Raw genomic sequence first — 56,551 nt, forward strand, 5'->3', positions numbered from 1 at the left:
TCCTCGATCACGTCCGTGATCATGCCCACGGCATGCTTGAAGACCTCGCGGCCCTCCATCTTGAGATGGCCGACGGTGCCGGTGGTCGACGGTCCGCCGTCGACGAACAGCTTGTCCTTGTGGGTGCCGTCCGAACGCAGGCTGGCGGCGAGCACGCCGCGATCGGCAATCGTCCCCTCGCCATGCTGGGCTTCGAGCACGAGCGCGCCGGCGCCGTCGCCGAAAAGGACGCAGGTCGAGCGGTCGTTCCAGTCGAGGATGCGCGAGAAGGTCTCAGACCCGATCACCAGCACGCGCTTGGCCAGGCCGCCCTTGATGTAGAGATCGGCAGTCGTGACCGCATAGACGAAGCCGCTGCAGACGGCCTGCATGTCAAAGGCGAATCCGTGCCGCATGCCGAGCCGGTTCTGGATCTCGACGGCGGTCGCCGGAAAGGTATTGTTCGGCGTCGACGTCGCCAGCACGATCAGGTCGATGTCGTCGGGCGTCAGCCCGGCATTGGCGAGTGCGGCGCGCGCGGCGGCTTCGCCCAGCGAGGCCGTCGTCTCGTCGTCGGCCGCGATATGACGCTGGCGGATGCCGGTACGCTGGACGATCCATTCGTCCGAAGTTTCGACCACGCCTTCAAGATCGGTGTTCTTCATGATGCGGCGGGGCAACGCCGAGCCGATGCCGCGCACAACTGATCTGATCACTTCGAAAAGTCCTATTCCTGTTCTTCGACCGCGGCGCTGGATCGTCCCATCGCTGCATGCGGGTTGCGTGCATGAAACAGGTCGAGATCGGCCTCGATGCGATCGAGCAGCCGGTTGCGAACCATATCGTACGCCATCTCGATCGCCGCCGCGAAACCATCCGCGTCGGCACCGCCATGGCTCTTCACCACCACGCCGTTGAGGCCGAGGAAGACGCCGCCGTTGGCACGGCGCACGTCCATCTTCTCGCGCAGCCGGTCGAACGCGCCCTTGGCGAAGATGTAGCCGATCTTGGCCATCAGCGTGCGGCTCATCGCCTCGCGGAGGTAACCGGCGATCTGGCGCGCAGTTCCTTCGGCGGTCTTCAGCGCGATGTTGCCGGAGAAGCCCTCCGTCACCACGACGTCAGTCGCACCCTTGCCGATGTCGTCGCCCTCGACGAACCCCTGGTAGTTCATCGAAGCCATGTTGGCCTCGCGCAGCATGCGCCCGGCTTCCTTGACCTCTTCCTGTCCCTTGATCTCCTCGACGCCGACATTGAGCAGGCCGACCGAAGGCCGCTCGATCCCGAACAGCGCCCGGGCCATGCCGGTTCCCAGAATGGCGAAGTCGATCAGCTGGTGGGCGTCCGCGCCGATCGTGGCGCCGACATCGAGCACGACGCTCTCGCCGCGCGTGGTCGGCCACAGCGCGGCGATGGCAGGACGATCGATCGTCGCCATTGTCCGCAGGCAGAACTTCGACATGGCCATCAGCGCGCCGGTGTTGCCGGCGGACACGCAGGCGTCGGACGTGCCCGACTTCACCGCCTCGATGGCCTTCCACATCGACGACTTCCAGCGACCGTGGCGCAGCGCCTGGCTCGGCTTGTCGTCCATGCGGACGGCGACCTCGCTGTGGTGGAACTCGCTGACCGCGGCCAGCCGCGGATGCTTGGCGAGTTCGGGGCGAACCGCCTCCTCGCGACCGTAGATGATGAAACGAACGTCGCTGCGCCGGACGGCGACCTTGGCCAGAGCGGGGATGACCACGGAGGGTCCGTGATCGCCTCCCATGGCATCAACTGAAATCCTGATCACGCGTCGGTCATCTCACTGTTGGCGTAGCGGGGCACGCATAAACCCGGGCGGAAAATAGCGGTTTTGGATCGCCGTACAACCGGATTACGCGAATCGAAAATCGTTTTCAAAGTTTCTTGGCAATCAAACGCAGCTTTTTCTGGAACTCGCTCTCGACCGGCCCGGCGTCTTCGTCGGTCGCTGCGGTCATCGTGGCGCCCTTCTTGCGCGGGTAAGGATCGATGCCGAGGCCGAAGAACTCCTCGGCGAGCGCGCCAACGTCGATGCTGTCGCCCTCGAAGGTCTCGGGGCTATCCGGCCCCTCGGCATCAAGCAGGATCTCGCCGCCAACATGGAAACCCTCGCGGCCGAGCTTGGAATCCTGCGGCAGGAAAACGCCCTCGACCTCTTCGTCGACCTTCGCGTCCAGCGGATCCATGGTGACGATGCAGGCCTGGGTGATCGACGCTTCGACGCGGCCGCGGACCTTGACCCCGTTGCGCTTCCAGCTTGTGACGAGAAGCTCGGCGCGGTAGCGCTCGACCGAAAGCAGCCCATGCGCCTCGGCCAATGCTTCGCGTTGGGCCGCATCGGCCTCGATGACCACCGACATGCCCTTCTGCGGCAGCCGCGCGACATTGACAATGAACGAGACCGGGCTCTGGGTCTGGACGTGTCTCATCGATGGCCTCCCTTCAGGCCGCCTTGGGCGCCGGGAATTCGAGCTTGCCGGCGCAGATTTCGCTGGTCTGCTGCGCCTTGAGGAAAACATCTGCCCCCAGCACATAGTCCGCCAGCGCGGCGGCCTCGGGCCAGCTTGCGTCTTCCGGGCGGACATTGCGCGCGAGAGCAGCGGCCAGTCCTGCCCTATCATTGCCCTCGACCGCCTCCCTATAGGCCTCGGTCCGGCCATAGAACATCTTAGCCAGCTTCTTCATCCGCTTTGGCACGCCGACGTCGCTGATTCCAAGTTCGCGCAGCGAGTGGTCGACGTCGAGGAAAAACTCGTCGATCAGCAGTTGCGCGATCTCGGCCGGCGGCCCCTGTTCGCCGCGCAGGCGGTGCTGGAACAGAAACATGTGCAGTGACAGCATCTCGAAGCGCCCGAGCGGCGTGTCCGGCACGTTCCAAGCAGAATATAGTGGTTCCTGCCGCGCCGCCGCCACGATTCGTGTATAGAGCGCGTCCGTGATGGCGCGGTTGGCTTGGCGTTGACGGCCAAACAGACGCTGGAACATGAGAGGGCGGTCTCCCGGGGACCCGTTTCGCTAGGTGGCCTTGTTGCATCGGCGCGCAAGCTGGTTTACCGGTTTTGCGGCTTCGCGCAAGCCAGGGCCCTGGCACGACAGGATGGAGTTGTTGTTGCAGTCGCTGAAATTCAAGATGCCATTTTCGCTGCGGCCGGCCGGTGCCGTGTCGCTTGTCGCGGCTGCCGTCGTGCTTTCGGCGTGCAACACCTCGAAGACCTTCGGTGACCTGAACCCGGGCGAGACATTGACCCAGGGCTACGTCATCGACCAGCAGTCGATCGATTCCGTGCCCGTCGGCTCGAGCCGCGAACAGGTGCTGCTGGCGCTGGGCACGCCTTCGACCACCGCCACCTTCGACAACGAGGTGTTCTACTACATCTCGCAGACGCGCAAGCGCGCGGTCGCCTTCGCCAAGCCGAAGCTCGTCGACCAGCGCGTGTTGGCCGTTTATTTCGGCACCGACGGCCGCGTCTCCCAAATCGCCAATTACGGCCTGCAGGACGGCAAGGTGTTCGATTTCATCTCGCGCACGACGCCGACCGGCGGCAAGGACCAGAACTTCCTCGGCCAGCTGCTCTCGGGCGCCGGCAAGATGGGGTCGAGCGCAGCCAGCAGCATCTTCGGCGGAAGCTGATCGGCCGGCCGGGCGGGCTCCAGAAACCTCAGGCAACAACACCCGCGGGAGCAATCCCGCGGGTTTTTACATTGACAGGACGGGCATAAAAAAAACCCGCCCGCACGACGCGGACGGGGTCTTTTTCTTGCCGGGTCCCCGCAGGGGCGCGGCTCAACTATGCGCCAGGACCGCCAGCAGCAGCAGTGCGACGATATTGGTAATCTTGATCGCCGGGTTCACGGCCGGCCCGGCCGTGTCCTTGTAGGGATCGCCGACGGTGTCGCCGGTAACCGATGCCTTGTGGGCTTCGGACCCCTTCATGTGCTTGACGCCGTCCTTGTCGGTGAAACCGTCCTCGAACGACTTCTTGGCGTTGTCCCAGGCGCCGCCGCCGGAGGTCATCGAGATCGCCACGAACAGGCCGTTGACGATGACGCCGAGCAGCGATGCGCCGAGGGCGGCGAAGGCGGACGCCTTGGAGCCGGAGATCAAGAGGACGCCGAAATAGACCACCAGCGGCGCCAGCACCGGCAGCAGCGACGGGATGATCATCTCCTTGATCGCAGCCTTGGTGAGCAGGTCGACGGCGCGCGCATAATTCGGCTTGGAGGTCCCCTGCATGATGCCGGGATTCTCGCGGAACTGCTTGCGCACTTCCTCGACGATCGCACCCGCCGCGCGGCCGACGGCGGTCATGGCGATGCCGCCAAACAGGTACGGGATCAGGCCGCCGAAGATCAGGCCGGCGACGACATAGGGGTTCGACAGGTCGAACGACACCGTGCCGATGTCGGCGAAGTACGGGAACTGCGCGCTGTTGGCGGCGAAATACTGCAGGTCGTAGCTGTAGGCTGCGAACAGCACCAGCGCGCCGAGGCCGGCCGAACCGATGGCGTAGCCCTTGGTCACCGCCTTGGTGGTGTTGCCGACGGCGTCGAGCGCATCGGTCGACTGGCGCACCTCCTTCGGCAGGCCGGACATTTCGGCGATGCCGCCGGCATTGTCGGTGACCGGGCCGAAGGCGTCGAGCGCCACGATCATGCCGGCGAGCCCGAGCATGGTGGTGACGGCGATGGCGGTGCCGAACAGGCCGGCGATCTGGAAGGTGGCGATGATGCCGCCGACGATGACGATGGCCGGCAGCGCCGTCGATTCGAGCGACACGGCGAGGCCCTGGATCACGTTGGTGCCGTGACCGGTGACCGACGCCTGGGCGATCGAATTGACGGGACGCTTGTTGGTGCCGGTGTAGTATTCGGTGATGACCACGATCAGGCCGGTCACCAGGAGGCCGATGAGCCCGCAGATGAACAGGTTCCAGCCCGTGACCAGGACGCCATTTGCCAGGCCGACCTCGCCCCAGCCGATGGTGAGCGACGTGGCCGCCCCGAGACCGAGGACCGACAGCAGGCCGGTGACGATCAGGCCCTTGTAGAGGGCCCCCATGATCGAACCGTTGGAGCCGAGCTTGACGAAGAACGTACCCGCGATCGAGGTGATGATGCAGGCACCGCAGATGGCGAGCGGATAGAGCATCACGCTCGAAAGCACCGCCGAGCCGGCGAAGAAGATGGCGCCGAGCACCATGGTGGCGACGACCGTCACCGCATAGGTCTCGAACAGGTCGGCGGCCATGCCGGCGCAGTCGCCGACATTGTCGCCGACGTTGTCGGCGATCGTCGCCGGATTGCGCGGATCGTCCTCCGGAATGCCCGCTTCGACCTTGCCGACCAGGTCGCCGCCGACGTCCGCACCCTTGGTGAAGATGCCGCCGCCGAGACGCGCGAAGATCGAGATCAGCGAGGCGCCGAAGCCGAGCGCCACCAGCGAATCGACGACCATGCGGTCGTTGGGCGCGAGCCCCATCGGCCCGGTGAGGACCCAATAGTAGACGGACACGCCGAGCAGGGCGAGGCCCGCGACGAGCAGGCCGGTGATGGCGCCCGACTTGAAGGCGATGTCGAGGCCGGCGGCCAGGCTGTTGGAGGCTGCCTGGGCGGTGCGCACATTGGCGCGTACCGAGACGTGCATGCCGATGAAACCCGCAGTCCCGGACAGGACTGCACCAATCAAAAAGCCGATCGCCGCGGTGCCGGAAAGCAGCCACCAGGCGAGCAGGAACACGACGACGCCGACGATGGCGATGGTCGTGTACTGGCGCGCTAGATATGCCTGCGCACCTTCACGGATGGCAGCAGAGATTTCCTGCATGCGCGCACTGCCCTGGTCGGATGCAAGCACCGACTGCGTCGCCCAGATGGCGTAAAGGACAGATAGCAAGCCGCAGGCGATGACGACGTAAAGCATTGTCATTGCCAATTCTCTTCCCTGATTGCGCCCGGATATCCCCTCCCCGGGCTAAGTGAACGAGACCGGCAGCCTATGTGCTGGTGCCGACCCCCGGTGCGACAATCCGAAACAGGGCCAAGGACGTCAAGATATCGCCGAGCTTTTGTCCCGGCTTTCGCCAAACCGCTTCGAACGGCCTCGAAATCAAAAAATGCCTCAGGCCAGGTCGCGGTCGGGCTGGTTGACGTAGATCAGCACCGCCAGCATCGACATGTAGAACTTGAAGGCTGCTTCCTGGCCGTTCCAGGTGCTGGACTGCCACATGGCGAACCACTCGCCGCCGACGACCATGAAGCCGAAGAACCAGACGAGAAAGCCCATCGTGGCACCAAGCGCGACAAAACCCTTGGCATCGTTGAATTCCTGTCCGGACCGATTGCGCGCCTGCCAGAGCTTCAGCGCGGCCACGAGGAAGAGCACGAAGGTCAGCGCCTCGCCGAAGATGATCATCCAGTAGCCGACGCTCCACAGCGTCGGGTTGGTGATCGAGCGATACATCAGCGCATTGCCGGGAAAGGTCGTGTCCATGCTCAGTACGTGCTGGACGAAGGCGAAATTGGAGCCGTAGTCGGTGATATTGCCGAACGCCACGAGAAAGGCGAAAGCTGCGAGGCAGAGACACATTACGATCTTGGAGAGACGCCAAATCATGGCCAGAATTCCTTCGAATGACGGATCGGGGCATCGACCAGATCAATCACCGAGTCTCGCGGGCGACGCAACAGGCCAGCCGGTCCAGCTGGTGCTGACCGGATCGGCCAGGATGTACGCCGGAAAGCTCGGGCTGGACGCGGCCATCGGCGCGCTGAAGCTTATGCCGGAATGCCAGACCGGCGACGTGGTCTCGATCGCGTCGGGCGCAGGCAGCCATGATTTCGCCGTGCTGCGCCGCCGCTGGATCGTCGAAGGCGGTGCGACGCATCTCGAGATCACGCTCGACCATCCAGTGCGCGGCCGCTAGCAAGGAATCAGGATTGCGTCGCCAGCCCCATGCGCCTGGCTGCGATGCGCTCCAGAGCCGACAGCACGTCATAGATCAGCACGGCAAGGGCCGCCACGATCAGCCCGCCCTGCAGGACGAAGGCGAGGTTGTTGGACTGCAGCCCCGCGATGATGACCTCGCCCACCGTCTTTGCGGCGACCGTCGAGCCGATGGTCGCCGTCGCCAGGCTGATGACGACCGACAGCCGGATGCCGGCCAGGATCACCGGAACGCTCAGCGGCAGCTCGATCTGGACGAGACGCTGCCAGCCGGTCATGCCGGCGCCGCGCGCGGCCTCGACGACGTTGGCCGGCGTCGTGGTGAGCCCCGTCAGCGTGTTCTCGAAGATCGGCAAAAGGCCATAGAGGAAAAGCGCGATCAGCGTCGGCTTCTCGCCGAAACCGACGGCCGGAACGGCAAGCGCCAGCACCGCGACCGGGGGAAAGGTCTGCCCGATGTTCACCAGGCTGCGCGACAGCGGCAGGAACTCTGCTCCGGCGGGGCGCGTCACCAGGATGGCGAGCGAAACGGCAACGACGATCGCAGCAGCCGTGGCGATCGCCACCGTCCGCAGGTGCAGCAGCGCAAGCGACAGCAGGCTGCCCTGGTTGTAGATCGCCGGCGCGCCGTTCTGCGTCAGCGGCTTGAACACCGGCTCGAACCAGGCCGGATTGGCGAGGAACGCCACCAGCAGGACCAGCAGCGCCAGCCGCAGGATCGTGGGGATCCAGGACCTCATTCGGGCCTCGCGGCGCGCTTGACCAGCCCGTCGACCGTCACCCGGCCGATGGCCTTGCCGTCGCCATCGGTCACCGGCATTTCGGAACGGCCGGACCACAACAGCTTTGCCAAGGCGTCGCGCTGCGTCGCGTCGGCGCCGATGGCTTCGCCCTCCGCCTGCCCCGGCTCGATGGCCTCGTCGACGGATCCCAACGAAAGCAGCTTGAAGGGCCGGTCGCTGGTGCCGATCAGCGTCTCGACGAAATCGTTGGCGGGCCGGGCAAGGATTTCCGCCGGCCTGGCGTACTGGACCAGGCGGCCGGCATCCATGACGGCGATGCGGTCGCCGAGATGGACCGCCTCCTCCATGTCGTGCGTGACGAGCACGATGGTGGTGCCGAAGCGCTTCTGGATGGCGAGCAGGTCCTCCTGCGCCTTGGTGCGGATGATGGGGTCGAGCGCGCCGAAGGGCTCGTCCATCAAAAGCACGTTGGGTTCGGCGGCGAGCGCGCGGGCAACCCCGACGCGCTGCTGCTGGCCGCCCGACAGCTCGTGCGGATAGCGCGGACCGAAGGCCGCGGGATCAAGCTGGAAGAGCGCCAGCAGCTCGTCGACCCGCGCCTTGGTCCGCGCCGCGTCCCAGCCGAGCAGCACGGGCACCGTGGCGATGTTCTGCGCCACCGTCCGGTGCGGAAACAGTCCGTGCCCCTGGATGGCATAGCCGATGCTGCGGCGCAGTTGCGGGCCGGGCACCGAGCGGTTGTCGACGCCGTCCAGCCTGATGGCCCCCGACGTCTGTTCGACCAGTCGGTTGATCATGCGCAGGAGCGTGGTCTTGCCCGAGCCGGATGTGCCTACGATCACGGTGATCGTGCGCGGCTCGATGACCATCGACACGTCGTCGACGACCGTCAAGTCGCCGTATCGCTTGGTGACATGTTCGATTTCGATCATGCGGCCTCCGCCACGGGTCTGCCTGTCGCGGCCGTTTCGATGACCGCGTCGAGAATGATTGCTGCAGCGAATGCCAGCGCGACCGTCGGCACCGCGCCGAGCAGCACGAGGTCCATCGCCGTCTGGCCGACGCCCTGGAACACGAAGACGCCGAAGCCGCCGCCGCCGATGAGCGCGGCTATCGTGGCGAGCCCGATGTTCTGGACGAGAACGATGCGGATGCCGGTCAGAATCACCGGAAAGGCGAGCGGGAACTCGACGCCTTTGAGGCGCTGCCAGTCGGTCATGCCCGTGCCACGGGCGGCGTCGTTGGCGGCGCGCGGGACGCCCGCCAGCCCGACGACCGTGTTGGCGACCACCGGCAGCAGCGAATAGAGGAAAAGCGCGACGAAGGCCGGTGCTACGCCGATGCCACGAATGCCGATGGCTGCCGCCCCCGGGACATTGGCCGCAACCCAGCCCAGCGGCGCGATCAGGATGCCGAACAGCGCGATGGACGGGATGGTCTGGATGATGTTGAGGGTGTTGAGCATGCCTGCCCGCAGCCATTCGACGCGGTGGCTGAGGACGCCGAGCGGCAATCCCACGATCACCGCACCGGCGAGCGAACCGAGCGCCAGCGTGACATGGCGCCGCGCTTCGGCCCAGAAGGTGTCGGCGCGGCTGGAATATTCCTTGAGGATGGAAAGGCTGTCCCATGCGCCCGAGGCGAGCAGCGCCCAGGCCGCGACGGCGACCGCCAAGAGCACGGCCACGCGTGTCGCAGGCTTCGGCGCGAGACGAGTGAGCCCGTCGGCGAGCAGGAGCGTGAACGCAAAGATCGAAAGCCAGAAGCCCGAGGCCGGCGAGATGCGGGCGAACGTATTGCCCTCGGGCGTCAGATAAACGCCGACCACGCCGATGAAGACGGCAAGGCCGGCAATCGCAACCGCACCCGCAGCAAGCCGCGCGACCAGCGGCGTCCTGAGCAGCGCCACGACGGCCGCCGCGCCGAGAACCGCGAGCAGCAAGGCGCCGGAGAACGGCGGCAGCGCCTCGAGTATCGACCGCGGCTCGCCGGCGACGATACGATTGGCGCGAAACGTGGCGAATGGCGCAACCAAGGCGCCATAGGCGGCGATCGCGGCGATCACCACGCCAAGCTTGTCAAATCTGATGCTCACGGCCGAGATGCGTCCCCGCTGCCTGTGGCGCGCCCCGACAGCCGAAGCGCGCCGCAGGAGCTTACTTCAGAAAGCCGTTCTTCTTCAGGAAATCCTCGGCGACTGCCTTGGCAGGCTCGCCGCCTACCTGGACGCGGCCGTTCAGCTCCTGGAGCGTGACGAGGTCGAGCTTCTCGAACACGGGCTTGAGCAGGGTCTCGATCTCCGGATGCTGCTTGAGCACCGCCTCGCGAACGATCGGCGCCGGCTGGTAGACCGGCTGCACGCCCTTGTCGTCCGTGAGCACGACGAGGCCGGAGGGGGCAATGCCGCCGTCGGTGCCGTAGACCATGGCGGCGTTGGCACCGTTGGTCTGGTTGGCGGCTGCGGCAATGGTGGCGGCGGTGTCGCCGCCGGACAGCGTGATCAGCTGCTCCGGCTTGAGGGTGAAGCCGTAGGTCGTCTGGAAGGCTGGCAGCGCGGCCGCCGAATTGACGAACTCGGCGGATGCCGCCAGCACGACATTGCCGCCGCCAGAGACGTATTTGCCAAAGTCGCTGAGGGTGGCGAGCTTGTTCGGCTCGGTAACGTCCTTGCGCAGCGCAATCGCCCAGGTGTTATTGGCCGGTGCCGGCGACAGCCAGACGATCTTGTTGGCATCGTAGTCGAGCTTCTTGGCGGTCTCGTAGCCCTTGGCGGCATCCTTCCAGACCGGATCATCCGCCTTCTCGAAGAAGAAACCGGCATTGCCGGTATACTCCGGATAGATGTCGATCTCGCCCGCGGCAATCGCCTTGCGGACGACCGGCGTCGCACCGAGCTGGATGCGGTCGGTCGTGGCTATGTTGTTAGCGTTGAGAACCGACTGGATGATGTTGCCGAGCACGCCGCCTTCGGTGTCGATCTTGGACGAGACGACCACCTGCGCACTTGCAGCACCCGTTGCGATGCCGAATGAAACTCCGGCAATCGCCAGAATAGTCTTGAAGCTCACGATACCCCCCTTTGATGTGACTGGAGACGGACGTCGCTACATATGAGCATGCCGTCTGCCTTACGTCGGGGCATACGCTTTCACTACATTCGGGCTGCGCGCAATATTTTTTTGAAGTTCGAACAAACGACGGCGACGACTGCCGACAACTTCCTGTCAGGCCGCCTGGCGGCGGCTCGCCTTGGCCAGTGTGGCCAGAGCACCGAGACAGACCACGCAAACCGGGAAAACCAGCCAGTTCAGCATGTCCCAGCCATAGGCGTTGTAGACCGCCCCCGACAGCAGGGAGGCCAGCGCCACGGCCCCGAACAACACGAAATCGTGAAAGCCCTGCACCCTCGCCTTCTCCGACGAGCGATAGGCGGTGGCGACGATCGCGGTGGCGCCGATGAAGCCGAAGTTCCAGCCGAGCCCGAGCAGGATCAGGGCCGACCAGAACTGCCAGAGCGCGATGCCCGACAGCGCCACGATGGCGCAGCCGATGAGCAGGAGGATGCCCAGCCCCACCATGCGCTCGGGGCCGAAGCGCCGGATCAGACTGCCGGTGAAGAAGCTCGGGCCGAACATGGCCATGACGTGCCACGAGATGCCGAGCGTCGCCTGGTCGGGCGAGAAGCCGCAGCCGACCATGGCGAGCGGCGCGCCGGTCATGACGAAGGTCATCAGCGTGTAGGTGCCGACCGCGCAGACCAGGGCGGCGGCGAAGCGCGGCTGGGTCACGATCTCCTTGAGCGGCCTGGCGTCCGCGGCGGCGGAAGCATGGTGCGCGTGCGCGCCTTCCGTCACCCGGAGGAAGGACAGGATGACGGCGCCGACCGCGGCGAGCCCGATGATGGCCGCGAACGAACCCGCAAACATCACCGGCGCGAACAACTCGCGGGTGAAGATCACGATCTGCGGGCCGAGGATGGCAGTGATGATGCCGCCGGCAAGCACGAAGGAAATGGCGTTGGCCTTGAATTCAGGCGGGGCGTTGTCGGCCGCGGCGAAGCGGAACTGCTGGACGAAGGCACTGCCGGCGCCAAGCATCAGCAGGCCGAACACGAAGAGCCAGAACTCGGCCCGGAACAGCGCCAGCGTCGCTATGGCGCCGCCGACGGCCGTCACGGCCGTGCCGAACATGAAGCCGCCGCGCTGGCCTAGGCTGCGGATGATGGCAGCGGCGGGAAGCGCGCCAAGCGCCATGCCCAGGCTGAAGCCGGTGATCGGCAGCGTCGCCAGCGACTTGTCTTCGCCGAGGAGGTAGAACCCAGCCAGGCCGCCAATCGAGAAGGAGATCGGCGCGGCCGAGCCTATGATGGCTTGCGATGCGGCGAGGATGTAGGCAGTTCGCCGCGCTTCGCGTTCGCCAACGGTCATGTCGCGTCCTTGCCCTTGCCTTCGCCGCGCAGCTTGCGGGAAACACGGTCGAGAACCGCATTGACGAGCTTGGGCTCGTCGTCCTCGTAGAAGGCCTTGGCGATGTCGACATATTCCGACACGATCACCGCCACCGGAACGTCCTGGCGCTTCATCAGCTCGTAGACGCCGGCGCGCAGGATCGCGCGCAGCGTGGAATCGAGGCGCGACAGCGGCCAGTCTTCGGTGAGCGCCTGGCGGATCACCGGGTCGACGATCTTCTGGTTCTCGACCACGCCGGACAGGATGGCGCGGAACCACTGCGCGTCGGCCTCGCGGTAGAGCGCGCCGTCGACTTCCTTGCCGAGCCGGAAGGCCTCGTATTCAGCCGTGATCTCGAGCAGGCCGCTGCCGGCCACGTCCATCTGGTAGAGCGCCTGGACGGCGGCGAGACGGGCCGCGCCGCGCTTGTTGGCATGGCGGACGGCCGGCTGGCCCTTGTCTTCGGAAGAGCTCACGATCGGGCGGCTCCCAGTTTCTCGCGCACGGCGATCATGGTCAGCGCGGCACGGGCCGCGAAGCCGCCCTTGTCGCCATCGCCGCGGCGGGCACGCACCCAGGCCTGCTCGTCGTTTTCGGTGGTCAGGATGCCGTTGCCGATGGCGATCGACTCGGCGACCGAGAGATCCATCAGCGCGCGGGCGGATTCGTTGGCGACGATCTCGAAATGATAGGTTTCGCCGCGGATGACGGTGCCGAGCGCGACATAGCCGTCGTAGTGGACACCCTCGTCGTCGGCCGCATCGAGGGCAAAGGAGATCACGGCCGGAATTTCGAGCGCACCGGGCACGGTGACCACGTCATAGGACGCGCCGGCTTCGTCGAGCGCGGCCTTGGCGCCGTCGAGCAGTGCGTCGGCGAGGTCGTCGTAAAAGCGCGCCTCGACGATGAGGAGCTTCAGTTTCTTGTCATTGGCCATGTTCGATCTCCGGCAGAGCCGGTCACTTAGGCCGAACCGGGGGAGTTCGCAAGCGAAGTGTTAAGGGCCAGAGCATGAAACCGCCGGCCGCCTTGCGCAAGCCGCTTGCGGTCGTCTCAGAGCCCTTCCCGGGCAGCGTCGGCGAGCCGCGCCGCATAACGCGCCATGGTGTCGACCTCGATGTTGATGCGGTCGCCGACCTTGCGTTCGCCCCAGGTCGTCACCTGCAGCGAATGGTGGATCAACAGCACGTCGAAACGCGTGCCCTCGACCTTGTTGACCGTCAGCGACGTGCCGTCGAGGGCAACCGAACCCTTGGGCGCGACGAACTTCGCCAATTCGCGCGGCGCCTCCAGCCGGAACCGCACCGCCTCGCCCTCGTCCTCGCGCGAAACGATCTCGGCCATGCCGTCGACATGGCCCGAAACGATGTGCCCGCCAAGCTCGTCGCCGATCTTGAGCGCGCGTTCGAGGTTGATGCGGCGCCCGGCGGACCAGTCGCTCGCGGTAGTGAGGCGCAAGGCCTCCTCCCAGGCTTCGACCTCGAACCAGCGGGCGTTGGACGCCTCTTCCGGCAGCCTGACGACGGTCAGGCAGACCCCCGAGCAGGCGATCGAAGCGCCGATGTCGATGGTCCTGGGGTCGTAGGCCGTATCGATGCGCAGGCGCACGCCCTGATCGAGCGGAGCGGTGGACGCAACGGTCCCCACGTCGGTAACGATCCCGGTGAACATCAGATATCCCTTATCCATTCGGCGAAGCCGTCCTCGGCGTAGCGCGCCTCGTGCACCAGCCGGAACCCTGCCGGTATATGGTCGCGGCCGATCGGCGCCGCAATGCCGTCCGAGCCGATCGCCTCGGGGCCGCAGAAGAGCGCGATCCTGTCGACCAGCCCGTCCTCGAGGAACGCGCGCGCCGTATCCGCCCCGCCCTCGACGAGGATGCGCGACATGCCCTGATTGGCCAGGTCCTCGAGCAGTTCGGGCAGCGCGACCCGCCCGTCATAGCTCTCGGTCGCCAGGAACTTCACGCCGGCGCGTTCGAGCTCGGCCCGGTTGGCCGCGTCGCCTTCCGGACAGGTGGCGACCAGCACGGGCACGTCCAGCGCCGAGCGGGCCAGCTTCGAGGTCACCGGCAGACGGGTCAGCCTGTCGAGCACGATCCGAGCCGGCGACCGCGTCCGCAGGCCCGGCAGGCGCACGGTGAGCTCGGGATCGTCGGCGATGGCCGTGCCGATGCCGATCAGGATCGCGTCGCATTCGGCGCGCATGACGTGGACCTGGCGCCGCGACACCTCGCCGGTGATCTCGATCTGCCCCTCGCCGCGCCGGCCGATCATGCCGTCGGCGGAAAGCGCAAGCTTCAGAATCACTTCCGGCCGCTTGTTGACGGATCGATTCAGGTAGCCTGCCAGCTGGTCGGCCGCTTCGGCGGCCATCACCCGCTCCCTCACCTCGATGCCGGCAGTGCGCAATATGGCGTAGCCGTTGCCCGACACGCGGGGATCGGGATCGCTGGCGGCACCGACGACGCGCGTTATGCCGGCGCTGACGAGCGCGTTGGCGCATGGCGGCGTGCGGCCATGGTGGGCGCAGGGTTCGAGCGTCACGTAGGCGGTGGCGCCGCGCGCCAGCTCGCCCGCTTCGGCGAGTGCCTGGGGCTCGGCATGGGGCCGGCCGCCGACGGCGGTGACACCCCTGCCCACGATGACCGGGCCGTTGCCGTCGTCGCGGACGATCAGCGTGCCGACGGAAGGATTGGTCGAGGTGAGCCCGAGATGCCGGCGCGCGTAGCGGATCGCAGCGGCCATGAAGCGGCGGTCGATGCGGTCCTGCTCAGGGGTGGTCGTTCCGGGCATGGCTCAGCCGGCGTCCTCGTCGCCCTTCAGCTCGCCGAGCACCTCGTGGAAGTCCTTGGCCTCGCGGAAATTGCGGTAGACGGAGGCGAAGCGGACATAGGCGACATCGTCGAGCGACTTCAGCGCCTCCATGACCAGACGGCCGATCTCGCCGGAGGGGATTTCGCTTTCGCCCGAGCTTTCGAGCTGGCGCACGATGCCGGTGACGGCGCGCTCGATGCGCTCGGGATCGACGTTGCGCTTGCGCACCGCGATCTCGACCGAGCGGGCGAGCTTGTCGCGGTCGAAGGGAACCTTGCGGCCGGACTTCTTGAGCACGACGAGATCGCGCAGCTGCACGCGCTCGAAGGTGGTGAAGCGGCCGCCGCAAACCGGGCAGATGCGCCGCCGGCGGATGGCCGCGCCATCCTCGGCGGGACGCGAGTCCTTCACCTGCGTGTCTTCAGACTGGCAATAAGGGCAGCGCATCGTTCGGCCTTGTCTTCGAATCCCGTCCGCGAAAGGCTTAAAGCATGATCCGCAAAAGCAGAAGCCCCATCCCGGGCCGGCCGGGACGGGGCTTCGTCATTGGGGTCGCGCCGAAGCGCCCAGGCTCAACCCAGATACGGATAGAGCGGGAAGCGCCCGGTCAGGTTGACGACCTTCTGCTTGACGGCGGCTTCAACCGCGGCGTTGCCCTCGTCGGAGTTCGCAACCTTGAGCCCGTCCAGGACTTCCGCGATCAGCTGGCCGATCTCGCGGAACTCGGCTTCGCCGAAGCCGCGGGTGGTGCCCGCCGGCGTGCCGAGACGAACGCCGGAGGTGACGAAGGGCTTCTCCGGATCGAAGGGGATGCCGTTCTTGTTGCAGGTGATGTTGGCGCGGCCGAGAGCCGCCTCGGCGCGCTTGCCGGTGGCGTTCTTGGGACGCAGGTCGACCAGCATCAGGTGGTTGTCGGTACCGCCCGAAACGATGTCGAGGCCGGTTTCCTTGAGGCTCTCGGCGAGCGCCTTGGCGTTGGCCGCGACGTTATGGGCATAGGTCTTGAATTCCGGCTTCAGCGCCTCGCCGAAGGCCACGGCCTTGGCGGCGATGACGTGCATCAGAGGGCCGCCCTGCAGGCCGGGGAACACCGCCGAATTCATCTTCTTGGCGATTTCCTCGTCATTGGTGAGGATCATGCCGCCGCGCGGGCCGCGCAGCGACTTGTGCGTGGTGGTGGTGACCACATGCGCATGCGGCAGCGGCGACGGGTGCACGCCACCGGCGACGAGGCCGGCGATGTGGGCCATGTCGACCATCAGATAGGCGCCGATGGAATCGGCGATCTCGCGGAAGCGCTGCCAGTCCCAGACGCGCGAATAGGCGGTGCCGCCGGCAAGGATGAGCTTCGGGTTGTGGGCGTGGGCCAGGCGCTCGATCTCGTCCATGTCGAGCAGGTGGTCGTCCTTGCGCACGCCGTAAGAGACGACCTTGAACCACTTGCCGGACATGTTGACCGGCGAGCCGTGGGTCAGGTGGCCGCCCGAATTGAGGTCGAGGCCCATGAAGGTGTCGCCCGGCTGCAGCAGGCCGAGGAAAACGGCCTGGTTCATCTGGCTGCCCGAGTTGGGCTGCACGTTGGCGAACTTGCAGCCGAACAGCTTCTTGGCGCGCTCGATGGCGAGCTCCTCGGCGACGTCGACGAACTGGCAGCCGCCGTAATAGCGCTTGCCGGGGTAACCTTCGGCATATTTGTTGGTCATGATCGAGCCCTGCGCCTCGAGCACGGCACGGGAAACGATGTTTTCCGAAGCGATCAGTTCGATCTCATGACGCTGGCGACCGAGTTCGTTGCGGATCGAGCCGAAAATCTCCGGATCGGACTCCGAAAGAGGGGTGCCAAAGAAGGATTCGAGGTTTTTGGAGACGGCCATCGGCAATTGATCCTTGCTGTCCGGTGGGGGCATCGTGGAGGTTCGGCGGGCCATTAACATACTTGCCCCTGCGTCGCCACGCGAAGTGCGAAATTTCGTGGTCGCATTTGGACCGACAGCAAAAAAGCCGCCCTGGGGCGGCTTTTTTTTCAGCTTGTCCGAGTTGGCGGACGACCGGCTCAGAGCGCCGAGGTCATCTGCAGTTCGTCGACACCGTCGCGGCCATAGATGTCGTCGCGGAACTGGACGACGCCATCGCCGGTGGACCAGGCGGAGATGTAGGTGAAGTAGACCGGCACCGGATTGGTGACGGGAACCGGCGTGTTCTCGCCCGACTTGATGGTCTGCTCGAAATGCTGACGGCTCCAGCCGGGCGTGTCGCGGAGAATCCAGGTCACCAGGTCGCGCACGTTCTGGACGCGCACGCAGCCCGAGGAATCGAAGCGCATCAGCTTGTCGAACAGGCTCTGCTGCGGCGTGTCGTGCATGTAGACGCCATCGGGGCTCGGGAAGTTGATCTTCACCGACGCCATGGCGTTGATGGCGCCCGGATCCTGACGGAACAGGTACTTGGCGGCCTCTTCCGTCGACCAGTCGACGGTCATCGGATCGACCTCGCTGCCGTCCGGCGCGATGAGGCGGATCTTGCTCTTGGTCAGATACTCGGGATCCTTGCGCATCAGCGGAATGATGTCCTTGCGGACGATCGAGACCGGCGCATTCCAGTACGGGTTGACGACGATCTCGTTGATCTTCGAGGCGACGATCGGCGTCTGCCGGTCGACCTTGCCGACGATCGCCGTATGGCGGAGCACGACGCGGTCGCCCTCGACGGCCTCGATCTGGGCCGCCGGGATGTTGACGTTCACATAGCGGTCGCCAAGCTGGCCGGCCTGCGCCTGGAGGCGCTGGAGGTTGGTCTCGAGCTGGCCGAGGCGCACCTGGGCACTGACATTCATGGCAGCGTAGGTGTACTGGCCCATCACGCCGTCGGACGGCAGGCCGTGCCTAGCCTGGAAGCGCTTGAGCGCCGCATCGACATAGGTGTCGAACGAGTTGGAGATGCCGGCGCGCGGCGACAGGTCGCCGGACACCATCAGGCGCTGGCGCAGGATCGCGACATCGGGATCGTCCACGCCGAGCTGAAGCTTCTTGGTCGCCGGCACGACGGGCCAGCCGCCCTGCGCGACGATGTTCTGGTACTGGGCGATGGCCTGCTGGACGAAGCCGACCGTCTGGGGCGAAAAGATCGGCAGCGTGGTGGCGACCTTGCCGCCCTGGGTCACGCGCGCATCGAACTCGTCGTCCCAGTTGCCGCGACGCGACGAGCCGAGCACCTCACCGATCACGTCCTGGGCACTTGCAGCGCCCGACAAGGCTGCCATGGCGATAGCGCCGGCACCGGAGAGAAAGAAACGGCGACTTGTTTTCATGGGCGTCCCAGACATTTTCGCGCAACTTCGAGGGCGGGAGAATATCCCGCAACGGTATGACGGCCATGCTTAACAATTAGCCAACCATAACCCGGAACAGCCCGCGCCGGAAGCGCGGCATCGACGACCGGGTTGCTGACGGCCACATAAAGGCAGCTACTGGCACATCACAGATCGCTTTCGGTTTTCACCCGAATATGGCGGCAACATGGCTGTGCCGCCCCGACGGCCGGCAACATTACAGAAAAAGGAAGGGCCGGTGCATTTCTGCAACCGGCCCAGCGACTGGAGGGTCGTTCCTTCGGATGGTTCGGCCAGGCTCGCCTGCGGCAGCGAGAGAGGGGCAATAGGGCAACAGGCCGGGATGCCTGCTTCGCTGCCCTGTTCCCCTATTGCCCCGCTCCCCGCCACAAGCGGCGGCCGTTGTGTCACATCCGGTAAGCGATGGTGTCGTTCCAGAAGCGGTCGAGGCGCTGCAGGGCCCGGTTCATCTGCTTGAACTCGTCGGTGTTGATGCCGCCGACCTGCTCGATCGAGCCGACATGGCGCTCGTAGAGACCGGCCACGACCTCGGCCACTTCCTGGCCCTTCGGTGTCAGACTGACGCGGACCGAGCGACGGTCGATGCGCGAGCGCTGGTGGTTGATGAAGTCGAGCTCGACCAGCTTCTTGAGGTTGTACGAGACGTTCGAGCCGAGATAGTAGCCGCGGGAGCGCAGTTCGCCTGCGGTCAGCTCGGCATTGCCGATGTTGAACAGCAGCAACGCCTGGATCGCGTTGATGTCGCTGCGGCCGTTGCGATCGAACTCGTCCTTGACAACGTCAAGTAGACGGCGATGCAACCTTTCGACCAGCTGGAGCGATTCCAAGTAAAGCGAACGGATCGCCTCGTTGCGATCCTCAGAATTCATGACGGGCTTGGCCGCCTGACGCGAAGTGATCATTGTTTTTGCCTCTCGTTTGTCGCCTGGTGAGTTTTTGTTTGATCTCACCTTGAGCGCGAACTTATCGAATACCCATAAAATTCGACTTAAACGTCAGGCTTAACAAGGGCTTACCAGCCACTGGTTTCGAAAGAGGGTTAATGAAAGCCCCTCCGCGTAAGAAAAATTAACCTTGAATTTTACCGAATGCCCGGCAACGCCTTGAACGCGTTGCTACTGGGCCGCCGCCCGGCGCTGCTGAAGGTGCAGCAGGACCCGGAAGGTCGCGTAAACGAGCGCGACCACGGCATGGGCGACGACGATCAGCGGGCGGCCGCCGAACAGATCGGGGAAGCCCGCATACATGACCGTCTCGAACGCCGCGCAGATGAACCAGATCACCGGGCCCCAGGACGACAGCATCCACAGGCCGATCGCCGCGAACGGAAAGAACACCGCCAGCGTGGCCGACGCGACCTGCCAGTGCAAGGGCATCAGGTCGAAACGCCACAAGGTGGCGTCGTAGAGCCCTATCAGCCGAACCCAGTAGAGCACGCCGAACAGCAGGCAATAGCCGGCGACGACGCGCAGGAACCAGGCAAAGGCGTTTTCCAGCGTCGAAGGGTGCATTTCCTGGAGGCGGTTGACGCTGTCGATCACAGGACGAGTTCCCTGTCGCCGAGCGTTTCGAAATAGCGGTCGATGTCGGCCGGGTCGACATCCTCGATACGCGACGGCTTCCATTCGGGAGTCGACCCCTTGTCGACGAGGACGGCCCGGATGCCTTCGTAGAAGTCGTGCCCCGCCAGCATGCGATTGAGGATGCGGAACTCCATCCGCATGCAGTCTTCCATAGACATGGTGAGGCCGGCGCGCACCTGGCGGAAGGCGACGAACAGGCTCGTGGGCGACCGCGACAGGATGGTGGCGAGCGTCTTGGCCGCAAACTCGCTCGATCCGGCCTCCGCCTGCAGGCTTTCAATGACGTCCTCGAGCGCCGGCTTGGCGAAATGCCGCGCGATGGCTTCCAGCGCGTCGCGGTCGGTTTCACGCCTGGCGGCCTGGAAATAGCTGCGCAGTACGGCTTCCGCTTCGCCGGTCTCGCACAGGCGCTGGAGCAGGCCGGTGATGCCTTCGGCCGCAATCGTGTGCGTCGCCAGCCCCGACCAGAGCGCGTCGCCATAGCGGATGCGGTTGCCGGTCAGCGCCAGATACATGCCGAAATGGCTGCCGAGGTCGGGCAGCAGATGGCTGCCGCCGACATCCGGGAAGAAGCCGATGCCCACTTCCGGCATGGCGAACTGGGCGTTTTCAGTGAGGACCCGGTGCGAGCCGTGGAACGAGATGCCGACGCCGCCGCCCATGACGATGCCGTCGATCAGCGACAGATAGGGCTTGGCGTAGCGCTGGACATGCGCGTTGAGGCGGTACTCATCGGCGAAGAACTGGACGGGCGGAGCGCCGGTATTGCGGCTTTCGTAGACATTCATGATGTCGCCACCGGCGGAAAACGCCCTTCCCTCGGCCTTGACGACTACAAGTGCCACCTCGCGGTCGTGCTCCCAGGCCTTGAGCGCGCGCGACAGCGCGAGCACCATGTTGTGGGTCAGCGCATTCAGCGCCTTCGGCCGCGTCAGCGTAACGATGCCGGCCCTGCCGGTCCGCTCGAAGCGGATTTCATCGCCGCCGCCAAAATCAATAACCAAGAGATTCCCTCACATCGAAGCCGGGTTCGAAGAGCTAATGTGCTGCGCGTGGGTGCGTCAATGCCGCAGGTGCCATCGCGCCGCTTGGTCTTGGGCAAACCGGCATGCTAAAAACCGCACAATCCGGAGACCATCGATGAACAAGTTCACCCCCGCCAAGCCAGCCGGCGCGCGCAGCGTCGACGAGATCACCGGCAGCCGCCGCCTGCGCCGCATGCGCAAGGCGGACTGGTCGCGGCGCCTGGTCCAGGAGAACCGCCTGACGGTGGACGACCTGATCTGGCCGATCTTCATCGTCGACGGCGAAAATCGCCGGGAAGCCATTCCGGCGATGCCCGGCGTCTTCCGCATGTCCGTCGATCTCGCGGTCAAGGAAGCCGAACGCGCGGCCAAGCTCGGCATCCCGGCGCTCGCCACCTTCCCCAATGTCGACATGGGCCTGCGCGACCAGACAGGCGCCCATATCCTCGAGCCGGACAACATCATCAATCGCGCCACCCGCGCGATCAAGGCGGCGGTTCCGGAGATCGGTATCATCACCGACGTGGCGCTCGACCCGTTCACAAGCCACGGCCATGACGGCATCCTGCGCGACGGCATCATCGTCAACGACGAGACGGTCGCGCAGGTGGCCGCGGCCGCGGTGCTGCAGGCGGCGGCGGGTTCCGACATCATCGCCCCCTCCGACATGATGGACGGCCGCATCGGCGCGATCCGCGACGCGCTCGACGACAACGGCTTCCAGGACGTGGCGATCATGTCCTATGCGACCAAGTTCGCCTCGGCCTTCTACGGCCCCTATCGCGAGGCGATCGGCACGCAAGGGCTGCTCAAGGGCGACAAGAAGACCTACTACCTCGACCACGCCAATTCCGACGAGGCGATGCGCGAGGCCGAGCAGGATCTCGCCGAGGGCGCCGACATGCTGATGGTCAAGCCCGGCCTGCCTTATCTCGACATCATCCGGCGGCTGAAGGACGAGTTCCGGATGCCGACCTTCGCCTATCAGGTGTCGGGCGAGTATTCGATGATAAAGGCTGCCGGCGCCAATGGCTGGATCGACGGCGAGAAGGCCATGATCGAGAGCCTGCTCGCCTTCAAGCGCGCCGGCTGCGATGGCATCCTGACCTATTTCGCGCCGGAAGTGGCGGCGATGCTGAAGGGGTGAGCCGGCGGCTCCTACAACGTGGTCCGCTGTTGTTGTAGTATGCGGACATGAACAGATCGGAAGCCCTGAGAAGACTACGAGAGAACGCCGAAGCCATACGAGGCATGGGCGCGACGTCGCTATACCTGTTCGGCTCGACGGCGCGTGACGAGTCGTCATTCGGCAGCGATCTCGATCTTTTCATCGACTACGATCCGGACAGCCGCTTCTCGCTGATAGATCTCGTCGGCATCAAACAGCTTCTGGAAGAGGCGATGGCGACGGAAATCGATGTCACGACGCGCAACAGCCTGCATCCGCAATTGAAGGCTGACATCGAGCGCACGGCCATTCGCGTGTTCTGATGGCACGACGCAAAGACGGGCCTATCCTCGCGGAAATTCTTGCAGCACTCGACGGGATCGAGAAGGCAACGTCAGACAAGACGCTCCACGACTACGAACAGGATTGGCTGCTGAAGCACGGCGTCCAACGCGGCATCGAGATCATTTCGGAAGCGGCACGGCACCTACCGGACGAGTTGCTCGTGACCGAACCCGAGATCCCGTGGAAGCAAATACGCGGAATCGGCAACGTCCCGAGACACGAGTACCATAGGATCGCAGACCCCATTGTCTGGGCGGTCGTGACCCGACAACCTGCCGGCACTGCGCAAGGCGATCGAACGCATCGCCACTGAAGTTGCGAAGCGGGAATCTTGAATTCCCATATGACCCCCCCCATCTGCTTCCACGCGGGCACCGTCGCCTGCATGCAGAGGATTGAATGACCGCACGCGTCCTGGACGGCGAAATCATCACCAACCGGCTCGACGACGTCCGGGCATATGACGGCGTGCGTACGCGTCGCGTGCTGGCGTTCCTGATCGACTACCTGCTCGTCGGACTGCTGACGATCCCGTTCGCGATCGTCGTGTTCTTCCTGGGCATCCTGACACTCGGACTTGGCTGGGCGCTGTTCGGCATACTGTTGCCGCTCGTGGCGCTCGTCTACGTGTGGACGACGCTTGGCGGCCCCAACCAGGCGACCACCGGCATGCGCATCATGGGCATCCGCCTCGACCGCCTCGACGGCCGCCCGATCGACGGGCTGCTTGCGGTGGTGCACTCGGTCCTGTTCTGGGCCGGCAACGTAATGCTCACCCCGCTTGTCCTGCTGGTCACGCTGTTTTCCGACCGCAAGCGCACGCTGCACGACCTGCTGCTCGGCACCGTGGTCAGCCGCAGCGACCGCTGATTGAGCCTTTTGGCGTGGCAAATCATGCTTTCGCGCTAAAATGTGAAGGCGAGTTGCAGTCCGCCTTCACATTCATGTTGAATTTTTCGCAGTCGGCGCCAAGCTAGGGGACATTCGTGGGGAGTCTTCTAGACGCTCGATGACGCAGCATTCGACCCATTCGCCGCAATTCTTCCTGACGGCACCTTCTCCCTGCCCCTATCTCGAAGGGCAATTCGAGCGAAAGGTCTTCACGCATCTCGTCGGGGACAAGGCGCCGGAGATGAACGACCTGCTGACCCAGGGCGGCTTCCGACGTTCGCAGAACATTGCTTACCGTCCGGCCTGCGAGACCTGCCGCGCCTGTGTCTCGGTGCGCATCCTTGCGCAGGAATTCGTGCCGACACGCAACATGCGCCGGGTGATCGAACACAATTCCGACCTGATCGGGGCGATGCATGACGCGGAGCCCTCGACGGAGCAATATTCGCTGTTCCGCGCCTATCTCGATGCCCGCCACCGCAAGGGCGGCATGTCGGACATGACCGTGCTCGACTACGCCATGATGGTCGAAGACACCCATGTCGACACCAAGGTGATCGAATACCGCCGCCGCGGCCCGGACTCCTTCATCACCGGCAAGGGCCAGGGCGAGCTGATCGCGGTGGCCCTGACCGACAGGATGTCGGATGGCCTGTCGATGGTCTACTCCTACTTCAATCCGGAGATGGACCATCGCTCGCTTGGCACCTTCATGATCCTCGACCACATCGCCCGCGCCCGCGCCATGGGCCTGCCCCACGTCTATCTCGGATACTGGGTCAACGGTTCACGCAAGATGAACTATAAGATACGCTTCAAGCCGCAGGAGCATCTCGCGCCCAAGGGCTGGGAGCGCTTCGAAGGCTAGAACTGATCACGTCCGGCCCGTTTCCACGCTGCCGTCGACCGTCTGGCAGAGGAAACCGTGGCTGACGTCCATTCGAACCACACCAAAGGGCTGTTGCTCACCGGCATCGGCGGCCTCGCGCTGACCGTCGACATTCCACTCATCAAGCTGGCGGCCGGCAACAACTGGTCGATCCTGATGATGCGAAGCGGCACCACCTTCCTTGCCGCGATCGTCATCTGGCTGGTCTGGCGCGCGTTCGACCGCAATGCCCCACAGCTCATCCCCGGCAAGGCAGGCCTGGTGGTCGCCAGCCTCTACGGCATAGGCTCCATTTCATTCATCACCGCCGTCTACAACACGTCCACGGCAAACCTCGTCTTCATCCTGGCCTTCAACACCGTCTTTGCGGCGCTACTGTCGTGGATATTCCTGCGCGAGAGACCGCGCCCGGCAACCACGCTGGCGATGCTGTTCATGATCGGCGGCGTGCTCGTCATCGTCGGAGGCTCGATCGGGACAGGCCACGTTTTCGGCGACCTGATGGCGGTCGTATCGGCCTTCTGCATCGCCTCGGCCATCACCATCTCGCGCTCCAGCGGCAAGGACATGGGCTTCACCGCCCTGGTCGGCGTGCTGTTTCCCTGCCTGGTTGCGGCCTTCATGGTCTCCAAGACCGGTTTTCAGGTCGAGGCGCCGTGGTGGATCATCTTCAACGGCGCGGTGATCATGCCGATCTCGTTCTTCTGCCTCGCCAACGGCCCGAAGTATCTCTCCGGACCGGAAGTGGCGATGTTCTATCTCCTGGAGACGGTGCTCGCGCCGATCTGGGTCTGGATGATCTTTTCCGAGGTGCCGACGACCAACAGCCTGATCGGCGGAGCGATCCTGATCGTGACGCTCGTCGCCCACTCGGCCTGGCAGCTTTCCCAGAGCCGCAAGCGTCGCGCCGGCGCGGTCATCGAACAGGCAGCCTAGCCCCCGCGCGGCTGCTAGCCGGCCTGCGTCCGCTTGGCCGGCGCATCGTCGCCCGCCGCTTCGGCCGCGCCCTCGGTCGGTGCATTGGCGGCAACGATCGCGGCCTCGTCGGTCAGTTCGATCTCGCGGATCCACTCGCGCCAGATGGCGACGAGCAGCGCCATCAGCACCGGCCCGATGAACAGGCCGAGCAGGCCCATCGTCTTGACGCCGCCGATGAGGCCGAAAAAGGTCGGCAGGAACGGCAGCTTGATCGGGCCGCCCACCAGCCTCGGCCGCAGCGTCTTGTCGACGATGAAAAGCTCGATCGAACCCCAGGCGAACAGGGCCACGCCGGCAATCGGCGAGCCGCTGGCGAGGAGATAGACCGAGACGAGCGTGAAACACAGCGGCGCGCCGCCGGGGATCAGCGCCATGAAGCCGGTGATGACGCCGAGGGTCACCGGCGAGGGCACGCCGGCGATCCAGTAGGCGACGCCGAGCACGACCCCCTCGCCTATCGCGATCACCGTCATGCCCATCACGGTGGCGCTGATGGTCTTGGGTACCACGCGCGAGATGCGCTCCCATCGCATCGGCAGGATGCGCTCGCCGAGCCGGTCGAGCTGGCCCACGAACGCCTCGCCGTCGCGATAGGTGAAAAACAGGGCGATCAGCATGAACAGCATGGTGAGCAGGATGCTGAAGGCGCTGCCACCGGCGGCGAGAACGCCGCGGTAGATGCTGCCGATATTTGCGCCGCTGAAGAGCTGGAACAGTTCGCCGATCGAGCCCGGATGGCCGATGTTGCGGGTCCATTGCTCGTTGAGCCACTCGCCAACGACCGGCAGGTTGGCGATCCACGCAGGCGTCGACGCGCCCTGACGGTTGGTGTTCACCGCCCAGGCGAACCATTCGCGGATCTCGTTCACCGCATAGGTCGAGGCAAAGGAGATGGGCACCACGAGGAAGGCGACGATGAACAGCAGCGCCAAAGTGGCGGCGATGGTGCGGTTGCCTTCGACGGCCGCGAGCAGCCGGCGGTAGATGGGCCAGCTGGCGAAGGCGATGACAAGCGCTGCCAGCACCGGCACGAGGAACCCATGGAAGAAATAGATGCCGGCCGCCACGATCAGGACCAGCAGCCAGCGGGCTGCCGACAATGGCGGGACGAGCGGCGCGCGCATCGGCATGGACGGGCCGAAAAGTCGCGGCTCGCGCTCCGGTTTGCGGGGATTGGACAGTCTCAAGGGCCTGATCTCCTTGGCCCTGGTATGGACCCTAGCTGGACGCCCGGCGACACCGCATGACACCGGCTAGAGGATCATAGAGCCTAACGCGGCGGCGCGCACGCAAACTTTGGGCGCCGCGCGCCTGCCTCAACGTCAACCGAAGCGCCCGGTGCGCGGGAACCCCTTGGGAACCATCCGGCCCGCCGTGGCGCGGGCGCCGATCCACTCCGCCAGCTCCTCGCGGGTGCGGGTGAAGGTGCGCTCGGCCGAATCCTGCCAGGTAAGCCCCGTCTCCATCGCGAAGGCCTTCACGTCGAGGACGCCGCCATCCTTGTATTTCTGCAGGCGGACGCCCTTGCCGCGCGTCATTTCGGGGATTTCCTGCAACGCAAACACCAGCATCTTGCGGTTCTCGCCGACGATGGCGAGATGGTCGCCGATCAGCGGCACGCAGAGCTTGGCCTCGTCGGGCGTCCTGATGTTCATCACCTGCTTGCCCTTGCGGGTGTTGGCGATGACCTCGTCCTCGGGCACCACGAAGCCGTTGCCCTCGTGGCTGACCAGCAGCAGCTTGCGCTTGGGCTCATGGACGAAGGCCGTGACGATGTCCTGGTCGTTCTCCATGTCCACGATGATGCGGATCGGCTCGCCGTGGCCGCGGCCGCCCGGCAGGCGGTCGGCGCCGATGGTGTAGAACTTGCCGCCCGTGGTGAAGACCAGGATCTTGTCCGTCGTCTGGGCATGGAAGGCGAGCTTGAGGCTGTCGCCCTCCTTGAAGGAAAGTTGCGAATAGTCGGCCAGGTGGCCCTTCATCGCCCGCAGCCAGCCCTTTTCGGAGACCACGACCGTCACCGGCTCCTTCTCGATCATGGCGTGATGGATGTCGGTAAGGTCGTGCTCAGGCGCTGCGGTGAACTCCGTGCGGCGGCGGCCAAGCTCGGTATCGAGGCCATAGAGCTTGCGCACATTGGCCACTTCCCACTTGATCGTCTGCCACTGCTTGCTCTCGGACGAGAGCAGCGCCTCGATCTGCTTCTTCTCGGCGCTGAGGGCATCGTGTTCCTTGCGGATCTCGAATTCCTCGAGCTTGCGCAGCGCCCGCAGGCGCATGTTGAGGATGGCCTCGGCCTGCGTGTCGGTGAGATCCCAGCGGGCCATCATGACCTGCTTGGGCTCGTCCTCCTCGCGGATGATGCGGATCACCTCGTCGATGTTGAGGTAGGCGATCAGGTAGCCGCCGAGGATTTCCAGCCGCCGCTCGATTTCCCCGAGGCGGAACTGCGAGCGCCGGACGAGCACTTCGCGACGATGCTCGAGCCATTCCTGCAGCACGCTCTTGAGCGACAAGACGTTCGGCACCTTGCCGCGCGACAGGACGTTCATGTTGAGCGAGAAGCGGCTTTCGAGCTCGGTGAGCTTGAACAGCGACTCCATCAGAAGGCCGGGATCGACGGTGCGGCTCTTGGGCACCAGCACGACGCGGATGTCCTCGGCGCTCTCGTCGCGGATGTCCTCCAGCAGCGGCAGCTTGCGCGCGATCAGGAGCTCGGCAATCTTCTCGATCAGCCGCGACTTGAGCACGCCGTAGGGGATCTCGGTGACGACGATATTCCAGGTGCCCCTGCCCTGGTCTTCCTGGTGCCACTTGGCGCGCACGCGGAAGCCACCGCGGCCGGTCTCGTAGGCCTGGACGATCGAAGCCCAGTCGTCGACGACGCTGCCGCCGGTCGGGAAGTCGGGGCCGCGCACCTTGCAGGCCAGGGCAAGCTCGGGGTCGTCCTTTATCTGCTCCCACTCCGAGGGAGAGGTCATGAGGTCGGTGACCGTGGCCTGCGGATTGTCGATGAGATGGAGCGCAGCACTGCACAATTCGGCCGCGTTGTGTGGCGGGATCGACGTCGCCATGCCGACCGCGATGCCCGACGAACCGTTGGCCAGCAAGTTCGGAAAGGCCCCCGGCAGGACGATGGGCTCCTCGTCCTCCTCATTGTAGGTCGGACGGAAGTCGACGGCATCCTCGGTGATGCCCTCGAGCAGCGACACCGCCACCTCGGTCATGCGCGCTTCGGTGTAGCGCATGGCAGCGGCGTTATCGCCGTCGATGTTGCCGAAGTTTCCCTGCCCGTCGACCAGCGGATAGCGGACCGAAAAGTCCTGGGCCAGGCGCACCAGCGCGTCGTAGATGGACTGGTCGCCGTGCGGGTGGAACTTGCCCATCACCTCGCCGACGATGCGGGCGCATTTGGCGAATCCCTGGTCCGGATTGAGCCTGAGCAGACGCATGGCGTGCATGATGCGGCGGTGGACGGGCTTCAGCCCGTCGCGCACGTCCGGCAGCGCCCGATGCATGATGGTCGACAGCGCATAGGCGAGGTAGCGCTCTTCGAGCGCCTTCTTGAGGTCGACCGGTTCGATGTTGTCACCGCCGCCGGACGGCGGCAAAAGCCCTTTTCCCATGGGTTTGGACTAACGGAACGGGCGATTCGCGACAAGCCTTATCGGCAAAAGCAAGGGTGAATGGCACCCGGATGCGACGAATCTTCCTGCTCGCTAAAGTAGCAATCTCGCGGTCAGTGGGTCATTCACCATTTTTGCGCGTGTTGCATTGCAGCGATTGCCTTTTGCGTCGAATTGCTGCCATTGTCATTGCGGCGCCTTCTTCCAGTCCAGTTCGTGACGGACGAAAGGCCGAACGATTCCTAACAGTCTCAGGGAACCACCATGACGCAACATCGCTCTGCATTCGGCAAGCTCGTGCTATCGACATTCCTCTTCACGCTGCCGCTGAACGCTGCGTTCGCCCAGGAGGCCGGCGCAGTGGCCGAAAGGCTCAAGACAGTGCTTGCCTCACAGAACATGACGCTGGGCTGGAGCAGCGCAACCGGCGACGCGTCGGAGATCGTCCTCGAAGGCGCCACCATCACCGTGGCCGGCGAGGGCAAGGCGTTCCCGATCGGCAAGCTGACGCTGAGCGGCGTCGAAGACGACAACGGCGGCTACAAGATCACGACGATCAGCACCGAGCCCTACAGCGTCACCCAGGACGGCGCGACCGTCGACATCAGCCCGTTGACCTTCGGCAACGTGAAATTGCCGGCCGAAGGCTCCACCGATCCGCTCGCCTCGCTGCTGATGTACGAAACGGCGGCGCTCGACAATCTCAGCGTCAAGGTGGGCGACAAGCAGGCCTTTCAGATGACCAACTTCACCGCCGAGGTAACGCCGCCGGTCGACGGGAAGGCCATGTCGTTCACCGGCGGGGCCGAGAAGTTCTCGGCCGATCTCAGCCTCGTCGAGGACCCGCAGTCGAAGGCAGCGATCGACGCGCTCGGCTACCAGAACATCAGCGGCAACCTCCAGCTCGCCGGCACCTGGCAGCCGACCGACGGGCGGATGACGCTGTCGCAGTACAATATCGCGGTCGACAATGCCGGCGCGCTCGGCATGACCTTCGATCTCGGCGGCTACACGCTCGACTTCATCAAGTCGGTGCAAGACCTGCAGAAGACCATGGCCGCGCAGCCGCAGGGCGCCGACAATTCGGCCCAGGGCCTGGCCATGCTCGGCCTCATGCAGCAGCTCACCTTCCACGGTGCCACGATCCGCTTCGACGACGCGTCGATCACCAACAAGGTGCTGGAATATCTCGGCAAGCAGCAGGGCATGACGGCCAAGGATATTGCCAACCAGGCCAAGGCGATCGTTCCGTTCATGATGATGGAGCTCAACAACCCCGAACTGACCCAGCAGGTCACGGCCGCCGTCACGGCCTTCCTGGACAACCCGAAGTCGCTCGAAATCGCCGCGAAGCCCGGCTCGCCGGTGCCGTTCGCGTTGCTCGCCGCCAATGGCATGGCGAACCCGAAGGACCTGCCGAAGACGCTTGGCCTTTCGGTCACGGCAAACCAGTAAGCCTCAGGGCCGACGCCAAACAAAAAAGCCCGGCAGCGATGCCGGGCTTTTTTCTTGGCGATTTGTCGAGTCGAAAGAGGCGCTTGCGCGCGTTGCTTAAGCCTCTTTCTTGGCCACCGCGACGCGCAGCGACAGCTCGCGCAGCTGCTGCGGCGTGGCCTCGGCCGGCGCGTTCATCAGCAGGTCCTGCGCCTGCTGGTTCATCGGGAAAAGCGTCACTTCGCGCAGGTTCTTGGCGCCGACGAGCAGCATGATCACGCGGTCGACACCGGCAGCCATGCCGCCATGCGGCGGCGCGCCGTACTGGAAGGCGCGGTAGAGACCGCCGAAATGTTCCTCGACCTCTTCACGCGACTTGCCGGTCAGCTCGAAGGCCTTGACCATCAGTTCGGGCAGCTGGTTGCGGATCGAGCCGGAGGCGATTTCGAAGCCGTTGCAGACCATGTCGTACTGATAGGCCTTGATGGTCAGCGGGTCCTGGTTGTTGAGCGCATCCAGGCCGCCCTGCGGCATCGAGAACGGGTTGTGGGCGAAATCGATCTTCTTCTCTTCTTCCAGCCATTCGTAGAACGGGAAGTCGATGATCCAGCACAGCTCGAAACGCTCGCGGTCGACGAGGTTCAGTTCCTCGCCGGCACGGGTGCGGGCAGCGCCCGCGAACGAGACGAACTTCCTGGGATCGCCGGCGACGAAGAAGGCGGCATCGCCGTCCGACAGGCCGAGCTGCTCACGGATCGCCTCGGTGCGCTCCTCGCCGATGTTCTTGGCGATCGGGCCTGCGCCCTCGAGCTTGTCGCCTTCCTTGCGCCAGAAGATGTAGCCGAGGCCCGGCTGGCCCTCGCCCTGCGCCCAGGAGTTCATGCGATCGCAGAATGCGCGCGAGCCGCCGGTCTTGGCCGGGATCGCCCAGACCTCGACCTTCGGGTTGGAGGCGATCATGCCCGCGAACACCTTGAAGCCAGAACCGTCGAAGTGCCTGGTGACTTCCTGGATCTCGATCGGATTGCGCAGATCGGGCTTGTCGGTGCCATAGGTGCGCAGCGCGGTATCGTAAGGAATGCGGCGGAACTGCTGGGTGACCGGCTTGCCGTCGGCAAACTTCTCGAACACGCCGCGCATCACCGGCTCCATCGTGTTCCAGACGTCTTCCTGGGTCACGAAGCTCATTTCGAGGTCGAGCTGGTAGAATTCGCCCGGCAGGCGGTCGGCGCGCGGGTCTTCGTCGCGGAAGCACGGCGCGATCTGGAAGTAGCGGTCGAAGCCCGCGACCATCAACAGTTGCTTGTACTGCTGCGGCGCCTGCGGCAGCGCGAAGAACTTGCCCGGATGGATGCGCGACGGCACCAGGAAGTCGCGCGCGCCTTCCGGCGACGAGGCCGTCAGGATCGGCGTCGAATATTCGGTGAAGCCGACGTCGTTCATGCGCTTGCGCATCTCGGCGATGATCCTGGTGCGCGCCACGATGTTCTTGTGCAGCGTTTCGCGGCGCAGGTCGAGGAAGCGGTACTTGAGGCGGATGTCCTCGGGATATTCCGGCTCGCCGAAGACCGGCAGCGGCAGTTCCTTGGCGGCCGACAGCACCTCGATCTCGCGGGCGAAGATCTCGATCTCCCCGGTCGGCAGGTTGGCGTTGACCGCCTCGTCCAGGCGCGCCTTGACGTCGCCGTCGACGCGGATCACCCACTCACCGCGGACCGTCTCGGCGGTCTTGAAGGCCGGCGAATCGGGATCGGCGACGATCTGGGTCATGCCGTAGTGATCGCGCAGGTCGATGAACAGCAGGCCGCCATGGTCGCGGACGCGATGCACCCAGCCGGACAGGCGAACGGCGGAGCCGACGTCGGATTTCCTCAATTGGGCGCAGGTGTGGCTGCGGTAACGGTGCATGGCAAAGTTCCGGTTCGGGCTGTTGTTGTGCGGCGCCCAGGCGTCATCCGCGCCCCGGGCCGAAAATTCGCGCGAAAAGCGCATGGGTGCCCGGTTTTGTCAAGGCAAAGCGGGCTCCGACACGTTGTGCGGGCGGCTAGAAGCGCTTCTTGAGCCACACGCGCGAATGTCCGGCCGGGTAATCGTCGATGCGGCCGAACTCCTCGTATCCCTGGCGCTTGTAGAACTCGGGCGCTTGGAACGTATACGAATCGAGATGCACGCCGACACAGCCGCGCTGCCTCGCCGCTTCCTCGGCCGCTGCCAGCAGCCGCGTGCCGAGGCCTCCGCCGCGATGGTCGGGGCTGATCCAGAGCCACTCGACGAACAGCCAGCTGTATTCCGACGAGCCCTTGAGGCCGCCCGCGACCCTGCCCTGCGCATCGCGGGCGACGATCCAGAGGTCCTGGTCGTCGGGCGGCCCCGCGGTGTCGTAGTTGTATGCGTTCAGCCCGTTGCCGATCAGGCTCGCAGTCTCCCGGTCGATGCTCGTGCTGACGGTCAGGGTCGTCATTATCGGCTCCCGCGCCCGAAGGCGGAAACGGGAAGCTATCGGCAAGTTTTGTGGCAAGGTTGGCGCAGCCGACGGAATATGTCGCACCAGCGGCGGTGCGGCATTGACCCGAGGGCCTAACTAGAGCCAAGTCGGGTTTTGTCACGCGCATCGAATGTCTTCCATACGCCCCCTCATACCGCTCCTGATCACCGCCGGCATCCTGCTCGGCGGCAACGGCCTGCAAAGCACGCTCTTGGCGCTGCGCGGAGCTCAGGAAGGCTTTTCGGCTTCGACCATCGGGCTGAACGGCACCGCCTATTTCGGCGGCTTCCTGCTCGGCTGCATCTTCATCACCCGGATCATGAAGGCCGTGGGCCACGTCCGCGCCTTCGCGGCGCTGGCCGCGATCGCGGCTTCGGCGACGCTCACGCTGGTGCTGGTCATCGACCCGCTGACCTGGTCGGCGATCCGCTTCACCACCGGATTCTGCTTCGCCGGCCTGTTCACGGTGATGGAGAGCTGGCTGAATTCCGGTGCATCCAACAACGACCGCGCGCGGCTGCTTGCGATCTACCGCATCATCGACATCGGCTCGGTGACCGGGGCGCAATTCATGATCCCGATCTTCGGCGCCGGCGGCTTCACCATCTTCGCCATCATGTCGATCATGATCACGCTGTCGCTGGTGCCCGTCTCGATCGCCGACCGCTCCAACCCGACGCCGCCCGAGGACGTCAGGCTTGATCTCAGGCGCGCCTGGCGCATCTCGCCGCTCGGCAGCATCGGCTGCATCTTCGTCGGCATCACCAACAGCGCGTTCCGCACGATGAGCCCGATCTATGCCGAGCAGATCGGCATGTCGGTCACCGACGTGGTCACCTTCGTCAGCGTCGGCATCATCGGCGGCGCGATGATCCAATACCCGCTCGGCTACCTTTCGGACCTTTGGGACCGCCGCAGGGTTCTGCTCGTGGCCACGACAGGCGCCCTCGCCTCCGCGCTGATGCTGGTGTTCATGGCCGGCACGTCGCCGATCGCCAACTTCGTGCTCGTCTTCATCTTCGGCTCGTTCGCGATGCCGCTCTATTCGCTGTCGGCGGCCCATGCCAACGACCGCGCCGAGAAAGGCGAGTTCGTCCTCGTCAATGCCGCCCTGATGCTGTTCTATTCGGTAGGCGCCATCGCCGGGCCGTTCATCGCGTCGCTGTTCATGGAGAGCTACGGGCCGCACTCGTTGTTCGCGTTCAGCGCCGCGGTCTATGTCATTTTCATCGCCGTGATCGTCTACCGCATGGGCGTGCGTTCGCCCGTGCCGGCAGGGCATCGCAGCCGTTTCTTCGGGCTATTGCGGACCTCGCCGATATTCGCCAGATTCGCCGGTCGTAGCAGCAACGGCGACGATTCCGGCGACGCATAGGCGGCTTATCGGGCGCCGCAGGCGCTTGACGAAACGGCGCGTGGCTGAAATGGAATGGCAACGCGTTCTGACCAAAGCAATATTATGCATGTAATTACGACCCAGGAAGAACTCGAAACGACCATCGCGGCGCTGGAAGATTCCGGCTTCGTGACGGTCGACACCGAATTCATTCGCGAAACCACCTTCTGGCCCGAACTCTGCCTGATCCAGATGGCGGCGCCCGGCGTTTCGGCGCTGGTCGATCCGCTGGCGCCGGGAATCGACCTCAAGCCGTTCTTCCGCCTCATGGCCAACGAGGCGGTGACCAAGGTCTTCCACGCGGCCCGCCAGGACATCGAGATCATCTTCCATCTCGGCGGACTGATCCCGCATCCGGTGTTCGATACTCAGGTCGCGGCCATGGTCTGCGGCTTCGGCGACAGCGTTTCTTACGAGCAGATCGTGCAGAAGGTGACGGGCGGACGCATCGACAAGTCGTCGCGATTCACCGACTGGCGCCACAGACCGCTGTCCGAAAAGCAGCTCGAATACGCGCTGGCCGACGTCACCCACCTGATCGACGTCTACAAGCACCTCCAGTCCGAGCTCGAGCGAGAGGACCGCGCCCACTGGCTCAACGAGGAAATGGAGGTCCTGACCTCGCGCGAGACCTACGACCCGCACCCCGAGGACGCCTGGAAGCGGCTCAAGATGCGCCTGCGCAAGCCGCAGGAGCTCGCCATCGTGCAGGCGGTCGCCGCCTGGCGCGAACGCGAGGCGCGCGAACGCAACGTGCCGCGCGGGCGCGTGCTCAAGGACGACGCCATCTACGAGATCGCTCAGCAGGCCCCGCGTGACGCCACGGCCCTGTCGCGCCTGCGCACCACGCCCAAGGGCTGGGAGCGCTCGTCGCCGGCCACCGCGCTGGTCGGCGTGGTCAATGCCGCGCTGGACATCCCGCGCGACCAGATGCCCAAGCTGCCCAAGACCTTCCAGCCGCCAGAGGGAACGAGCGCCGCGGCCGAACTGCTGAAGGTGCTGCTGCGGCTGGTGTCGGAAAAGGAAGGCGTCGCACCCAAGGTGCTGGCATCGGGTGACGAGATCGACCGCATCGCCGCCGAGGGCGAGGCCGCCGACGTGCCCGCCCTCCAGGGCTGGCGCCGCGCAGTGTTCGGCGAGGCAGCGCTCAAGCTGGTTCGCGGCGAGATCGCCATCAGGTTCGACAAGCGCCGTATCGCGATCTTCGACGTCAAGGGCTAGCGCTGCAGCGCGCGTGAGCGCCTTGCCGCCGCAAGTGTGAAAGTGCCGATGACGACAACCGGCACCGCCAGAAACGCAAATTTGGCGACGATCAGCCCGGAGGCGAGCGCCATCGCCTCGGCGCCGGCCGATGGCGGGTCGGAGAGGATTCGCGCGACGACGACGTTTTCAGCGTAGTCGGCGATCGTATAGGGCAGCACCAATGCCAGCGCCAGGATCGCGCGCAGGCGGTCCGAAAGAGCCGCGAAGCGCGGCAGCCGATCTCCGGCCTTGAGGATGAGGCTCGTCAGCGTAGCCGACAACAGCGCCGGGAAGATCAGGTCGAAGGTGAGATAGTGCCAGACCAGGATGGTCTCGGCGCCAAGGCGCCCGAGGCCCGCCACCCAGGCGAAGCCCTCGCTCTCCGAAAATCCCCAGAAACGCAGGTCGAGCGACGAGAGGCCGCCGCTCAACCTGCGGAAATAGAGGAACTCCAGCATCGTCATGGCGGCGAAGACCGCCGCCGTGGCGAAGCTCAGCGCGGCCGCATGACGCCGCAGCCTCAGGATCGCATGGATCACGCGCCGCCCGGGTAGTTCGGGCTTTCGCGGGTGATGGTCACGTCATGGGCGTGGCTCTCGCGCAGGCCGGCATTGGAGATGCGCACGAAGGTGGCGCGCTCGCGGAAATCGGCGAGGTCACGCGCGCCGACATACCCCATGGCTGCCTTGAGGCCACCTGCCAGTTGATGCAGCACGCCTGCGACCGGGCCCTTGTAGGGAACCTGGCCCTCGATGCCCTCGGGCACGAGCTTCAGCGTGTCGCGGACTTCCGCCTGGAAGTAGCGGTCTGCCGATCCGCGGGCCATGGCGCCCACCGAGCCCATGCCGCGATAGGCCTTGAACGAGCGGCCCTGGTGCAGATAGACCTCGCCCGGGCTTTCGTCGGTGCCGGCCAGCAGCGAGCCGATCATGGCGGCACCCGCACCGGCGGCCAGCGCCTTGGCGAGATCGCCCGAGAACTTGATGCCGCCGTCGGCGACCACGGTGACGCCGGACTTCTGCGCTGCCTCGACGGCCGACATGATGGCCGAAAGCTGCGGCACGCCGACGCCAGCCACGATACGGGTGGTGCAGATCGAGCCCGGCCCGATGCCGACCTTGACCGCGTCCGCGCCCGCGTCGATCAGCGCCTGCGCACCGTCGGCGGTGGCGACGTTGCCGGCCATGATGCGAACCGAATTCGAGATCTTCTTGGCGCGGGCGACGGCGTCGAGCACGCGCTGCGAGTGGCCATGGGCGGTGTCGATGACCAAAAGGTCGACGCCGGCGTCGATCAGGCGCTCGGCACGCTCGAAGCCGTCATTGCCGACGCTGGTGGCAGCTGCGGCGCGGAGACGGCCCTGCGCATCCTTGGTGGCGTTGGGGTTGAGCTGCGACTTCTCGATGTCCTTGACGGTGATGAGGCCGACGCAATTGCCCTGCTTGTCGACGACGAGCAGCTTCTCGATGCGGTGCTTGTGCAGGAGCCGCTTTGCTTCCTCCTGATCGACGTTCTCCTTGACCGTGATCAGGTTCTCCCGCGTCATCAGCTCGTAGACCTTCTGGGCGGGGTCCGAGGCGAAGCGCACGTCTCGGTTGGTGAGGATGCCGACGAGGCGGCCGGTCTTCTGCCCGCCGGTACCGCCGTTCTCAACGACGGGAATGCCGGAGATGGTGTAGTGGCGCATCAACGCCAGCGCATCGGCAAGCGTCGCGTCGGGGCCGATGGTGACCGGGTTGATGACCATGCCCGATTCGAACTTCTTGACCTGGCGGACCTGCTCGGCCTGTTCGGCCGGCGAGAAGTTGCGATGGATGACGCCGATGCCGCCGGCTTGCGCCATGGCGATCGCGAGGCGGGCTTCGGTGACCGTATCCATGGCTGCAGAGATGATCGGCACGTTGAGGTCGATGTCGCCGGCGATGCGCGCGCGGATGTCGGTCTCACCGGGCATGACCTCGGAGTGCCCCGGCTGCAGAAGCACGTCGTCGAAGGTCAGCGCCAGCGCGCCGGTGGAAGATTCGATGATTTTCGCCATGGCCACTCCTCAGGGGACGTCGGAAGGAAGAATGCGAAAACGGGCGCTGGAACCAATGGTATGCAGCGCCGACTCCTCATCTTCCCTTTCAGGATTGGCGCTGGCTGGTAACACGTCTTGAGGCCGATGAAAAGCATGCGATGCAGGCCAATCGACGCATCGGGGCGCCGGCGCCGCTTGCGCCAACCCACTTTTTTGGCAAGGTGCGGCAAGGGGCAGATTCAGCTTTGAATTGCGGGGGACGACAACAGCATGAACGACATGTCGAGCCTGCAGCCGCCGGCAGCGCCAAGTCTGGCGATGCGGCGGGAGCCGTTCACGTTCACGGGTACCGCACGCGAATATTTCGGCATCTGGATCGTCAACGTGCTGCTGACCATCCTGACGCTCGGCATCTATTCGGCCTGGGCCAAAGTGCGGCGCCAGCGTTACTTCTATGGCAATACGCATCTTGCCGGCGCGACCTTCGATTACCACGCCTTGCCCTGGCGCATCCTGATCGGGCGCATCATCGTCCTGGTGATGCTGGTGCTCTACAACGTCACGCTGCAGTTCCTGCCGCTGTTCGGCCTGCTCGTCTTCGCGATCTTCATGTTCGCCATCCCCTGGTTCATCATGCGCGGCCTGCGCTTCAACGCGCGGGTGACGAGCTATCGCAACGTCCGCTTCGATTTCACCGGCACCTATTGGGGCGCCTTCCTGGCCTATATCGTTGGCGGCTTGCTGATCTACGGCTCGGCCGGCCTGCTCGCGCCCATCGCCTCGCGCTGGATGTGGAACTACATGCTGGGCAACCTTCGCTATGGCGGGCGTCCGATCATCTGCGACCCACGGCTGGACAAGCTCTACCGACAGATATGGCTGCCGGCGTTCGTGCTGATCGGCGGGGGCCTGGTCGGCATCGCCATTGCGGCGTTCGTCCTGGTATCGGCGGGGCTTCCGGCATTGGATCCCGCCACGGCCAGCGGATGGTCGGTCGGCGTGATGGTGGTCACCATGTATGCCGCGATGATACCGCTGTTCCTGGTCTTCATGCTGGCCGGCCTGATCTACCGCGCAGGCATCCGCAACGTCGTCTTCAACGAAACGGTCATCGACGGGCGGCACGTACTGGCCTCGTCCATCGGGCGGCGCCGCTTCGCATCGATTTCGATCACCAATCTCCTGGCAACGATCTTCTCCCTCGGTCTCGCCCGCCCGTGGGCAGCGGTCAGGATGGCAAAGTACATGGCGACGGTAACCGCGCTCGACAGCACCGGCTCGCTCGACGCCTACACGAGCGCGCTGCAGAACGAGGGCACCGCGACCGGCTCCGAGTTCCTCGACGTGGAAGGGTTCGACCTTGGTTTCTGAGAAGGAGACCGTCGCCGGCCTTTGGCGCAGGGCGGGAGAGGCCCGTGCCGCCGATGCCCGGCTGGCGATATCGGCCGACGGGATGGCGACCGTCGCCGATCCCGTTGGTGCCGTCCTTGCTTCGGGAGCCTTTCAGGCGCTCAAAGTGTCGGATCGCGTGGGCTCGATCCCGCGCCAGGTCACCTATCCCGACGGCAGCGTCTTCGAGACGGACGACAATGACGGCGTCGACCGGCTTGTCGCCACCCACTCATCCAGCAGTGCCGGCTTCATCCACAGGCTGGAACGGTTCCGCCCACGGCTGGTGCTGTTCGTCCTGGCAACGATCGTGCTGGGTTCCGCAGTCTATCGCTATGCCATGCCGCTGCTGGTCGAAGTGGCGATATCCGTCACACCGCCGGTGGTGACCACACTGATGAGCAAGAGCGCGCTCGCATCGCTCGACCAGGCTATCTTCGAACCGAGCAAGCTCAGCCCCGAGCGCCAGAAATCGTTGAGCGACGGCTTCGCCGAACTGGTGGCACAGACGGATGAGCCACCATCGGAACGCGCCGCATATGCCCTCAACTTCCGCGCCGGCGGTCCCATCGGCCCCAATGCCTTCGCCCTGCCCGACGGCACGGTGGTTCTGACCGACGAACTGGTGGAGCTGGCCGGCAAGGACGACGAAATGATCCTGGGCGTGCTCGGCCACGAGATCGGCCATGTCGACCATAAACACAGCCTGCGCCAGCTTTATCGCGCGGCGGGCGTGACGGCGCTGATCATGCTGATCGGCGGCGATATCGGCTCGGGCACCGAAGACATCATGGTCCAGGGCGCGGCCCTGCTCAGCCTGTCCTATTCGCGCGACGCCGAGACCGACGCCGACAGGTTCAGCGTGGCGCTCTTGCGCAAGGCCGGAAAGGACCCTGCCGCCATCGCCCGCTTCTTCGAATTGCTGCGCGACAAGCTTGGCGATCGTGCCGAAGGCAGCTTCCTGTCGACGCATCCCGCAACGCCCGAACGCATCGCCGAAACCCGGCGCTATGCAAGCGAGGTCGGCGGCTCGAACTGACTGGCCTTGAAGAGCGGCGCGCCCTGGCAGCGGACAGGCTGGCGACAGCGTGCTACGCGTCCCCGATCGGCGCATTGCCGCCGCAACCGACCCATACCGTTCCGACATGTCCACGAATCGAACCACTCCGCTGATCCTGGCGGTCGCCCTCTTCATGGAAAACATGGATTCCACGGTGATCGCCACCTCCCTGCCGGCGATCGCCACGGATATCGGCGCCAGCCCGATCGCCCTCAAGCTGGCGCTCACCGCCTATCTCGTGTCGCTCGCCATCTTCATCCCCGTCAGCGCCTGGATGGCCGACCGGTTCGGCGCCAAGCGGGTGTTCAGGGTCGCGATCGGCGTGTTCATGCTGGGCTCGATCGCCTGCGCGCTTTCCAACTCGCTCGGCGCCTTCGTGCTCGCGCGCTTCCTGCAGGGCATGGGCGGCTCGATGATGACGCCGGTGGCGCGGCTGGTGCTGGTGCGCACGACCGAAAGGAGCGGGCTGGTCTCGGCCATGGCGACGCTGACGATCCCCGCTCTCATCGGCCCGCTGATAGGGCCGCCGGTGGGCGGCTTCATCACCACCTTCTTCGCCTGGCAGTGGATATTCCTGATCAACATTCCGATCGGCATCGTCGGCATCTGGCTGTCCGGCCGCTTCCTGCCCGAAATCCCGCCTGAGCCGACCCAGCGCATGGATGTCGTCGGCTTCTTCCTGTCGGCCATCGCCGCCTCGGGCATCGTCTTCGGGCTTTCGGTCGTCAGCCTGCCGGCGCTGCCGCCCGTGGTCGGGGCGATCACCGTCAGCGTCGGCGTGGCCTGCGCCCTGCTCTACATCCGGCACGCCCGGCGGACGCTCCATCCGCTGCTCGAGCTCAGGCTGTTTTCCAATCCCGTATTCAGGACCGCGATCGTCGGCGGCTCGCTGTTCCGCATCGGCGTCGGCGCGACGCCGTTCCTGCTGCCGCTCTTGTTCCAGCTGGGCTTCGGACTTACGCCATTCCAGTCGGGCATGATCACCTTCGCCTCGGCCGCAGGCGCGCTGTCGATGAAGTTCGTGGCGCCGCGCATCCTGCGCTCGGCCGGCTTCCGCACCGTGCTTCTGGTCGCATCCGGGGCGTCGGCCTGCCTGATTGCCATCAACGGCTTCTTCACGGCCGAAACGCCCTATCTGCTGGTCCTTGCCGTGCTGTTCTTGGCAGGGTTCCTGCGCTCGCTGTTCTTCACCTCGTCCAACGCCCTGGTGTTCGCCGATGTCGAGCCGGCCAAGAGCGGACAGGCGACTGCGATTTCGGCAGCGGCCCAGCAGATCACGGTTGCGCTGGGTGTGGCCGTCGGCGGCGGAGCGCTGGAACTTTGGAGCGCGTTCACCGAACAGGCGATCGGCGACGCGGGCTTCACTTTCGCCTTCCTCGTCATCGCCACCGTCACGGCCACGCCGATGCTGCTGTTTGCGCGGTTGGCGCCCGACGCCGGCGGCGCGATCTCCGGCCACCACAAGTCCCGGGTGCCGGCGGCGGAAGAGCCTCAGCAGCTATGACGGCTCGGGCTCGGCGCGGCCCTTGAAGTCCTTGGCCAGGAGATAGAGCTCCACCGATTCGTCGCGCGAGGCCGGCGGCTTGACGTGGTGGACGGAGCGGAAGTTGCGCTTGAGCTGGTCGAGCAGACCGGCCTCGGTGCCGCCCTGGAACGTCTTGGTCAGGAAATGGCCGCCCGGCTTCAGCACCGAGATGGCGAATTCCGCCGCCACCTCGCACAGATGCATGGTGCGCAGATGATCGGTGCGGCGGTGCCCGGTCGTCGGCGCAGCCATGTCGGACACCACGATGTCGGGCTCGCCGCCGAGGGTTTCCGCAAGCTTCTCCGGCGCCTCGGGGTCGAGGAAGTCCATCTGCAGGATGGCAGCACCCGGCACGGCATCCATCTCGAGATAGTCGATGCCCACGACATGCGGGTTCTCTTCGGTCGAGCGGGTGCGCGCCGCCGCGACCTGGCACCAGCCTCCCGGTGCGGCGCCAAGGTCGATCACCTTCATGCCAGGCTTCAGCAGGTGGTGCTTGTCGTCGATCTCGATCAGCTTGTAGGCGGCGCGCGACCGATAACCGTCGGCCTTGGAGCGCTGGACGTAGGGGTCGTTCATGTGCCGCTCGAGCCAGCGGCGCGACGACTCCTTGAGGCCGCTCTTCTTCTTGATCTTGGTCCGCAGCACGCGGGTTGCGCCTGCCGAAGTGCCGGGTTTGGTCGGTTTCTTGGTCATGCCCGCTGTCCGTTCCGCCAGTTGCGCCGCCACACGCCGTCGTCGGCCATCAGTTCGCTCAATATGCCCTCGCGCAGGCCGCGATCGGCAACCCTGAGCCGCTCCGACGGCCACACCGCGCGGATCGCCTCGAGTATGGCGCAGCCCGCCAGCACAAGATCGGCCCGGTCCGCGCCGATGCAGGGGTTGGCCACGCGCTGATGGAAATCCCAGCCGAGCAGCTTCTCGACCATGCGGTCGACGCTGGCGCCGTCCATCCACAGGCCATCGACCCTGCGGCGGTCATAGCGGTCGAGTTCCAGGTGGACGCCGGCCAGCGTGGTGACGGTCCCAGAGGTGCCGAGCAGGTGGAACTTCGGGCTCGAAACGATGTGGCCGAGCCGGTCGCGGCCGTCGAACGCCTGCAGCCGCTCGGCGACGTCGGCCACCATGGCGCCGAATATCTCGCGGGTCACCGTACGGCCGCCGAATCGCTCGGCCAGCGAGACGACGCCCACCGGCAGCGACGTCCAGGAAACGATGTGGTTTGCGAGCCGCGGCGAGCGGTGGCGCGAGACGTCGATCAGGGCGATCTCGGAGGACCCGCCGCCGATGTCGAACAGCACCACGCCGTCCGTGTCGCGCTCGACCAGCGAGCCACAGCCGGAAACGGCGAGCCGCGCCTCGGTGCGGCGATCGATGATCTCGAGCTTGAGGCCGGCCTCTCGCTCGACCCGGTCCAGGAATTCCTCGCCGTTGGCGGCGGCGCGGCAGGCTTCCGTGGCGATCAGGCGGGCACGCCTGATCCTGCGGCTGCGCAGCTTGTCGGCGCAGACCTTCAGTGCCTCGACCGCCCTGTCCATGGCCGGGCGCCCGAGCCGGCCCGAGGCGGTCAGCCCCTCGCCCAGGCGCACGATGCGCGAGAAGGCGTCGACGACCCTGAACTGCCCGGGGCGTCCGGGCACGGCGACGAGCAGGCGGCAATTGTTGGTGCCGAGGTCGAGGGCGGCAAAGATTGGAAGGTCGGAAGCCGCGGCTCGGCGCGGCATGCCATTCGGCGCGGCCGCAGCGTCGGATTTCGCCATCCGCGCAGGCTCCGTCTGCGGCGGCAAGGCCTTCGGCACGGTCACCGACGGCTCGGCGGCAACGGCTGCGACAGGTCCGCCGTCGCGGGCGTAAACCTTGCGGCCGCGGCGGCGCTTGCGCCTTTTCCTGGTCTTGCCCTTGGGTTGCGTGGCGTCCGCATTGGCACCGCCGACGACAGGCCGTCCGACGGCCTGTCGCCCCGGCCGGGACGGCTCCCCGCCATTCGGCGACGGACCTTCCCCCGAGACACCCGCATCCGGCCCTTCGGCGCCGGCTTCGCGGTTCTTCACGTTGCAATTTCCTTCTCGCGCCGCGCGAACCTGACGGACGCTGCACGCGCATTTCATCTTGTGTTGGTTGCAGACTATCAGCGCATGGGCAGATCACCAAGGCCCGGCCGGATCGTTTTTTGCCAACGCCCGCCCGAAGCGTCGGGGAAAGCCCCGGTCCGGGTTGAATAGCCGGCTTCGATGGGGCAAAGCTGAAATCGAGCCGGAAATGCGAGCGGACGCATCGGCCCGACGAGGCACGAAAAACGCCAATCGAAAGGAGCGGGCAAGCCCCGCCGCATGAGAATCAAGGACTATATCTGGCCAGTCATCGGGCTCGCCGCCGTCGCCGTTTCCGCCTGGCTGCTCTACAACGAGTGGCGCGAAATTTCCCTCGACGACGTCTGGAGCGGCATTGCCGCCATCCCCCTGCGGGGCTGGCTGCTGTCGGCGCTGAGCGCCGTCGTCGCCTACGCGGCGCTGGCCGGATACGACCACATCGCGCTTCTCCATATCGGCAAGCGCGTGTCGTGGTTCTTCGTCACCGTCTGCTCCTTCACCACCTACGCGCTGTCGCACAATATCGGCGGATCGGTCTTTTCCGGGGCGGTGATCCGCTACCGTGCCTATGCCTCCAAGGGGCTGACCGGGCACGACGTCGGGGTGCTGGTGGCGATCTGCTGGTTCACCTTCGTGCTGTCCAGCGTGTTCGTGGGCGGGTTGGTGCTGCTCATCGAGCCTTCGTTGCTCGACCGCTACACCGAAGGACAGTACGAAGGATGGTGGATCGCGCTCGGCCTTGCGATGCTGCTGTTCGTCGCCGCCTACATCTTCGGCAGCTGGCTACACCTCAGGCCGCTCGCCATCGGCAGGGTCCGCCTGCACTACCCGGCATTACCGATCGTGGCGCGCCAGTTGGTTATCGGCCCGCTGGAAATCCTCGCCGCCGCCGCGATCATCTTCTTCGCGCTGCCTGCGGAGAACAATCCGGGCTTCCTGGTCGTCCTCGGCATCTTCCTGTTCTCCTTCGCCATGGCGCAGGCCTCGCACGCGCCAGGCGGCCTCGGCGTGCTGGAAGTCGTCTTCCTCACCGGCCTTGCGGAAATGGACCCCGCGGCCGTGCTCGCCGCCCTCCTCGTCTTCCGGCTGTTCTACCTGATCATCCCGCTGCTTCTCGCCATCGTCGCGGTGCTCGCCTTCGAGCATTCCCAACTCGGACGCCGCAGCCGCCACGACGAGGTGTGAAAAGCGAAAAATCAAGTGCCGGACGGGGTTGACTATTTTCCGCCGGCGGCTACAAGGCGCGCTCAGGTGGCTGCGTCAAACGCGACCCGCCGGTGCCGAACAAGCTTCGGCCCTGCTGGGGAATAGGTTAACGGTAGACCCACGGACTCTGACTCCGTTAGTCCTGGTTCGAATCCAGGTTCCCCAGCCAACTCGCCTCCCAGAAGCTTTGAAATCGGCGGGATTCATGACCTTTCGTTGGTCGTCGTTCCACGTCGAATCGGCCTTCCGCAAGTGGTGCCCACAACTGATGTCCAGAGCTGGTGTCCATCCGGCCTGGACGGGCGGAGCACGGGCGGATGGGACTGCGCAGACATCAGATCGAGAACCCGCATGCAGCGGCTCCACACCATAACATGCTTCTGCGAACTCATTCCACGTGGTTATGGATCCCCATTCGGAAAGGGCATGGTCGGCGGCTATACTGCGAGGTCGCCGGCGCAGCGAAAGCCGAGATGGCTCGAGGTAGCGCTGTGGTGGTTGCCGGTCCGGGCTGCGACCCGGTAGCGGTTGCAGTAGCTGGCATGGCAGAGATAGGAGCCGCCACGCATCGCCATCAATCCGGCCGGCTCGCTCGACCAGGGCGAAGCGGTCCACTCCCAGACATTGCCGAGCATGTTGTAGAGGCCGAAGCCATTGGGCGGAAAGCTCCGTGCCGGCGCGGTTGCGAGATACCCGTCTTCGGCGCTGTTGCTGATCGGAAAGCGTCCTTGCCAGATGTTGCACATGTGGCGATCGCCTGGATGCAACTCGTCGCCCCAGGAATAGACCGCCCGCTGCAGCCCGCCGCGCGCGGCCGCTTCCCATTCGGCTTCCCTGGGCAAGCGCTTGCCTGCGAACGTCGCAAAAGCGACGGCGTCGTTCCATGACACATGGACGACCGGATGATCGCGCCGGTCATGCCAGGTGGAGCCGGTGCCGTCGGGCTGGTGCCAGTTGGCGCCGCGAACCGGCGCCCACCAGTCCGGCGCGCTCGCATCCGCATCGGCTGCTATCGCGGCGTCGGGATGGATCTGGGCGATGAAGACGAACGACCAGCCCAGGCGCTCGGCCTCCGTCACATAGCCGGTGGCGCCGACGAAGGACGCAAAGGCCTGATTGGTCACCGCAGTCCTGTCGACCAGGAACGCCGGAAGGTCGACCGGGCGCACCGGTCCCTCGCCGTCGCCCGGATTGGCGATCGCACGGTCCTCCCCCAGAAGCCAGCGCCCGGCCGGTATCAGCGCCATGTCAGGGTGGCTGCCGGCTTCGAGCAATGCGGTTCCTGTCAACGGCTCGGCAAAATGATCGGCCTGCGATCGGCCCGGAGAACAACACGACACGGCTCATTCCTGTCGAAAAATGGATCGACCGAGTTTGACTCCTTCCCGATCCTGCGTAAAGGTAGGACGTCCTACCTCTTGGAGGAGAGAGTGATGTCGGGAACTGCCACCGAACGTGTCATGCAGTACATTCGCCAGCAAAAGCTGGTCGCAGGCGACCGCTTGCCTGCGGAAATCGACATTTCCCGGATGCTCGGCCTCAGCCGCAATTCGCTGCGCGAGGCCTATGCCGACCTGATGGCCAAGGGCCTGCTCAAGAACAAGCATGGTGTCGGCACCTTCATTGCCAACCCGCCGATCCTCAACGCCCTGACCGGTTCCGCCGGTTTCTGGAACCTGATCGAGAATGCCGGGATGAAGGCGTCGTTCCGCGAGATTCGGCGCGACCAGGTCGTCGCGCCGAAGGAGATCGCCGTCATCCTGGGCCTGGCCGCCGAGAAGCCGGCCCATCGTTTGCGCTGGCTGTTCCTGGCCAACGGCCAGCCCTGCATCCTCGTCGACCATTATCTCGCCCGCAGCGTGCCGCCGAGCGCGTTCAACCAGACCACGGAGCATGATGCGCTCGCCGCCATCGCCCCGTTCACCGTCATCGACGGCGCATCGCTGTCGACGCGCACCTCGGCGATCAACGCCACGGCCGATGTCGCCGAACTGCTCGAAGTCAGCGAGGGCGACGCGCTTCTGTGGAGCACCGCGCTCGTGTATTCGGGCAATGGCAGCGTGCCCCTCGCCTCACGCTCCTGGATGGTCCCGCAGCTTCTGAACAGCCATCAGGTGATGGCCCTCGCCCCGATTCATTTCCAGGGCAATTCCGCCCATTCGCCGGAGGACGAACCGAAATGACCCGCTTCACAAAGATTGTCCTTGGCCTCGCTTCGGGCCTCGTGCTCTTCTCGGCCCAGATCGCCGGGGCGCAGACCCTGGAGCCGGTGCGCTTCGGCGTCGACGCCTACACCACCGGCTCCCAGATCTGGGTCGCCAAGGAAAAGGGCTTCTTCGAGAAAGAAGGAATAGACGCCCAGATCACCACCTTCGCCACCGGCGTCGAGGCGATCGATGCACTGCTGATCGGCCGCGCCGACATGGCGGTCGGGCTCGATTTCCCGATCGTCTCGCGCATCCAGGGCGGCAAGCTCACCGTGCTTGCCGGCATCTTCCATTCCAAGCCCGGCTTCCACAAGCTGGTGGTCAGCAACGACATCAAGGATGCCAAGGACCTTGTCGGCAAGAAGATCGGCATTGCCACCGGCACCGCCCAGCACCTGATCACAATGAAGTATCTCGAGGAGAACGGCATTGCCGAGGACAAGGTCGAGATCGTCGGCTTCACCAGCCTGCTCGAGATCGTTGCCTCCCTCCGCTCCGGCCGCATCGACGCCGCCTTCGTCTGGGCCGACGGCACCGAGAAATCGACCGACGGCGGCAATCACTATGTGCTGACCGATGATGCGGCAGCCAAGCGCAACAGCAGCGCCTACATCGCCGCGCAGACCGAGTTCACCGAAAAGCATCCGGAGCTGACGGTCGCCACGCTGCGCGCGCTCAACGCGGCAAGCCAGTTCATCGCATCCAACAAGGACGAGGCGGCAGCTCTCATCGCCAAGAACACCCGTGCCCCCCGCGACACGGTGCGCGACCTCCTCAACTACAACGAATTCGCCTTGGCGCTAACTGACTACGAGCGCGCAGGCTTCAAGGAAGTGGCTGACTTCCTGGCCAAGACGAAGGCGCAGCCGGTCAGCTTCGACACCGGCGTCAATCCGAAATTCCTTGGGGAAGCCGCCCCCGGCCTGGTCAAGCTGGGCAACTGAGCGGACCTGCGATGACAAATACTCAAGCAAGCCAGGCCGCACCTGCAGGTGGCATGCCGGCAGTCGTCTTCGACAAGGTCGGCATGGCCTATCCCGGCCAGAAGGCAGGCAGCGAGCTGATCCTGGCCGACCTCTCCGTCACCGTCGCGCAAGGCCAGTTCTTCGTGCTGGTCGGTCCCAGCGGCTCCGGCAAGTCGACCTTGCTCAAGATCGTTGCCGGAACCGAGAAGCAGACCGAAGGTCGCGTGCTCGCCAATGGCGAAGCAATCGCCGGTCCGGACAGACGGCGCGGCATGGTGTTCCAGTCGATCGAGGAGCCGCTGTTCCAGTGGCTGACGGTCGCCGAAAACATCGGCTTCGGCCCGAACGTCGCGGGCAAGCCCCGGACCGAGTGCCGCGATGTGGCGCAACGCTACATCGATCTCGTCGGCCTTCGCGGCCACGAGGAGAAATTTCCGCATGAGCTGTCGGGCGGCATGAAGCAGCGCGTCCAGATCGCCCGCACGCTGGCCGCCCAACCTGAGCTGATCCTGTTCGACGAGCCTTTCGCGGCCCTCGACGCGCTGACACGCCGTGTGCTGCAGAAGGAGCTGACGCGGATCTGGCGCGAGACCGGCTGCACCATGGTCTATGTCACCCATGACATTCGCGAGGCCGTGCTGCTTGGCCAGCGCGTCGCCGTCATGAGCCGGGGGCCGCGCGCCAACATCACCCGCATCTACGACATCGACCTGCCCTATCCGCGCGACGACCTCGACGGACGTTTCGCCGATGCCGTCAAGGCGATCGAGGGCGACATCGAAAGGGAGGCGGCTTCGCAATGGGAGCAAAGCTGATGCCATCCTACGCCTGGTCGGCGCTCAGCGTCGCAGCCGTCGTGATCCTATGGCAGATGGCCTCGACCTGGCTGGTCGACCCGATGTTCCTGCCCGCCCCGCTCGCCGTCCTCAGCGGCGCCGGACAGATGCTGGCCGAGGGCACGCTGACGCAGTCGATCCTCGTCTCGATGATGCGCATTCTCTCGGGCTGGTTCCTCGGCAGCGCCATCGCCATCCCGATCGGCCTCGCGGTCGGCGTCTCGCCGGTGGCGCGCCATCTGGTCGACCCGTTCATCCACTTCTTCCGTTTCGTTCCTGCCATCGCGCTGGTGACCTTGTTCATCATCTGGTTCGGCGTCGGCGAGATGTCGAAGATCATCCTGATCGCCTATGCGACGGCCTTCATCGTCATGGTCAACACGGCAAGCGGCGTGTCCTCGATCTCGCAGGACAAGCTGAATGCCGCACGCTGCCTCGGCGCCAATGAGCGGCAGGTGTTCTTCAAGGTGATGATCCCGGCCTCCCTGCCCTCGATCTATGTCGGCATGCGGCTGGCGCTCGCCTCGTCCTTCCTTGTGATCGCGGCCGCCGAAATGCTCGCCGCCGATGCGGGCCTCGGCTACATCATCTGGACCTCGCGCCTCTACTTCCAGGTCGACTGGATGTTCGCGGCCATCATTGCGCTCGGCCTTCTCGGCTTTGCCACCGACAGGCTCTGGCGGCTTCTCGGGCGCACGCTGCTCAAGCGCTATCTGCGCGGCGTCACCGGTTACTGACCCAAGCGGCCGGGCCGCCCCGTTGCCGCGGCCCGGCGACCATCTCACAAGATCGGGGTAGAGCATGCCTTCCGAATTCCGCGGACATATCGGCCGCACGCACCACGAATCCGAGCGCGACTATGCCGACATCCCGGTCGGCCCGGCGGGCAAGCCGAACGTCATCTATGTCGTGCTCGACGACGTCGGCTACTCCGACCTCGGCTGTTTCGGCTCGTCCATCGACACGCCGAACTTCGATTCCCTCGCCGACAACGGCCTGCGCTACAGCAATTTCCACACCACCACGCTGTGTTCGCCGACACGCGCCTGCCTGCTGACCGGGCGCAACCACCATTCGGTCGGCATGCGCTACCTGGCAAATGCCGACATGGGCTGGCCCTCGGGCCGCGGCGCGATCAGCCACCGCGCCGGTACACTCGCCGAAATGCTCAAGCTGCAGGGTTATGCGACCTATGCGGTAGGCAAATGGCACCTTGCGCCGACCGAAAACGCCAATGCCGCCGGCCCCTTCGACCAGTGGCCGCTCGGCCGCGGCTTCGAGCGCTTCTATGGCTTCATGAACGGCAGCACCGACCAGTTCCACCCGGAGCTCTGCCAGGACAACCAGCAGGTTCCGCCGCCGGCGACGCCCGAGCAGGGCTATCATTTGTCCGACGACCTTTCGGACCACGCGGTGCGCTACATTGCCGACAAGATGGCGATCTGGCCCGACAAGCCGTTCTTCCTCTATCTCTGCTATGGTGCGGGGCATTTCCCGCACCAGGCGCCGGCGCAAACGCTGGCCAAATACCGCGGCCGCTTCGCCCATGGCTGGGATGAAGAGCGCGTGCGACGGCTGGCCAAGCAGAAGGCCATGGGCCTCGTGCCTGAGAACACCGAGCTGCCGCCGCCGAATCCCGGCGTGCGTGCGTGGAGCGAGCTTTCCCCTGAAGAGCGCGAGGTGTCGGAGCATATGCAGGAGGCCTATGCCGCCCTGCTGGGCCATACCGATGCTGCCTTTGGCAAGCTGCTCGCATTCCTGGAGCGAACCGGCATTCGCGACAACACGATCATCGTGCTGATTTCGGACAATGGCGCGTCCACCGACTGCGATCCCGACGGCACGACCAATGTGCTGCGCTGGTTCAATCGCCTGCCCGAAGACTATGCCGTGTCGCGCGAGCGCCTGGCGGAAATCGGCACGGCGCGCAGTTCGGGCAACTATCCATGGGGCTGGGCGCAGGCGTCGAATACGCCTCTCAAGCTCTACAAGAGCTTCACCCATGGCGGCGGCGTGCGCGACCCGATGATCTTCTCGTGGCCGTCAGGCATCGCCGACAAGGGCAAAGTGCGTACCCAGTTCACCCATGTCACCGACATCACGCCGACGATCATGCAAATCTGCGGCGTCAGCGCGCCCGAGAGCATCAACGGCGTGCCGCAGATGCCGATCCATGGCGAGAGCTTCGCCTATTCCTTCGACGCGCCGGAGGCGGCGACCACCAAGCAATCGCAATACTTCGAAATGTACGGCCATCGCAGCATCTGGCATCGCGGCTGGAAGGCGGTGACGCGGCACAAGGCCGGCAGCGACTTCGACAGCGAAAGCTGGGAACTCTACCACCTCGACGAGGATTTCTCCGAGCTGCGCGACCTCTCCCGCGAAAAGCCGGAAAAACTGGCCGAAATGAAAGAACGCTGGTGGGCGGAGGCCGGCCGCTACGGCGTGATGCCGCTCGACGACAGCGACGTGCTGTTCAAGCCGCCCTACCGGCCCGGCGCGCCGCGCTGGCGCAGCGAATGCAGCTTCTTCCCGCCGATCTCCTCGATCCCCGCGGAAGCGGCACCGATGACGCAGGACGTCTCGCACCGCATCACCATCGAGATCGAGCGCGGCCATGCAAGCCAGGGCGGCGCGCTCGTCTGCTTCGGCAGCTGCCATGGCGGCTATGCGCTCGACATCATCGAGAACCGGCTGGTCTACACCTACAATTATGCCGGCTTCGAGGTCAGCCGCCTCGTGTCGGACCAGGAACTGCCGCTTGGCAAGACGACCGTCGCCTACGAATTCGAGAAGACCGGCACGCTCAAGGGACGCGGCCGCCTGAGCGTGGACGGCCGGCCGGCCGGCGAGCATTCGTTCGAGCGCACCCTTCTCAGGCTGTCGTTGTCGCCGCTGATGTTCGGACGCAGCAATGCCGAACCAGTCGACCCGGACAGGCCAGCGAACCCGGATTTTGCGGGGCGGATCCTGCGCATCGACTATGCCATCGGCAGCGACCGGGAGGCCTCACTGTCAAGCCTGGATGTGGATTGACCAGATTTGCGGGACATCGAGCGGAGCGGCATCCATCAGACATAGGCAAACTTTGCCTACATGCCCTACGGGCGCCGACCACGACGAAGCCGTCAAGCCCGTTGACGCCACCGTCGAGATGCCGACCCCGTGCTCTGGTCAGGAATGCATTCGCGCATCCCCAAGTCGTGACATTGGCCCAGAGTGTCGCGGCAGATAATCGAGAATGATCAGGCTTGACACTACCGGCCTGCATGGCGAGCAGCTCAGGTGGCAGGACTTCGGACGGCAGTGATCGTTTGTTTCGGCAGATTCATGCGGGAACTCATCAGGCCGGGGCATCGGCATCGCGACACTGCCCTGCGGCGCCCAGTGCCGCCGCCAGGGGCGCGATCCGTTCGGAAAATGGCGAAACTGCTTCGCGCAGAATTGACCGTTCCGGCACTTGTGCGGAAATTCCAACCGGCGGATTTTAGGGACGGTTTGGGCGGGCGGCTTGCCTTGCGCCAAATGTATTGTCGCCGCCGGCGTGGGAAGGGTGCGCTGAAGCAGCGCCAAATGCCGGCAGACCCGGTGCTCCAGAGTTAGCAGGGGCCGTACGCGATCCGTGTCATTGTCATGGCTCGCTTCACCGCCTGCGCGCCCGGCGCACCGCATGGGAGGTAGAAAGTGGTCGAAAAGTTCTTCAACCTGGAGGAGCAGGGCTCGTCCGTGCGGACGGAGGTGATCGCGGGCATCACCACCTTCCTGACGATGTCCTACATCATCTTCGTCAACCCCGAGATCCTGTCGTCGACGGGCATGGATCGCAGCGCCGTCTTCGTGGCCACCTGCCTTGCGGCAGCGCTCGGCTCGATGATTATGGGCGTGGTCGCCAGATGGCCGATCGGCATGGCCCCCGGCATGGGCCTCAACGCCTTCTTCGCCTTCACCGTCGTCGGGACCATGGGTTTCACCTGGCAACAGGCGCTGGGCGCGGTGTTCATCTCCGGCGTCATCTTCCTGATCCTGACGGTCACCGGCGTGCGCAGCTGGCTGATCGCCGGCATCCCGCACTCGATGCGCAGCGCGATTGCGGCCGGCATCGGCCTGTTCCTCGGCATCATCGCGCTGAAGAGTTCGGGTATCGTCGTCGACAGCCCGGCTACGCTGGTGACGCTCGGCAACCTGAGCCAGACCGGCACGCTGCTGGCGATCCTCGGCTTCTTCATCATCGCCGCGCTCGACGCGCTCAAGGTGCGCGGCGCCATCCTGATCGGCATCCTCGTCATCACCGTGCTGTCGATGGCGCTCGGCGTCAGCCAGTTCAACGGTATCGTTTCGATGCCGCCCAGCATCCTGCCGACCTTCCTGCAGCTCGACGTCGTCGGCGCCCTGAACGCAGGGCTGGTGCACGTGATCCTCGTCTTCGTGCTGGTCGAGGTGTTCGACGCCACCGGCACGCTGATCGGCGTCGCCAAGCGCGCCGGCCTGATCGAGCCCGGCAAGCCCAACCGCCTCGGCCGGGCCCTGCTCGCCGACAGCACGGCGATCGTCGCCGGCTCGCTGCTCGGCACCAGCAGCACCACCGCCTATGTCGAAAGCGCCTCCGGCGTCCAGGCCGGCGGCCGCACCGGGCTGACCGCGCTGGTCATCTCGCTGCTGTTCCTGGCAGCCCTGTTCTTCTCGCCGCTCGCGGGTTCGGTGCCGGTCTACGCCACCGCCCCCGCCCTGCTCTACGTCGCCGGCCTGATGATGCGCGAACTGGTCGAGGTCGAATGGGAGGACGTCACCGAGGCCATCCCGGCGGCGCTCACCGCGCTGATGATGCCCTTCACCTACTCGATCGCCAACGGCCTGGCCTTCGGCTTCGTCAGCTACGCGATCCTGAAGACCCTGACGGGACGCCCCGGCCAGGTGCATGCCGCAACCTGGCTGGTCGCGGCCCTGTTCATCATCCGCTTCGCCTTCTTCACCGAATGAGGCTTCCATGCCGGGCGCCGTCGCGCCCGGCATGCCCGCCCTGGCAGGCGGAACCGGGCAATTGCGCCCACAAGAACAATACCAGTTTAACACCTGAAAAAAATTCTGCATAAAGGGGCCATCTTCAAACGGGTGGCTCCGATGAGCGATCAGGCAATCCTCGACTTCCTCGCAAGCGAGCTTTCGGGCGAGAGCGGCGAACCGCTGTACCGAAGGCTCGAAGACGCCATCAAGCAGGCCATCGCCACGGCCCAGCTCAAGCGAAATGCCGTCATCCCCAGCGAACGCACCCTGTGCGACGCGCTCGGCATCTCCCGCGTCACCGTGCGCAAGGCCATCGACGGGCTCGTCTCCGACGGCCTGCTCGACCGCCGCCAGGGTGCCAAGACGGTCGTATCGTCGCGCCTTGAGAAGTCGCTGGCGACCATGACCAGCTTTTCCGAGGACATGCGCTCGCGCGGGCTGCAGCCTGGCTGCGTCTGGATTTCCCGTGAGATATCGCGCCCTTCGCCGGCGGAAATGATGGCTCTTGGCATTTCCGGCAGCGAAAAGGTGGTGCGCCTGCGCCGCCTGCGCACCGCCGACGACACGCCAATCGCCATCGAGATCGCTACGCTGCCGGCCCGTTTCGTGCCTGATCCCCAGGCGGTCAAGGATTCGCTCTACGAATACCTCGAGGCCACCGGTGCCCTTCCCGTGCGGGCGCTGCAGCGCATGCAGGCGAAGCCCGCCACCGACGAGGAGCGCCAGCTTCTCGAAACGCCGGAGGACACGTCGCTGCTGGTCATGGAGCGTCGCTGCTTCCTCGCCGACGGCCAGATCGTCGAATTCACCCAGACCAAATATCGCGGCGACGTCTACGACTTCGTCATCGAACTGATGCGATAATACCAGTTCAAAGCCTGTTGCAATCTGGTCTTATGCTGCTACCGTCTGGGCATCACAGGAGATGCCCGCGTGCCGCTTGACTTCAAAGCCCTCGACAATGGTCTCATCGTGTCCTGCCAGCCCGTGAAGGATGGCGCCATGGACAAGGCGGAGATGGTCGTGGGCTTCGCGCTGGCGGCCATCGACGGCGGCGCCGCCGCCCTGCGCATCGAGTCTGCCGAGTACGTCGCCGCCGTCCGCGCCGCCACCGGCAAGCCGATCATCGGTCTGATCAAGCGCGACCTCGACGACACGCCCGTCCGCATCACGCCGTGGCTCGAGGACGTCGATGCGCTTGCTGCGGCTGGCGCCGACGTCATCGCCTACGACGCCACCCAGCGTGTCCGCCCGGTTTCGACCAGGGCGCTCATCAAGCGCATCCATTCGCACGGCCGCGCCGCCATGGCCGATTGCTCCATCGTCTCCGACGCCGAGCAGGCGCTGGCCGAGGGCGCCGACGTCGTCGGCTCCACGCTCGCCGGCTACACCGGCCCGGTCGAGCCGACCGAGCCCGACTTCGCGCTGATCTCGGCCATGCGCAGGCTCACGCCTTACGTCGTCGCCGAAGGCAATGTCCGCACCCCGGTCCAGGCGCAGCAGGCGCTGGCAGCAGGCGCCTCGATGGTCGTCGTCGGCTCGGCCATCACCCGGCCGGAATACGTGACGTCGTGGTTCCGGGCAGCACTCGATGAAACCATCGCCAAGGCTGGAGCCTGATCGCCATGGCCGACACCGTCCTCGCACTCGACATCGGCGGCACCAAGATGCTCGCGGCCCTGGTGCGCGGAAACGAGGTGCTCGAGACGTACAGGATGCCTACTCCGCGCAGCGGCGATCCAGAGCTGTGGCTCACCGCCTTGTTCGACGCGATTTCGGGCTGGAAGGGCCGCTACGACACCGTCGGCATCGCCGTCACAGGCATCATCGACGACGGCTGCTGGTCGCCGCTCAACCGCAAGACGCTCGACATTCCCGACCGCTTTCCGCTGGTCGAGACCGTCAGGCGGCTGGCCGGCACCGACGCCGTGCTCGCCGCAAACGACGCACAGGCCGCCGCCTGGGGCGAATATTCCTTCGGCGCCGGCCAGGGCCGGGACCTCGTCTTCCTGACCATTTCCACCGGTATCGGCGGCGGCATCGTCGTCAACGGCCGCCTGCTAGGCGGGCTCGCGGGCCATTTCGGCCTGCTGCACAGCCTCGACGAGGATGCCGGCGTGCTCGAGGACCACGTCTCCGGCAACTGGATCGCCGCGCAGGCTGCCCCCTACCAGGCAGGCGCCACCGCGCGCGAGGTCTTCGAGGCAGCGGCCGCCGGCCAAACCTGGGCGAAAGACATCATCCAGGCCTCGATGCGCCAGACCGCACTCCTGTGCCGCAACATCCAGCTGGTGCTCGACCCTGCCCGCATCGTCATCGGTGGCGGCATCGGCCTTGCTCCGGGCTATCTCGAATCCGTACGGCAGGCACTGGGAAGCCTGCCGCCACGGCTCACCCCGCAACTTCACGCCGCAGCGCTCGCCGAGAGCGCCGGCGTCGTGGGCATCGCGGACCTAGCAAAGCGTCAGAACTGACTTAGAGGGAGAGCAACATGACATTTTCCAACCTGAGAAAAGGCGGCCTGATCGCGGCTGCGATCGCCAGCCTGCTGGCGAGCCCCGCCTTCGCCAAGGTGACCGTGCTCGGCTGGCCGGGCGGCCCGGAAGAAACCGCGCTGCGCGCCGCCGCCGACGCCTACAACGCCAAGTCGGACACCTCGGACGCCAACAAGGTCGAGCTGCTGTTCTTCAACCGCGACGGTTTCTGGGACAAGCTGCAGGCCGACCTCGCCGCCGGCTCCAAGGCCTTCGACGTCAACCTGCTCGCCACTTATTCGATCGGCCGCTATGCGCCATTCATGGAACCGGTCGAGCTGTCGGATGAAGCCAAGGCGGTCTATGGCGACTCCGTGCTCACCACCATGCAGTACGAAGGCAAGCAGTTCG

At 65.3% G+C, this 56,551-nt stretch carries 53 protein-coding genes, 1 tRNA gene and 1 pseudogene (2 of these 55 running past the window's edge); 25 read left to right on the forward strand and 30 right to left on the reverse strand.

Annotated elements, in window-relative coordinates:
- The 4 genes from J2X50_RS06680 to J2X50_RS06695 all read right to left on the reverse strand — a co-directional run.
- Nucleotides 1-695, reverse strand: the 5' portion of a protein-coding gene (locus J2X50_RS06680) for a beta-ketoacyl-ACP synthase III (RefSeq protein WP_429093143.1). Its footprint begins 277 nt before the window's first position; only the first 695 of its 972 coding nucleotides appear in the window; the start codon lies at nt 693-695; the stop codon falls past the left edge of the window.
- 11 nt (nt 696-706) lie between these two features.
- On the reverse strand, nt 707-1,774 hold the full coding sequence (gene plsX, locus J2X50_RS06685) for a phosphate acyltransferase PlsX (RefSeq protein WP_429093146.1): 1,068 nt from the start codon (nt 1,772-1,774) through the stop codon (nt 707-709).
- A gap of 106 nt (nt 1,775-1,880) precedes the next feature.
- The gene (locus J2X50_RS06690) at nt 1,881-2,435 is read right to left on the reverse strand and encodes a DUF177 domain-containing protein (RefSeq protein WP_429093149.1); all 555 of its coding nucleotides are present in this window, start codon (nt 2,433-2,435) and stop codon (nt 1,881-1,883) included.
- Nucleotides 2,436-2,448: 13 nt separating this feature from the next.
- The gene (locus J2X50_RS06695; protein WP_429093152.1) at nt 2,449-2,991 is read right to left on the reverse strand and encodes a ubiquinol-cytochrome C chaperone family protein; all 543 of its coding nucleotides are present in this window, start codon (nt 2,989-2,991) and stop codon (nt 2,449-2,451) included.
- A gap of 124 nt (nt 2,992-3,115) precedes the next feature.
- Between J2X50_RS06695 and J2X50_RS06700 the strand changes: the two genes are divergently transcribed.
- On the forward strand, nt 3,116-3,637 hold the full coding sequence (locus tag J2X50_RS06700; protein ID WP_429093155.1) for an outer membrane protein assembly factor BamE: 522 nt from the start codon (nt 3,116-3,118) through the stop codon (nt 3,635-3,637).
- A 153-nt stretch (nt 3,638-3,790) separates the two neighbouring features.
- Here J2X50_RS06700 and J2X50_RS06705 read toward each other — a convergent pair whose 3' ends face one another.
- Both J2X50_RS06705 and J2X50_RS06710 read right to left on the reverse strand, forming a co-directional pair.
- Nucleotides 3,791-5,932: a sodium-translocating pyrophosphatase gene (locus J2X50_RS06705; protein WP_429093158.1), complete on the reverse strand. Its 2,142-nt coding sequence runs from the start codon at nt 5,930-5,932 to the stop codon at nt 3,791-3,793.
- Between the two features lie 192 nt (nt 5,933-6,124).
- Nucleotides 6,125-6,619, reverse strand: a complete 495-nt coding sequence (locus tag J2X50_RS06710; RefSeq protein ID WP_429093161.1) for a DUF2165 family protein — start codon at nt 6,617-6,619, stop codon at nt 6,125-6,127.
- Between the two features lie 112 nt (nt 6,620-6,731).
- On the opposite strand from J2X50_RS06710, the gene J2X50_RS06715 reads away from it, so the two are divergent.
- The gene (locus tag J2X50_RS06715; RefSeq protein ID WP_429093164.1) at nt 6,732-6,929 is read left to right on the forward strand and encodes a hypothetical protein; all 198 of its coding nucleotides are present in this window, start codon (nt 6,732-6,734) and stop codon (nt 6,927-6,929) included.
- A 7-nt stretch (nt 6,930-6,936) separates the two neighbouring features.
- Here J2X50_RS06715 and J2X50_RS06720 read toward each other — a convergent pair whose 3' ends face one another.
- The 15 genes from J2X50_RS06720 to J2X50_RS06790 form a co-directional block, all read right to left on the reverse strand.
- Nucleotides 6,937-7,689 carry an ABC transporter permease gene (locus J2X50_RS06720; protein WP_429093167.1) on the reverse strand — a complete coding sequence of 251 codons (753 nt, stop codon included), beginning with the start codon at nt 7,687-7,689 and terminating at the stop codon, nt 6,937-6,939.
- Nucleotides 7,686-8,624 carry an ABC transporter ATP-binding protein gene (locus J2X50_RS06725; protein ID WP_429093170.1) on the reverse strand — a complete coding sequence of 313 codons (939 nt, stop codon included), beginning with the start codon at nt 8,622-8,624 and terminating at the stop codon, nt 7,686-7,688. The genes J2X50_RS06720 and J2X50_RS06725 overlap by 4 nt, the downstream gene beginning before the upstream one ends.
- Nucleotides 8,621-9,787: an ABC transporter permease gene (locus tag J2X50_RS06730; protein WP_429093173.1), complete on the reverse strand. Its 1,167-nt coding sequence runs from the start codon at nt 9,785-9,787 to the stop codon at nt 8,621-8,623. The genes J2X50_RS06725 and J2X50_RS06730 overlap by 4 nt, the downstream gene beginning before the upstream one ends.
- A 61-nt stretch (nt 9,788-9,848) precedes the next feature.
- Entirely contained in the window at nt 9,849-10,760 is a 912-nt protein-coding gene (gene osmF / locus J2X50_RS06735) for a glycine betaine ABC transporter substrate-binding protein OsmF (RefSeq protein ID WP_429093176.1), read from the reverse strand.
- 156 nt (nt 10,761-10,916) lie between these two features.
- Nucleotides 10,917-12,119: an MFS transporter gene (locus tag J2X50_RS06740; RefSeq protein WP_429093179.1), complete on the reverse strand. Its 1,203-nt coding sequence runs from the start codon at nt 12,117-12,119 to the stop codon at nt 10,917-10,919.
- The gene (gene nusB / locus J2X50_RS06745; protein ID WP_429093182.1) at nt 12,116-12,616 is read right to left on the reverse strand and encodes a transcription antitermination factor NusB; all 501 of its coding nucleotides are present in this window, start codon (nt 12,614-12,616) and stop codon (nt 12,116-12,118) included. The genes J2X50_RS06740 and nusB overlap by 4 nt, the downstream gene beginning before the upstream one ends.
- Nucleotides 12,613-13,077 (reverse strand): 6,7-dimethyl-8-ribityllumazine synthase, encoded by a 465-nt coding sequence (ribH, locus tag J2X50_RS06750; protein WP_429093185.1) that lies wholly within the window; start codon nt 13,075-13,077, stop codon nt 12,613-12,615. The genes nusB and ribH overlap by 4 nt, the downstream gene beginning before the upstream one ends.
- 116 nt (nt 13,078-13,193) lie before the next feature.
- Complete coding sequence (locus J2X50_RS06755) at nt 13,194-13,811, reverse strand: riboflavin synthase (protein ID WP_429093739.1); 618 nt, start codon at nt 13,809-13,811, stop codon at nt 13,194-13,196.
- Nucleotides 13,811-14,935 carry a bifunctional diaminohydroxyphosphoribosylaminopyrimidine deaminase/5-amino-6-(5-phosphoribosylamino)uracil reductase RibD gene (ribD, locus tag J2X50_RS06760; protein WP_429093187.1) on the reverse strand — a complete coding sequence of 375 codons (1,125 nt, stop codon included), beginning with the start codon at nt 14,933-14,935 and terminating at the stop codon, nt 13,811-13,813. The genes J2X50_RS06755 and ribD overlap by 1 nt, the downstream gene beginning before the upstream one ends.
- Before the next feature lie 3 nt (nt 14,936-14,938).
- The gene (gene nrdR, locus J2X50_RS06765) at nt 14,939-15,403 is read right to left on the reverse strand and encodes a transcriptional regulator NrdR (RefSeq protein ID WP_018427355.1); all 465 of its coding nucleotides are present in this window, start codon (nt 15,401-15,403) and stop codon (nt 14,939-14,941) included.
- Between the two features lie 125 nt (nt 15,404-15,528).
- Nucleotides 15,529-16,830 carry a serine hydroxymethyltransferase gene (gene glyA, locus J2X50_RS06770; protein ID WP_429093190.1) on the reverse strand — a complete coding sequence of 434 codons (1,302 nt, stop codon included), beginning with the start codon at nt 16,828-16,830 and terminating at the stop codon, nt 15,529-15,531.
- Nucleotides 16,831-17,009: 179 nt separating this feature from the next.
- Nucleotides 17,010-18,263: a L,D-transpeptidase family protein gene (locus J2X50_RS06775; RefSeq protein ID WP_429093193.1), complete on the reverse strand. Its 1,254-nt coding sequence runs from the start codon at nt 18,261-18,263 to the stop codon at nt 17,010-17,012.
- Between the two features lie 428 nt (nt 18,264-18,691).
- Complete coding sequence (gene ldtR, locus J2X50_RS06780) at nt 18,692-19,207, reverse strand: transcriptional regulator LdtR (RefSeq protein ID WP_347966861.1); 516 nt, start codon at nt 19,205-19,207, stop codon at nt 18,692-18,694.
- A 213-nt stretch (nt 19,208-19,420) separates the two neighbouring features.
- On the reverse strand, nt 19,421-19,816 hold the full coding sequence (locus J2X50_RS06785; RefSeq protein ID WP_429093741.1) for a DUF6163 family protein: 396 nt from the start codon (nt 19,814-19,816) through the stop codon (nt 19,421-19,423).
- A 26-nt stretch (nt 19,817-19,842) separates the two neighbouring features.
- Nucleotides 19,843-20,886 carry an enoyl-CoA hydratase/isomerase family protein gene (locus J2X50_RS06790; protein WP_429093743.1) on the reverse strand — a complete coding sequence of 348 codons (1,044 nt, stop codon included), beginning with the start codon at nt 20,884-20,886 and terminating at the stop codon, nt 19,843-19,845.
- Nucleotides 20,887-21,028: 142 nt separating this feature from the next.
- Here J2X50_RS06790 and hemB point away from each other — a divergent pair, with 142 nt between their 5' ends.
- The 6 genes from hemB (at nt 21,029) to J2X50_RS06820 (ending at nt 25,142) form a co-directional block, all read left to right on the forward strand.
- Nucleotides 21,029-22,060 (forward strand): porphobilinogen synthase, encoded by a 1,032-nt coding sequence (gene hemB, locus J2X50_RS06795; RefSeq protein ID WP_429093196.1) that lies wholly within the window; start codon nt 21,029-21,031, stop codon nt 22,058-22,060.
- A gap of 47 nt (nt 22,061-22,107) precedes the next feature.
- Nucleotides 22,108-22,404 (forward strand): nucleotidyltransferase family protein, encoded by a 297-nt coding sequence (locus J2X50_RS06800; RefSeq protein ID WP_429093199.1) that lies wholly within the window; start codon nt 22,108-22,110, stop codon nt 22,402-22,404.
- Nucleotides 22,404-22,739 carry a HepT-like ribonuclease domain-containing protein gene (locus tag J2X50_RS06805; RefSeq protein ID WP_429093202.1) on the forward strand — a complete coding sequence of 112 codons (336 nt, stop codon included), beginning with the start codon at nt 22,404-22,406 and terminating at the stop codon, nt 22,737-22,739. The genes J2X50_RS06800 and J2X50_RS06805 overlap by 1 nt, the downstream gene beginning before the upstream one ends.
- Nucleotides 22,740-22,825: 86 nt before the next feature.
- A complete protein-coding gene (locus J2X50_RS06810; protein WP_429093205.1) occupies nt 22,826-23,296 on the forward strand; it encodes an RDD family protein in 471 nt (156 codons plus the stop codon).
- A gap of 139 nt (nt 23,297-23,435) precedes the next feature.
- Nucleotides 23,436-24,185, forward strand: coding sequence for an arginyltransferase (locus J2X50_RS06815; protein ID WP_429093208.1), 750 nt, complete (start codon nt 23,436-23,438; stop codon nt 24,183-24,185).
- A 57-nt stretch (nt 24,186-24,242) separates the two neighbouring features.
- Nucleotides 24,243-25,142, forward strand: a complete 900-nt coding sequence (locus tag J2X50_RS06820) for a DMT family transporter (protein WP_429093210.1) — start codon at nt 24,243-24,245, stop codon at nt 25,140-25,142.
- 14 nt (nt 25,143-25,156) lie between these two features.
- On the opposite strand, the gene J2X50_RS06825 is transcribed toward J2X50_RS06820, so the two are convergent.
- Entirely contained in the window at nt 25,157-26,314 is a 1,158-nt protein-coding gene (locus tag J2X50_RS06825) for an AI-2E family transporter (protein WP_429093745.1), read from the reverse strand.
- A 192-nt stretch (nt 26,315-26,506) separates the two neighbouring features.
- Complete coding sequence (gene parC / locus J2X50_RS06830) at nt 26,507-28,810, reverse strand: DNA topoisomerase IV subunit A (RefSeq protein ID WP_429093213.1); 2,304 nt, start codon at nt 28,808-28,810, stop codon at nt 26,507-26,509.
- A 264-nt stretch (nt 28,811-29,074) separates the two neighbouring features.
- On the opposite strand from parC, the gene J2X50_RS06835 reads away from it, so the two are divergent.
- Complete coding sequence (locus J2X50_RS06835; protein ID WP_429093216.1) at nt 29,075-30,265, forward strand: hypothetical protein; 1,191 nt, start codon at nt 29,075-29,077, stop codon at nt 30,263-30,265.
- Between the two features lie 96 nt (nt 30,266-30,361).
- Here the strand turns inward: J2X50_RS06835 and aspS are convergent, their stop codons facing one another.
- Both aspS and J2X50_RS06845 read right to left on the reverse strand, forming a co-directional pair.
- Entirely contained in the window at nt 30,362-32,152 is a 1,791-nt protein-coding gene (gene aspS, locus J2X50_RS06840; RefSeq protein ID WP_429093218.1) for an aspartate--tRNA ligase, read from the reverse strand.
- Between the two features lie 136 nt (nt 32,153-32,288).
- The gene (locus tag J2X50_RS06845) at nt 32,289-32,705 is read right to left on the reverse strand and encodes a GNAT family N-acetyltransferase (RefSeq protein WP_429093220.1); all 417 of its coding nucleotides are present in this window, start codon (nt 32,703-32,705) and stop codon (nt 32,289-32,291) included.
- 154 nt (nt 32,706-32,859) lie between these two features.
- Here J2X50_RS06845 and J2X50_RS06850 point away from each other — a divergent pair, with 154 nt between their 5' ends.
- Nucleotides 32,860-34,104 (forward strand): MFS transporter, encoded by a 1,245-nt coding sequence (locus J2X50_RS06850; protein ID WP_429093223.1) that lies wholly within the window; start codon nt 32,860-32,862, stop codon nt 34,102-34,104.
- An 84-nt stretch (nt 34,105-34,188) separates the two neighbouring features.
- Nucleotides 34,189-35,346 carry a ribonuclease D gene (rnd, locus tag J2X50_RS06855; protein ID WP_429093225.1) on the forward strand — a complete coding sequence of 386 codons (1,158 nt, stop codon included), beginning with the start codon at nt 34,189-34,191 and terminating at the stop codon, nt 35,344-35,346.
- Here the strand turns inward: rnd and J2X50_RS06860 are convergent.
- Complete coding sequence (locus J2X50_RS06860; protein WP_429093228.1) at nt 35,343-35,906, reverse strand: hypothetical protein; 564 nt, start codon at nt 35,904-35,906, stop codon at nt 35,343-35,345. The two genes, rnd and J2X50_RS06860, sit on opposite strands and share 4 nt — an antisense overlap.
- Nucleotides 35,903-37,405 (reverse strand): IMP dehydrogenase, encoded by a 1,503-nt coding sequence (guaB, locus tag J2X50_RS06865; RefSeq protein WP_429093231.1) that lies wholly within the window; start codon nt 37,403-37,405, stop codon nt 35,903-35,905. The genes J2X50_RS06860 and guaB overlap by 4 nt, the downstream gene beginning before the upstream one ends.
- A gap of 252 nt (nt 37,406-37,657) precedes the next feature.
- On the opposite strand from guaB, the gene J2X50_RS06870 reads away from it, so the two are divergent.
- The 3 genes from J2X50_RS06870 to J2X50_RS06880 all read left to right on the forward strand — a co-directional run bounded on the left by J2X50_RS06870 (nt 37,658) and on the right by J2X50_RS06880 (nt 41,340).
- Entirely contained in the window at nt 37,658-38,758 is a 1,101-nt protein-coding gene (locus tag J2X50_RS06870; protein WP_429093233.1) for a YjgN family protein, read from the forward strand.
- Nucleotides 38,748-39,815, forward strand: coding sequence for a M48 family metallopeptidase (locus J2X50_RS06875; protein ID WP_429093236.1), 1,068 nt, complete (start codon nt 38,748-38,750; stop codon nt 39,813-39,815). The genes J2X50_RS06870 and J2X50_RS06875 overlap by 11 nt, the downstream gene beginning before the upstream one ends.
- A 106-nt stretch (nt 39,816-39,921) precedes the next feature.
- On the forward strand, nt 39,922-41,340 hold the full coding sequence (locus J2X50_RS06880) for an MFS transporter (protein WP_429093238.1): 1,419 nt from the start codon (nt 39,922-39,924) through the stop codon (nt 41,338-41,340).
- On the opposite strand, the gene J2X50_RS06885 is transcribed toward J2X50_RS06880, so the two are convergent.
- Nucleotides 41,335-42,057 (reverse strand): RlmE family RNA methyltransferase, encoded by a 723-nt coding sequence (locus J2X50_RS06885; RefSeq protein ID WP_347966878.1) that lies wholly within the window; start codon nt 42,055-42,057, stop codon nt 41,335-41,337. The genes J2X50_RS06880 and J2X50_RS06885 overlap by 6 nt on opposite strands.
- On the reverse strand, nt 42,054-43,469 hold the full coding sequence (locus J2X50_RS06890; protein ID WP_429093242.1) for a Ppx/GppA phosphatase family protein: 1,416 nt from the start codon (nt 43,467-43,469) through the stop codon (nt 42,054-42,056). The genes J2X50_RS06885 and J2X50_RS06890 overlap by 4 nt, the downstream gene beginning before the upstream one ends.
- 222 nt (nt 43,470-43,691) lie before the next feature.
- Here J2X50_RS06890 and J2X50_RS06895 point away from each other — a divergent pair, with 222 nt between their 5' ends.
- Together J2X50_RS06895 and J2X50_RS06900 are read left to right on the forward strand one after the other, a co-directional pair.
- Nucleotides 43,692-44,636: a lysylphosphatidylglycerol synthase transmembrane domain-containing protein gene (locus J2X50_RS06895; protein ID WP_429093243.1), complete on the forward strand. Its 945-nt coding sequence runs from the start codon at nt 43,692-43,694 to the stop codon at nt 44,634-44,636.
- Between the two features lie 116 nt (nt 44,637-44,752).
- Nucleotides 44,753-44,826 (forward strand) — tRNA-Gln (locus tag J2X50_RS06900).
- Between the two features lie 268 nt (nt 44,827-45,094).
- Here the strand turns inward: J2X50_RS06900 and J2X50_RS06905 are convergent.
- The gene (locus J2X50_RS06905; protein WP_429093245.1) at nt 45,095-45,931 is read right to left on the reverse strand and encodes a formylglycine-generating enzyme family protein; all 837 of its coding nucleotides are present in this window, start codon (nt 45,929-45,931) and stop codon (nt 45,095-45,097) included.
- Nucleotides 45,932-46,090: 159 nt separating this feature from the next.
- Here J2X50_RS06905 and J2X50_RS06910 point away from each other — a divergent pair, with 159 nt between their 5' ends.
- The 9 genes and pseudogenes from J2X50_RS06910 to J2X50_RS06950 all read left to right on the forward strand — a co-directional run.
- Nucleotides 46,091-46,840, forward strand: a complete 750-nt coding sequence (locus J2X50_RS06910) for a GntR family transcriptional regulator (protein WP_429093248.1) — start codon at nt 46,091-46,093, stop codon at nt 46,838-46,840.
- On the forward strand, nt 46,837-47,808 hold the full coding sequence (locus J2X50_RS06915; protein ID WP_429093250.1) for an ABC transporter substrate-binding protein: 972 nt from the start codon (nt 46,837-46,839) through the stop codon (nt 47,806-47,808). Before J2X50_RS06910 ends, J2X50_RS06915 begins: the two co-directional genes overlap by 4 nt.
- A 53-nt stretch (nt 47,809-47,861) precedes the next feature.
- Nucleotides 47,862-48,644, forward strand: coding sequence for an ABC transporter ATP-binding protein (locus J2X50_RS06920; protein ID WP_429093253.1), 783 nt, complete (start codon nt 47,862-47,864; stop codon nt 48,642-48,644).
- Nucleotides 48,644-49,402: an ABC transporter permease gene (locus J2X50_RS06925; protein ID WP_429093255.1), complete on the forward strand. Its 759-nt coding sequence runs from the start codon at nt 48,644-48,646 to the stop codon at nt 49,400-49,402. Before J2X50_RS06920 ends, J2X50_RS06925 begins: the two co-directional genes overlap by 1 nt.
- Nucleotides 49,403-49,466: 64 nt before the next feature.
- Nucleotides 49,467-51,701: an arylsulfatase gene (locus tag J2X50_RS06930; RefSeq protein WP_429093258.1), complete on the forward strand. Its 2,235-nt coding sequence runs from the start codon at nt 49,467-49,469 to the stop codon at nt 51,699-51,701.
- Between the two features lie 648 nt (nt 51,702-52,349).
- Nucleotides 52,350-53,642, forward strand: coding sequence for an NCS2 family permease (locus tag J2X50_RS06935; RefSeq protein WP_429093261.1), 1,293 nt, complete (start codon nt 52,350-52,352; stop codon nt 53,640-53,642).
- 141 nt (nt 53,643-53,783) lie between these two features.
- Entirely contained in the window at nt 53,784-54,530 is a 747-nt protein-coding gene (locus J2X50_RS06940; protein WP_429093264.1) for a GntR family transcriptional regulator, read from the forward strand.
- A 138-nt stretch (nt 54,531-54,668) separates the two neighbouring features.
- Nucleotides 54,669-56,140: pseudogene (locus J2X50_RS06945) on the forward strand (putative N-acetylmannosamine-6-phosphate 2-epimerase).
- A gap of 17 nt (nt 56,141-56,157) precedes the next feature.
- Nucleotides 56,158-56,551 carry the beginning of an extracellular solute-binding protein gene (locus J2X50_RS06950; protein WP_429093265.1) on the forward strand. 935 nt of this gene lie beyond the right edge of the window, so the window shows 394 of its 1,329 coding nt (coding positions 1-394); it begins with the start codon at nt 56,158-56,160; its stop codon lies beyond the right edge, outside the window.

Source organism: Aminobacter sp. BE322 (assembly GCF_050433525.1).
Classification (GTDB): domain Bacteria; phylum Pseudomonadota; class Alphaproteobacteria; order Rhizobiales; family Rhizobiaceae; genus Aminobacter.

Excerpts from the sequence above, each read along its gene's own strand:
- J2X50_RS06690 (WP_429093149.1), bottom strand. The coding sequence starts at position 2,435 with ATGAGACACGTCCAGACCCAGAGCCCGGTCTCGTTCATTGTCAATGTC.
- J2X50_RS06695 (WP_429093152.1), bottom strand. The coding sequence starts at position 2,991 with ATGTTCCAGCGTCTGTTTGGCCGTCAACGCCAAGCCAACCGCGCCATC.
- J2X50_RS06705 (WP_429093158.1), bottom strand. The coding sequence starts at position 5,932 with ATGACAATGCTTTACGTCGTCATCGCCTGCGGCTTGCTATCTGTCCTT.
- J2X50_RS06710 (WP_429093161.1), bottom strand. The coding sequence starts at position 6,619 with ATGATTTGGCGTCTCTCCAAGATCGTAATGTGTCTCTGCCTCGCAGCT.
- J2X50_RS06715 (WP_429093164.1), top strand. The coding sequence starts at position 6,732 with ATGTACGCCGGAAAGCTCGGGCTGGACGCGGCCATCGGCGCGCTGAAG.
- J2X50_RS06720 (WP_429093167.1), bottom strand. The coding sequence starts at position 7,689 with ATGAGGTCCTGGATCCCCACGATCCTGCGGCTGGCGCTGCTGGTCCTG.
- J2X50_RS06725 (WP_429093170.1), bottom strand. The coding sequence starts at position 8,624 with ATGATCGAAATCGAACATGTCACCAAGCGATACGGCGACTTGACGGTC.
- J2X50_RS06740 (WP_429093179.1), bottom strand. The coding sequence starts at position 12,119 with ATGACCGTTGGCGAACGCGAAGCGCGGCGAACTGCCTACATCCTCGCC.
- ribH (WP_429093185.1), bottom strand. The coding sequence starts at position 13,077 with ATGGCCAATGACAAGAAACTGAAGCTCCTCATCGTCGAGGCGCGCTTT.
- J2X50_RS06755 (WP_429093739.1), bottom strand. The coding sequence starts at position 13,811 with ATGTTCACCGGGATCGTTACCGACGTGGGGACCGTTGCGTCCACCGCT.
- ribD (WP_429093187.1), bottom strand. The coding sequence starts at position 14,935 with ATGCCCGGAACGACCACCCCTGAGCAGGACCGCATCGACCGCCGCTTC.
- nrdR (WP_018427355.1), bottom strand. The coding sequence starts at position 15,403 with ATGCGCTGCCCTTATTGCCAGTCTGAAGACACGCAGGTGAAGGACTCG.
- glyA (WP_429093190.1), bottom strand. The coding sequence starts at position 16,830 with ATGGCCGTCTCCAAAAACCTCGAATCCTTCTTTGGCACCCCTCTTTCG.
- J2X50_RS06775 (WP_429093193.1), bottom strand. The coding sequence starts at position 18,263 with ATGAAAACAAGTCGCCGTTTCTTTCTCTCCGGTGCCGGCGCTATCGCC.
- ldtR (WP_347966861.1), bottom strand. The coding sequence starts at position 19,207 with ATGATCACTTCGCGTCAGGCGGCCAAGCCCGTCATGAATTCTGAGGAT.
- J2X50_RS06785 (WP_429093741.1), bottom strand. The coding sequence starts at position 19,816 with ATGCACCCTTCGACGCTGGAAAACGCCTTTGCCTGGTTCCTGCGCGTC.
- hemB (WP_429093196.1), top strand. The coding sequence starts at position 21,029 with ATGAACAAGTTCACCCCCGCCAAGCCAGCCGGCGCGCGCAGCGTCGAC.
- J2X50_RS06800 (WP_429093199.1), top strand. The coding sequence starts at position 22,108 with ATGAACAGATCGGAAGCCCTGAGAAGACTACGAGAGAACGCCGAAGCC.
- J2X50_RS06805 (WP_429093202.1), top strand. The coding sequence starts at position 22,404 with ATGGCACGACGCAAAGACGGGCCTATCCTCGCGGAAATTCTTGCAGCA.
- J2X50_RS06810 (WP_429093205.1), top strand. The coding sequence starts at position 22,826 with ATGACCGCACGCGTCCTGGACGGCGAAATCATCACCAACCGGCTCGAC.
- J2X50_RS06815 (WP_429093208.1), top strand. The coding sequence starts at position 23,436 with ATGACGCAGCATTCGACCCATTCGCCGCAATTCTTCCTGACGGCACCT.
- J2X50_RS06825 (WP_429093745.1), bottom strand. The coding sequence starts at position 26,314 with ATGCCGATGCGCGCGCCGCTCGTCCCGCCATTGTCGGCAGCCCGCTGG.
- parC (WP_429093213.1), bottom strand. The coding sequence starts at position 28,810 with ATGGGAAAAGGGCTTTTGCCGCCGTCCGGCGGCGGTGACAACATCGAA.
- J2X50_RS06835 (WP_429093216.1), top strand. The coding sequence starts at position 29,075 with ATGACGCAACATCGCTCTGCATTCGGCAAGCTCGTGCTATCGACATTC.
- aspS (WP_429093218.1), bottom strand. The coding sequence starts at position 32,152 with ATGCACCGTTACCGCAGCCACACCTGCGCCCAATTGAGGAAATCCGAC.
- J2X50_RS06845 (WP_429093220.1), bottom strand. The coding sequence starts at position 32,705 with ATGACGACCCTGACCGTCAGCACGAGCATCGACCGGGAGACTGCGAGC.
- J2X50_RS06850 (WP_429093223.1), top strand. The coding sequence starts at position 32,860 with ATGTCTTCCATACGCCCCCTCATACCGCTCCTGATCACCGCCGGCATC.
- rnd (WP_429093225.1), top strand. The coding sequence starts at position 34,189 with ATGCATGTAATTACGACCCAGGAAGAACTCGAAACGACCATCGCGGCG.
- guaB (WP_429093231.1), bottom strand. The coding sequence starts at position 37,405 with ATGGCGAAAATCATCGAATCTTCCACCGGCGCGCTGGCGCTGACCTTC.
- J2X50_RS06870 (WP_429093233.1), top strand. The coding sequence starts at position 37,658 with ATGAACGACATGTCGAGCCTGCAGCCGCCGGCAGCGCCAAGTCTGGCG.
- J2X50_RS06880 (WP_429093238.1), top strand. The coding sequence starts at position 39,922 with ATGTCCACGAATCGAACCACTCCGCTGATCCTGGCGGTCGCCCTCTTC.
- J2X50_RS06885 (WP_347966878.1), bottom strand. The coding sequence starts at position 42,057 with ATGACCAAGAAACCGACCAAACCCGGCACTTCGGCAGGCGCAACCCGC.
- J2X50_RS06890 (WP_429093242.1), bottom strand. The coding sequence starts at position 43,469 with ATGAAATGCGCGTGCAGCGTCCGTCAGGTTCGCGCGGCGCGAGAAGGA.
- J2X50_RS06895 (WP_429093243.1), top strand. The coding sequence starts at position 43,692 with ATGAGAATCAAGGACTATATCTGGCCAGTCATCGGGCTCGCCGCCGTC.
- J2X50_RS06910 (WP_429093248.1), top strand. The coding sequence starts at position 46,091 with ATGTCGGGAACTGCCACCGAACGTGTCATGCAGTACATTCGCCAGCAA.
- J2X50_RS06915 (WP_429093250.1), top strand. The coding sequence starts at position 46,837 with ATGACCCGCTTCACAAAGATTGTCCTTGGCCTCGCTTCGGGCCTCGTG.
- J2X50_RS06920 (WP_429093253.1), top strand. The coding sequence starts at position 47,862 with ATGCCGGCAGTCGTCTTCGACAAGGTCGGCATGGCCTATCCCGGCCAG.
- J2X50_RS06925 (WP_429093255.1), top strand. The coding sequence starts at position 48,644 with ATGCCATCCTACGCCTGGTCGGCGCTCAGCGTCGCAGCCGTCGTGATC.
- J2X50_RS06930 (WP_429093258.1), top strand. The coding sequence starts at position 49,467 with ATGCCTTCCGAATTCCGCGGACATATCGGCCGCACGCACCACGAATCC.
- J2X50_RS06940 (WP_429093264.1), top strand. The coding sequence starts at position 53,784 with ATGAGCGATCAGGCAATCCTCGACTTCCTCGCAAGCGAGCTTTCGGGC.